This window comes from Pseudomonas extremorientalis, from assembly GCF_001870465.1.
Taxonomy (GTDB): Bacteria; Pseudomonadota; Gammaproteobacteria; order Pseudomonadales; family Pseudomonadaceae; genus Aquipseudomonas; species Aquipseudomonas extremorientalis.
Genome location: NZ_MDGK01000028.1, coordinates 1 through 57,671, shown reverse-complemented (window position 1 = coordinate 57,671; position 57,671 = coordinate 1). Strand labels below are relative to the sequence as shown.

General features: G+C 62.4%; 39 protein-coding genes and 1 pseudogene (1 of these 40 running past the window's edge). 28 read left to right on the top strand and 12 right to left on the bottom strand.

The genetic code is table 11. The features are described from left to right. The 21 genes from flhA to yegS form a co-directional block, all read left to right on the top strand. Positions 1 to 1,435 carry the 3' portion of a flagellar biosynthesis protein FlhA gene (gene flhA, locus BFN10_RS11615; RefSeq protein ID WP_219731804.1) on the top strand. It extends 680 nt beyond the left edge of the window, so only the last 1,435 of its 2,115 coding nucleotides appear in the window; its start codon lies beyond the left edge, outside the window; the stop codon is at positions 1,433 to 1,435. A gap of 12 nt (positions 1,436 to 1,447) precedes the next feature. Further along, on the top strand, positions 1,448 to 2,764 hold the full coding sequence (flhF, locus tag BFN10_RS11610; RefSeq protein ID WP_071489815.1) for a flagellar biosynthesis GTPase FlhF: 1,317 nt from the start codon (positions 1,448 to 1,450) through the stop codon (positions 2,762 to 2,764). 106 nt (positions 2,765 to 2,870) lie between these two features. Then, on the top strand, positions 2,871 to 3,704 hold the full coding sequence (gene fleN / locus BFN10_RS11605) for a flagellar synthesis regulator FleN (protein ID WP_003192912.1): 834 nt from the start codon (positions 2,871 to 2,873) through the stop codon (positions 3,702 to 3,704). After that, a complete protein-coding gene (gene fliA, locus BFN10_RS11600; protein ID WP_016976604.1) occupies positions 3,701 to 4,441 on the top strand; it encodes an RNA polymerase sigma factor FliA in 741 nt (246 codons plus the stop codon). The genes fleN and fliA overlap by 4 nt, the downstream gene beginning before the upstream one ends. Positions 4,442 to 4,610: 169 nt before the next feature. Continuing rightward, on the top strand, positions 4,611 to 4,985 hold the full coding sequence (locus BFN10_RS11595; protein ID WP_015885173.1) for a chemotaxis response regulator CheY: 375 nt from the start codon (positions 4,611 to 4,613) through the stop codon (positions 4,983 to 4,985). An 18-nt stretch (positions 4,986 to 5,003) separates the two neighbouring features. Further along, entirely contained in the window at positions 5,004 to 5,792 is a 789-nt protein-coding gene (locus BFN10_RS11590; protein WP_058427225.1) for a protein phosphatase CheZ, read from the top strand. An 11-nt stretch (positions 5,793 to 5,803) separates the two neighbouring features. Further along, positions 5,804 to 8,005 (top strand): chemotaxis protein CheA, encoded by a 2,202-nt coding sequence (locus tag BFN10_RS11585; protein WP_071489814.1) that lies wholly within the window; start codon positions 5,804 to 5,806, stop codon positions 8,003 to 8,005. 48 nt (positions 8,006 to 8,053) lie between these two features. Further along, positions 8,054 to 9,184, top strand: a complete 1,131-nt coding sequence (locus BFN10_RS11580) for a protein-glutamate methylesterase/protein-glutamine glutaminase (RefSeq protein ID WP_071489813.1) — start codon at positions 8,054 to 8,056, stop codon at positions 9,182 to 9,184. Next, positions 9,184 to 9,924: a flagellar motor protein gene (locus BFN10_RS11575; protein ID WP_033900785.1), complete on the top strand. Its 741-nt coding sequence runs from the start codon at positions 9,184 to 9,186 to the stop codon at positions 9,922 to 9,924. Before BFN10_RS11580 ends, BFN10_RS11575 begins: the two co-directional genes overlap by 1 nt. A 196-nt stretch (positions 9,925 to 10,120) precedes the next feature. Further along, positions 10,121 to 11,008 (top strand): flagellar motor protein MotD, encoded by an 888-nt coding sequence (motD, locus tag BFN10_RS11565; RefSeq protein ID WP_071489811.1) that lies wholly within the window; start codon positions 10,121 to 10,123, stop codon positions 11,006 to 11,008. A gap of 51 nt (positions 11,009 to 11,059) precedes the next feature. Next, the gene (locus tag BFN10_RS11560; protein WP_016976611.1) at positions 11,060 to 11,848 is read left to right on the top strand and encodes a ParA family protein; all 789 of its coding nucleotides are present in this window, start codon (positions 11,060 to 11,062) and stop codon (positions 11,846 to 11,848) included. Continuing rightward, positions 11,848 to 12,624, top strand: coding sequence for a CheW domain-containing protein (locus BFN10_RS11555; protein WP_071489810.1), 777 nt, complete (start codon positions 11,848 to 11,850; stop codon positions 12,622 to 12,624). The genes BFN10_RS11560 and BFN10_RS11555 overlap by 1 nt, the downstream gene beginning before the upstream one ends. 53 nt (positions 12,625 to 12,677) lie before the next feature. Then, positions 12,678 to 13,160, top strand: a complete 483-nt coding sequence (locus BFN10_RS11550; RefSeq protein WP_010564003.1) for a chemotaxis protein CheW — start codon at positions 12,678 to 12,680, stop codon at positions 13,158 to 13,160. Beyond that, a complete protein-coding gene (locus tag BFN10_RS11545; RefSeq protein ID WP_071489809.1) occupies positions 13,161 to 13,553 on the top strand; it encodes a DUF2802 domain-containing protein in 393 nt (130 codons plus the stop codon). 254 nt (positions 13,554 to 13,807) lie between these two features. Further along, positions 13,808 to 15,553: a ShlB/FhaC/HecB family hemolysin secretion/activation protein gene (locus BFN10_RS11540; protein ID WP_231999520.1), complete on the top strand. Its 1,746-nt coding sequence runs from the start codon at positions 13,808 to 13,810 to the stop codon at positions 15,551 to 15,553. Positions 15,554 to 15,564: 11 nt separating this feature from the next. Then, complete coding sequence (locus BFN10_RS11535; protein WP_071489807.1) at positions 15,565 to 16,086, top strand: toxin-activating lysine-acyltransferase; 522 nt, start codon at positions 15,565 to 15,567, stop codon at positions 16,084 to 16,086. Positions 16,087 to 16,110: 24 nt separating this feature from the next. Further along, entirely contained in the window at positions 16,111 to 23,889 is a 7,779-nt protein-coding gene (locus BFN10_RS11530) for a hemagglutinin repeat-containing protein (RefSeq protein WP_071489806.1), read from the top strand. An 11-nt stretch (positions 23,890 to 23,900) separates the two neighbouring features. Next, a complete protein-coding gene (locus tag BFN10_RS11525; protein ID WP_071489805.1) occupies positions 23,901 to 24,206 on the top strand; it encodes a hypothetical protein in 306 nt (101 codons plus the stop codon). A gap of 24 nt (positions 24,207 to 24,230) precedes the next feature. Then, positions 24,231 to 24,557: a hypothetical protein gene (locus BFN10_RS11520; RefSeq protein WP_071489804.1), complete on the top strand. Its 327-nt coding sequence runs from the start codon at positions 24,231 to 24,233 to the stop codon at positions 24,555 to 24,557. Between the two features lie 26 nt (positions 24,558 to 24,583). After that, the gene (locus BFN10_RS11515) at positions 24,584 to 25,126 is read left to right on the top strand and encodes a hypothetical protein (RefSeq protein WP_071489803.1); all 543 of its coding nucleotides are present in this window, start codon (positions 24,584 to 24,586) and stop codon (positions 25,124 to 25,126) included. A 93-nt stretch (positions 25,127 to 25,219) separates the two neighbouring features. Beyond that, positions 25,220 to 26,140: a lipid kinase YegS gene (gene yegS, locus BFN10_RS11510; RefSeq protein ID WP_071489802.1), complete on the top strand. Its 921-nt coding sequence runs from the start codon at positions 25,220 to 25,222 to the stop codon at positions 26,138 to 26,140. Here the strand turns inward: yegS and BFN10_RS11505 are convergent. The 3 genes from BFN10_RS11505 to BFN10_RS11495 all read right to left on the bottom strand — a co-directional run bounded on the left by BFN10_RS11505 (position 26,099) and on the right by BFN10_RS11495 (position 28,466). Next, positions 26,099 to 26,758, bottom strand: coding sequence for a response regulator transcription factor (locus tag BFN10_RS11505; protein ID WP_071489801.1), 660 nt, complete (start codon positions 26,756 to 26,758; stop codon positions 26,099 to 26,101). The two genes, yegS and BFN10_RS11505, sit on opposite strands and share 42 nt — an antisense overlap. Then, positions 26,755 to 27,648, bottom strand: coding sequence for a sensor histidine kinase (locus BFN10_RS11500; RefSeq protein ID WP_071489800.1), 894 nt, complete (start codon positions 27,646 to 27,648; stop codon positions 26,755 to 26,757). Before BFN10_RS11500 ends, BFN10_RS11505 begins: the two co-directional genes overlap by 4 nt. Before the next feature lie 368 nt (positions 27,649 to 28,016). Further along, positions 28,017 to 28,466 (bottom strand): hypothetical protein, encoded by a 450-nt coding sequence (locus BFN10_RS11495; RefSeq protein WP_173668591.1) that lies wholly within the window; start codon positions 28,464 to 28,466, stop codon positions 28,017 to 28,019. Between the two features lie 541 nt (positions 28,467 to 29,007). Here BFN10_RS11495 and BFN10_RS11490 point away from each other — a divergent pair. Both BFN10_RS11490 and BFN10_RS11485 read left to right on the top strand, forming a co-directional pair. Continuing rightward, positions 29,008 to 29,943, top strand: coding sequence for a chemotaxis protein CheV (locus BFN10_RS11490; RefSeq protein WP_071489799.1), 936 nt, complete (start codon positions 29,008 to 29,010; stop codon positions 29,941 to 29,943). A gap of 39 nt (positions 29,944 to 29,982) precedes the next feature. Then, complete coding sequence (locus BFN10_RS11485; RefSeq protein WP_071489798.1) at positions 29,983 to 30,789, top strand: MOSC domain-containing protein; 807 nt, start codon at positions 29,983 to 29,985, stop codon at positions 30,787 to 30,789. A 64-nt stretch (positions 30,790 to 30,853) separates the two neighbouring features. Here BFN10_RS11485 and ppnP read toward each other — a convergent pair whose 3' ends face one another. The 8 genes from ppnP to BFN10_RS11445 all read right to left on the bottom strand — a co-directional run bounded on the left by ppnP (position 30,854) and on the right by BFN10_RS11445 (position 40,012). Further along, positions 30,854 to 31,138 carry a pyrimidine/purine nucleoside phosphorylase gene (ppnP, locus tag BFN10_RS11480; protein ID WP_058424671.1) on the bottom strand — a complete coding sequence of 95 codons (285 nt, stop codon included), beginning with the start codon at positions 31,136 to 31,138 and terminating at the stop codon, positions 30,854 to 30,856. A 63-nt stretch (positions 31,139 to 31,201) separates the two neighbouring features. After that, positions 31,202 to 31,744: a 3'-5' exonuclease gene (locus tag BFN10_RS11475; RefSeq protein WP_071489797.1), complete on the bottom strand. Its 543-nt coding sequence runs from the start codon at positions 31,742 to 31,744 to the stop codon at positions 31,202 to 31,204. A 73-nt stretch (positions 31,745 to 31,817) separates the two neighbouring features. Continuing rightward, positions 31,818 to 33,701: an acetyl-CoA carboxylase biotin carboxylase subunit gene (locus BFN10_RS11470; RefSeq protein WP_071489796.1), complete on the bottom strand. Its 1,884-nt coding sequence runs from the start codon at positions 33,699 to 33,701 to the stop codon at positions 31,818 to 31,820. Positions 33,702 to 33,794: 93 nt separating this feature from the next. Next, the gene (locus tag BFN10_RS11465) at positions 33,795 to 34,556 is read right to left on the bottom strand and encodes an enoyl-CoA hydratase/isomerase family protein (protein WP_071489795.1); all 762 of its coding nucleotides are present in this window, start codon (positions 34,554 to 34,556) and stop codon (positions 33,795 to 33,797) included. After that, a complete protein-coding gene (gene atuD, locus BFN10_RS11460; protein WP_071489794.1) occupies positions 34,553 to 35,710 on the bottom strand; it encodes a citronellyl-CoA dehydrogenase in 1,158 nt (385 codons plus the stop codon). The genes BFN10_RS11465 and atuD overlap by 4 nt, the downstream gene beginning before the upstream one ends. A 17-nt stretch (positions 35,711 to 35,727) precedes the next feature. After that, the gene (gene atuC / locus BFN10_RS11455) at positions 35,728 to 37,344 is read right to left on the bottom strand and encodes a geranyl-CoA carboxylase subunit beta (protein ID WP_071489793.1); all 1,617 of its coding nucleotides are present in this window, start codon (positions 37,342 to 37,344) and stop codon (positions 35,728 to 35,730) included. 3 nt (positions 37,345 to 37,347) lie between these two features. After that, on the bottom strand, positions 37,348 to 38,220 hold the full coding sequence (locus tag BFN10_RS11450) for an SDR family oxidoreductase (protein ID WP_071489792.1): 873 nt from the start codon (positions 38,218 to 38,220) through the stop codon (positions 37,348 to 37,350). Between the two features lie 13 nt (positions 38,221 to 38,233). Further along, positions 38,234 to 40,012, bottom strand: coding sequence for an acyclic terpene utilization AtuA family protein (locus tag BFN10_RS11445; RefSeq protein ID WP_071489791.1), 1,779 nt, complete (start codon positions 40,010 to 40,012; stop codon positions 38,234 to 38,236). A 153-nt stretch (positions 40,013 to 40,165) separates the two neighbouring features. Between BFN10_RS11445 and BFN10_RS11440 the strand changes: the two genes are divergently transcribed. After that, complete coding sequence (locus BFN10_RS11440) at positions 40,166 to 40,789, top strand: TetR/AcrR family transcriptional regulator (RefSeq protein ID WP_071489790.1); 624 nt, start codon at positions 40,166 to 40,168, stop codon at positions 40,787 to 40,789. Between the two features lie 94 nt (positions 40,790 to 40,883). Continuing rightward, positions 40,884 to 41,672: a substrate-binding periplasmic protein gene (locus BFN10_RS11435; protein WP_071489789.1), complete on the top strand. Its 789-nt coding sequence runs from the start codon at positions 40,884 to 40,886 to the stop codon at positions 41,670 to 41,672. A gap of 18 nt (positions 41,673 to 41,690) precedes the next feature. Here the strand turns inward: BFN10_RS11435 and BFN10_RS11430 are convergent, their stop codons facing one another. After that, positions 41,691 to 42,242 carry an RNA polymerase factor sigma-70 gene (locus tag BFN10_RS11430; protein WP_005789991.1) on the bottom strand — a complete coding sequence of 184 codons (552 nt, stop codon included), beginning with the start codon at positions 42,240 to 42,242 and terminating at the stop codon, positions 41,691 to 41,693. Positions 42,243 to 42,531: 289 nt separating this feature from the next. Here BFN10_RS11430 and BFN10_RS11425 point away from each other — a divergent pair, with 289 nt between their 5' ends. The 3 genes and pseudogenes from BFN10_RS11425 to BFN10_RS11415 form a co-directional block, all read left to right on the top strand. After that, positions 42,532 to 43,284 carry a thioesterase II family protein gene (locus tag BFN10_RS11425; protein WP_071489788.1) on the top strand — a complete coding sequence of 251 codons (753 nt, stop codon included), beginning with the start codon at positions 42,532 to 42,534 and terminating at the stop codon, positions 43,282 to 43,284. 53 nt (positions 43,285 to 43,337) lie between these two features. After that, entirely contained in the window at positions 43,338 to 56,216 is a 12,879-nt protein-coding gene (locus BFN10_RS11420) for a non-ribosomal peptide synthetase (protein WP_071489787.1), read from the top strand. A 127-nt stretch (positions 56,217 to 56,343) separates the two neighbouring features. Beyond that, positions 56,344 to 57,671, top strand: a pseudogene (locus BFN10_RS11415) (hypothetical protein); the annotation flags it as partial.

Sequence of the window (57,671 nt, the reverse complement as noted above, 5' to 3'; positions counted from 1 at the left end):
CATGACCTTCGGCGATGCGGGCAAGGTCTACGCCTTGCTGACCATCGGTGACGGTTTAGTGGCGCAATTGCCATCACTGTTGTTATCCACAGCAGCGGCGATCATGGTGACCCGTGCTTCGGGCTCCGAAGACATGGGCAAGCAGATCAGCCGGCAGATGTTCGCCTCGCCCAAGGCCCTGGCCGTGGCGGCGGGCATCATGGCGATCATGGGCATCGTGCCGGGCATGCCCCACGTATCGTTCCTGACCATGGCGGCCCTGGCCGGCGGTGCGGCCTACCTGTTCTGGAAAAAGCAGAATGCGGTCAAGGTCCAGGCCCAGCAGGAGATTGCGCGTCAGCAGGAACTGCTGCCATCCCCGGCCCGCGCCCAGGAAACCAAGGAGCTGGGCTGGGATGACGTGACCCCGATCGACATGATCGGCCTGGAAGTCGGCTACCGCCTCATTCCGCTGGTGGACCGTAACCAGGGTGGTCAATTGCTCGCGCGGATCAAGGGCGTGCGCAAGAAGCTGTCCCAGGACCTGGGCTTCCTGATGCCCACCGTGCATATCCGCGACAACCTTGACCTGGCGCCCAGCGCCTACCGCCTGACCCTGATGGGCGTGATCCTGGCGGAAGCCGAGATCTACCCGGACCGCGAGCTGGCAATCAACCCGGGGCAGGTGTTCGGCAGCCTCAACGGCATTACCGCCAAAGATCCGGCTTTTGGCCTGGACGCGGTATGGATCGAAATCAGTCAGCGCAGCCAGGCGCAGTCCCTGGGTTACACCGTGGTGGACGCCAGCACCGTGGTCGCCACCCACCTCAACCAGATCCTGTACAAGCACTCCCACGAGCTGATCGGCCACGAAGAAGTCCAGCAATTGATGGGTTTGCTCGGCAAAGCCTCGCCAAAACTCGCCGAAGAGCTGGTGCCGGGCATTCTGTCGCTGTCCCAGTTGCTCAAGGTATTGCAGGCGTTGCTGGCCGAACAGGTGCCGGTGCGCGACATTCGCAGCATTGCCGAGGCTATCGCCAACAATGCCGCCAAGAGTCAAGATACTGCCGCGCTGGTGGCTGCGGTGCGCGTCGGATTGTCGCGTGCAATCGTGCAAAGCATTGTAGGGCTTGACTCCGAGCTGCCTGTGATCACCTTGGAACCCAGGTTGGAACAAATATTGCTCAATAGTATTCAGAAGGCAGGACAAGGCCAGGAAGAGGGCGTTCTGCTGGAGCCAAGCATGGCCGAGAAGCTGCAGCGTTCGTTGATCGACGCCGCGCAACGCCAGGAAATGCAAGGCCAACCGGTGATCCTGCTGGTGGCAGGCCCGGTCCGGGCGATGTTGTCGCGGTTTGGGCGCCTGGCAGTACCGAATTTGCACGTTTTGGCTTATCAGGAAATTCCTGACAACAAGCAAGTGACTATCGTCGCGACAGTAGGGCCCAACGGCTGAGGGTAGTGGGTTATGCAAGTGAAGCGTTTTTTCGCCGCCGATATGCGTCAGGCCATGAAACTGGTTCGTGATGAGCTGGGCGCCGACGCCGCGATTATCGGCAACCGTCGTATTGCCGGCGGTGTCGAGCTGACGGCTGCCCTGGATTACACCCCTTCGGCCCTGGCGCCGCGCGTGCCGAACATGGAGCTCGAAGACGAGCTGCGCAAGACCGCTTCGCGCATCGTCTCGGCCCAGGCTGAACTGAGCATGCGTGGCGACAGCGATGCCACCACCAATCGTCAGTTGTTCGCTGGCCTGCCGCTGACCGCCGCCGAGCCATTGGTTGAGCCGACCTTCAAAGAGCCGCCGCGTCCTGCTGCGCCAGCCCCGGCAGCGGCGGTTGACCAGCGCGTGTTCGATTCGATGCGCTTTGAACTCAACGGTTTGCGTGAACTGCTCGAAGTGCAGTTGGGCTCGCTGGCCTGGAACCAGTTGCAAGGCAGCAAACCGCAACAGGCCAACCTGTGGCGCCGCCTGCAACGCATCGGCCTGTCCGGCCCATTGTCCCGCGACCTGCTGGCCCTGACCACCGAGATCGAAGAGCCTCGCCAGGCCTGGCGCATGTTGCTGGCCCATCTGGCGCGGATGATTGCCACCCCGGAAATCGAACCTCTGGAAGAGGGCGGTGTGATCGCCATGGTCGGCCCTGCCGGCATGGGCAAGACCACCACCCTGGCCAAGCTGGCCGCCCGTTACGTGCTCAAGTACGGCGCTCAGAATATCGCGCTGGTGAGCATGGACAGCTACCGTATTGGTGCCCAGGAGCAGCTCAAGACCCTGGGCCGCATTCTCAATGTGCCGGTGACCCATGTCGACCCGGGCCAGTCCCTGGCCAACGCCCTCGACCCGCTGCTGCGCAAGCGCGTGGTGCTGATTGATACCGCCGGCCTGCAAGCCAGCGACCCGGCCTTGCGCATGCAGTTGGAAAGCCTGGCCGGGCGTGGCATCAAGTCGAAAAATTACCTGGTGCTTGCAACCACCAGCCAGAAACAGGTTCTTACCGCTGCGTATCATAGTTACAAGCGCTGCGGCCTGGCCGGTTGCATCCTCACCAAGCTCGACGAAACCGCGAGCCTGGGCGAGGTGCTGAGCCTGGCCATCAGTCATGAATTGCCGGTCGCCTACCTGACCGACGGGCCGCGGATTCCGGATGATCTGCATCTGCCGCGCCGTCATCAGTTGGTCAGCCGTGCAGTCAGCGTGCAAATGCAAGACGAGCCTAGCGAGGAAGCGATGGCCGATATGTTCGCCGACCTCTACCACAACCCGGCGAAGCGGGTAGGTTGAGGACGGTATGAACACCGTGAAAAGTATCTACATCGATGGTCTGCAAGCGATTCACGCGGCCAAGCCATGTAGCCTGCGTCTAAGCAAGACAAGGTAAAGAAATAAAATGGGCAGCATGCATCCCGTACAGGTGATCGCGGTGACCGGCGGCAAAGGTGGCGTCGGAAAAACTAACGTGTCAGTGAATTTGTCCCTGGCCCTGGCAGAGCTTGGCCGTCGCGTCATGCTGCTGGATGCTGACCTGGGGTTGGCGAACGTCGACGTTCTGCTGGGGCTGACGCCCAAGCACACCCTTGCCGATGTGATCGAGGGCCGTTGTGAGCTGCGCGATGTGCTGCTGCAAGGGCCCGGTGGCATCCGCATCGTCCCGGCCGCCTCCGGCACCCAGAGCATGGTGCACCTGAGCCCGGCGCAGCATGCCGGCCTGATCCAGGCCTTCAGTGACATCGGCGACAACCTCGACGTGCTGGTGATCGACACCGCCGCCGGGATCGGCGAATCCGTGGTCAGCTTCGTGCGCGCCGCGCAGGAAGTGTTGCTGGTGGTCTGCGATGAACCCACCTCGATCACCGACGCCTACGCCCTGATCAAACTGCTTAACCGTGATTACGGCATGAACCGCTTCCGCGTCCTGGCCAACATGGCCCAGAGTCCGCAGGAAGGGCGCAACCTGTTCGCCAAGTTGACCAAGGTCACGGATCGTTTCCTCGATGTCGCCTTACAATACGTCGGCGCAGTTCCCTACGACGAGTGTGTGCGCAAGGCTGTGCAAAAGCAGCGTGCAGTCTACGAAGCATTCCCTCGTTCCAAGTGTGCATTGGCGTTCAAGGCTATTGCCCAGAAGGTCGATACCTGGCCGTTGCCCGCCAACCCCCGGGGGCATCTGGAGTTTTTCGTCGAGCGATTGGTGCATCAGACGAGCGCAGGACCCGTGCTATGACAGCGACCGGCTACAACGCTTACAAGAAGTCTGCCCGTGACAGCCAGGGCGAGTTGATCGAGCGCTACGCGCCCCTGGTCAAGCGCATTGCCTATCACCTGCTGGCACGCCTGCCCGCCAGCGTGCAGGTCGAAGACCTGATCCAGGCGGGTATGATCGGCCTGCTCGAAGTGTCGACCAAATACGACGCGAGCAAGGGGGCGAGTTTCGAGACGTATGCGGGCATCCGCATCCGTGGCGCGATGCTCGATGAAGTGCGCAAAGGTGACTGGGCGCCGCGTTCGGTACACCGCAACACACGCATGGTCAGTGACGCAATTCGCGCAATTGAAGCAAAAACCGGTCGCGACGCTAAAGATCACGAAGTTGCGGCCGAACTCCAATTGAGTCTCGACGATTACTACGGGATTTTGAACGATACCTTGGGCAGCCGCCTGTTCAGTTTCGACGACCTGTTGCAGGACGGCGAACATGAAGGGCTGCACGAGGACGGCGCGAGTGCTCATATGGAGCCATCGCGTGACCTGGAAGATGAGCGTTTCCAGGGAGCGTTGGCGGACGCGATTGCCAATTTGCCGGAGCGTGAGCGGCTGGTGTTGGCGCTGTACTACGACGAAGAGCTGAACCTCAAGGAAATCGGTGAGGTCCTGGGTGTCAGCGAATCGCGGGTCAGCCAGTTGCACAGCCAGTGCGCAGCCCGCTTGCGGGGGCGTTTGGGAGAGTGGCGAGCGCGCTGAACAGGCAGTGTGGGGACACTGCAGACGATACCGCGAGGGCAACCGGCCTTCGCGGGTTCGACCCGTGGTGCCCCCGGCAGTCCTTTTTGTGTAATGCCTGTTGATTGAAATGGCGCGTCCAGGTGCTGGGCGCGTTTAAGACTGCTTGGAGGTCGAATTGGACAAGAACATGAAAATCCTCATCGTTGATGACTTCTCAACGATGCGGCGGATCATAAAAAACCTGTTGCGTGACCTTGGGTTCACAAACACGGTCGAGGCGGATGACGGCATTACGGCCATTCCGATCCTCAACAGCGGGAGCATCGACTTTCTGGTAACGGACTGGAACATGCCGGGCATGACCGGTATCGACTTGCTGCGCCACGTGCGCGCTGACGAAAAGCTGCGCAGCCTGCCTGTGCTGATGGTCACCGCCGAAGCCAAGCGTGAGCAGATCATCGAAGCCGCCCAGGCCGGGGTCAACGGTTACGTGGTCAAGCCATTCACGGCATTGGCCTTGAAAGAGAAGATCGAAAAAATCTTCGAACGCATCCACGGCTAATGCCATCGCGGGGGAGCTATGGAGCATAAAGAAACGTCACAGGGAGACTTCGAGTCGACCCTGAAAAAGCATGCTCACCAGTTGGTCGACAGCCTTGAAAGAGGCCAGTTCGGCGACGCGGTGCAGTTAATCCATGAGCTCAACCAGACCCGTGACCGCGGCCTGTACCAGGAAGTGGGCAAGCTCACACGCGAGCTGCACAGTGCGATCGTCAATTTCCAGATTGACCCGCACATGCCCCAGGCCGAAGAAATCTCGCAAATCACCGATGCCACCGAACGCCTGTCCTATGTGGTCAGGCTGACTGAGGCGGCGGCCAACCGCACCATGGACCTGGTGGAAAACGCCACGCCCCTGGTCAACGGCATGGCCACTGAAGCCCAGGCCCTGAGCCACGACTGGGGCCGCTTTATGCGCCGGGAAGTGGGGGCCGAGGAGTTTCGCGAGTTGGCGCGTCGGGTCGACGGTTTCCTGTCACGCAGCGAGCAGGAAAACCGTACGGTTTCCAGCAACCTCAACGACATTCTGCTGGCCCAGGATTACCAGGACCTCACCGGTCAGGTGATCAAGCGTGTGACCCAGTTGGTCACCGAAGTGGAAAGCAACTTGCTCAAATTGGTGCTTATGGCAGGCCAGGTTGACCGTTTCGCCGGCATCGAACATGACCGCGAAGCGATCCTCTCGGAAAAAGATCCACAAAAACATCTCGCCAAGGGTGAAGGTCCGCAGATTCATGCCGATAAACGTGAAGACGTTGTATCGGGTCAAGATGATGTCGATGACCTGTTATCCAGTTTAGGCTTCTAAGGAGCACCCACATGAGCTTCGGCGCCGATGAAGAAATCCTTCAGGATTTCCTTGTAGAGGCCGGCGAAATTTTAGAGCAGTTGTCCGAGCAACTGGTCGAGCTGGAAAGCCGACCGGATGATGCGAACCTGCTCAATGCAATTTTTCGCGGTTTTCACACTGTAAAAGGGGGCGCCGGCTTCCTCCAGCTCCATGAGCTGGTGGAGTGCTGCCACATCGCCGAGAACGTGTTCGACATCCTGCGCAAGGGTGAGCGTCACGTTGATTCGGAGTTGATGGACGTGATTCTCGAAGCACTGGATGCGGTCAACGGCATGTTCAGCGAGGTGCGTGAGCGTGCCCCGATCACGGCGGCGACCCCGGAACTGCTGGCCGCCCTGGCGCGCTATGCGGAGCCTGCCGACACGTCGGCCGCACCGGTGGTTGAAGCCGCGCCGGAGCCTGTGGTTGAGGCCGAACCGGATGTGACCGACAGCGAGTTCGAGCAGCTGCTCAACTCCCTCAGTGCCGTCAAGGCCGAGGCGCAAGCACCGGCCGCGCCGGTCGCCGCACCGACCAGCGAAGACATCACCGACGCTGAGTTCGAATCGCTGCTCGACCAGTTGCATGGCAAAGGCCAGTTTGCGGCTGACGCCGTGGCACCCGCCGCTGCGGCTGCGGATGCACCGGCGGCCAGCGCCAGCACCGATATTACCGACGATGAGTTCGAGGCATTGCTCGACCAACTGCATGGCAAGGGCACCTTCGCGGCCGACGCCTTGCCGGAAGTCGCCGCCACGGCTGCGGCACCGGCTGCTGCCAGTGCCGCTCCTGCGGGCGATGGGCTGATCTCCGATCACGAGTTCGAATCCCTGCTGGACGAATTGCACGGCAAGGGCAAGTTCAGTGAAGTGGCCCCGGCCGCTGCGGTTGCGACAGCTGCACCGGCCGCCGCCAAGGCCGCTGCGCCTGCTCCAGCCGCCAAGCCAGCACCGGCTCCGGCCGCCGCACCTGCTCCGGCGCGCGCCGCCCCGGCACCGGCAGCCGAGAAGCCTGCCAGTGAAGCCGAGACCACCGTGCGGGTGGATACCGCGCGCCTGGACGACATCATGAACATGGTCGGCGAACTGGTACTGGTGCGTAACCGCCTGGTGCGCCTGGGCCTGAGCAGCGGCGATGAAGCCATGCAAAAGGCCGTGTCGAACCTCGACGTGGTGACCGCCGACCTGCAGACCGCCGTGATGAAAACGCGGATGCAGCCGATCAAGAAAGTCTTCGGGCGCTTCCCGCGCCTGGTTCGCGACCTCGCGCGTCAGCTGAAGAAAGAAATCAACCTGGAACTGGTGGGCGAAGAAACCGACCTCGACAAGAACCTGGTCGAGGCCCTGGCCGACCCGCTGGTCCACTTGGTGCGCAACGCCGTGGACCACGGCGTGGAAACCCCGGAAGAGCGCGAAGCCTCGGGCAAGTCGCGCAACGGCAAGGTGATCCTGGCCGCCGAGCAAGAGGGCGACCACATCCTGCTGTCGATCACTGACGACGGCAAAGGCATGGACCCGACCATATTGCGCAACATCGCGGTCAAGCGCGGCGTGATGGACAAGGACGCCGCCGACCGCCTGACCGACACCGAGTGCTACAACCTGATCTTCGCCCCGGGCTTCTCGACCAAGACCGAGATTTCCGACGTGTCCGGCCGTGGCGTCGGCATGGACGTGGTGAAGACCAAGATCAGCCAGCTCAACGGCTCGATCAACATCTACTCGACCAAGGGCCAGGGCTCCAAGATCGTCATCAAGGTGCCGTTGACCCTGGCGATCATGCCGACCCTGATGGTGATGCTGGGCAACCAGGCGTTCGCCTTCCCGCTGGTCAACGTCAACGAAATCTTCCACCTCGACCTGTCGCGCACCAACGTGGTGGACGGCCAGGAAGTGGTGATCGTGCGCGACAAGGCATTGCCCCTGTTCTACCTCAAGCGCTGGCTGGTGGCATCGGCCAAGCATGAAGAGCAGCGCGAAGGCCATGTGGTGATTCTCTCCGTGGGCACCCAGCGCATCGGCTTTGTCGTCGACCAACTGGTTGGCCAGGAAGAAGTGGTCATCAAGCCTTTGGGCAAGATGCTGCAGGGAACCCCGGGCATGTCGGGTGCGACCATCACCGGTGACGGTCGGATCGCGCTGATTCTCGATGTTCCGAGCATGCTCAAGCGTTACGCCGCTCGGCGTATTTGATTCTGGTGGGGCAGGGCGGTAGTGCCCGCCCCGCCTAACGGAGTGTTTATGGCAGTCAAGGTCCTGGTGGTGGACGATTCGGGTTTCTTCCGCCGCCGCGTCTCGGAAATTCTTTCCGCCGATCCAACGATCCAGGTGGTCGGCACGGCCACCAACGGCAAAGAGGCGATTGATCAAGCCATTGCGTTGAAACCGGACGTGATCACCATGGACTACGAGATGCCGATGATGGATGGCATCACGGCAGTCCGGCACATCATGCAACGCTGCCCGACCCCGGTCCTGATGTTTTCCTCGCTGACGCACGAAGGCGCCCGGGTCACCCTGGATGCGCTGGACGCCGGCGCGGTGGACTTCCTGCCGAAGAATTTCGAAGACATCTCGCGCAACCCCGAGAAGGTCAAGCAGATGCTCTGCGAGAAAGTGCACAGCATTTCGCGCAGTAACCGTCGCAGCCTGTTCAGCGCGCCTGCGCCAACCGCTGCGCCAGCACCGGCTCCAGCGGCACCGACATCGTCGTTTGCGCGCCCTGCGCCTGCGCCGGTGGCACGGCCTGCGGTGGCACCCGCTCGCACGGCGGCGCCTGCGTCTTCGCATTCGCCCGCACCCAAGCGCAAGGCCTACAAGCTGGTCGCCATCGGCACCTCCACCGGCGGCCCGGTTGCGCTGCAACGCGTATTGACCCAATTGCCGGCCAACTTCCCGGCGCCGATCGTATTGATCCAGCACATGCCGGCGGCGTTCACCAAGGCGTTCGCCGAGCGCCTGGACAAGCTGTGCCGCATCAGCGTCAAGGAAGCCGAGGATGGCGACATCCTGCGCCCTGGCCTGGCGCTGCTGGCCCCCGGTGGCAAGCAGATGATGGTCGACGGCCGTGGCGCGATCAAAATCCTGCCGGGCGACGAACGTCTGAATTACAAGCCATGCGTGGACATCACCTTCGGTTCGGCAGCCAAGTCCTACGGTGACAAAGTTCTGGCGGTGGTGCTCACCGGCATGGGCGCCGACGGCCGTGAAGGTGCGCGCCTGCTCAAGCAAGGCGGCAGTGCCATCTGGGCCCAGGACGAAGCCAGCTGCGTGATCTATGGCATGCCCATGGCCATCGTCAAGGCGGACCTGGCCGACGCCGTCTACAGCCTGGACGACATCGGCAAGCATCTGGTGGAGGCCTGCCTCTGATGGATGTACTGAGCCTGATCGGCATCATCATGGCGTTTGTCGCGATCATCGGCGGCAACTACCTCGAGGGCGGGCACCTCGGCGCCCTGGCCAACGGCCCGGCGGCGCTGATCGTGATCGGCGGCACCGTGGGCGCGGCGTTGTTGCAATCGCCCATGAGCTCGTTCAAGCGCGCCATGCAGATTCTGATATGGATCATTTTCCCGCCACGCGTGGACCTGCCCGGTGGCATCGACCGCGTGGTCAACTGGAGCCTCACCGCGCGCAAGGAAGGTCTGCTGGGCCTGGAAGGCGTGGCCGATGCCGAGCCCGACAGCTACGCGCGCAAAGGCCTGCAATTGCTGGTGGACGGTGCCGAGCCGGAAGCGATCCGCAGCATTCTGGAAGTGGATTTCTACACCCAGGAAAGCCGCGATATCAACGCCGCCAAAGTCTACGAAAGCATGGGCGGCTACGCGCCGACCATCGGCATCATCGGTGCGGTGATGGGCCTGATCCACGTGATGGGCAACCTGGCCGACCCCTCGCAACTGGGCAGCGGCATTGCCGTGGCGTTTGTCGCCACCATCTACGGCGTGGCCAGTGCCAACCTGGTGCTGTTACCGGTGGCCAGCAAACTCAAGTCGATTGCCATGCGCCAGTCGCGTTATCGCGAGATGCTGCTCGAAGGCATCCTGTCGATCGCCGAGGGCGAGAACCCGCGTTCCATCGAATTGAAGCTCCAGGGCTTCATGGATTGATGACCATGAGTATCTACTTGTGGCGAGCGAGCTTGCTCGCGTTGGGGCGCGAAGCGGCCCTGATCCAGGCACCGTGTTTTTTCAGAAAGATTGCGGTGCCGGGTTTTGGGGCTGCTCCGCAGCCCAACGCGAGCAAGCTCGCTCGCCACAATGAACCGGTTGGCAGTGAGTACTGTGTGCAGGGAGGTAATTGCCTGTGAGCCGTCGCCGTCGCGAGCCTGAAGAACACGTCAACCACGAGCGGTGGCTGGTGTCCTATGCGGACTTCATCACCCTGCTGTTCGCGTTTTTCGTGGTGATGTACTCCATCTCGTCGATCAACGAAGGCAAGTACAAAGTCATTTCCCAGGCGCTGATCGGCGTGTTCAACGATGCCGACCGTGCGCTCAAGCCGATCCCTATTGGTGAAGAACGGCCCAAGACCGTGACCCCGGCCAAGCCGCTGGTCAACGACAGCGATGAAACCGCCGCCGGCGTGGGCGGCACCAGCGACCCGCTGAAAAGCATCGCCGACGACATCAGTGCCGCGTTTGGCGACTTGATCAGCTCCAACCAGATGACGGTGCGCGGCAACGAGTTGTGGGTGGAGATCGAGTTGAACTCCAGCCTGCTGTTCGCCAGCGCCGATGCGATGCCCAGCGACCAGGCATTCACCATCATCGACAAAGTGGCGGCGATCCTCAAACCGTTCGAGAACCCGATCCACGTCGAAGGCTTCACTGACAACGTTCCGATCAGCACCGCGCAGTACCCGACCAACTGGGAGCTGTCGTCGGCACGAGCGGCGAGCATCGTCAGGATGCTGGCGATGCAGGGCGTCAACCCTGGACGCCTGGCGTCGGTGGGCTACGGTGAGTTCCAACCGGTGGCCAACAACGCCACGGCGCAAGGCCGCGCGCGTAACCGTCGGGTGGTGCTGGTGGTCTCGCGCAACCTGGATGTGCGCCGCAGCCTGACCGGCACCGGCACCGCCAATGCAACACCGGATGCGGCCTTGAAGCGGGCTGGCACACAAACTGCACCGGCCCCGGTAAAACCGCCGGTTCGACAGAGTGCCGTCAATTCTCCGTCGCTGGCTCAATAACCCCATGCAATGTCTCGGTCGCGCCTGTGCCTGCCGGGAGGAACCAACCGAATGAGAGTCTGGGCAGTTGCCAATCAAAAAGGTGGAGTCGGCAAGACCACCACCTCCATCGCCTTAGCCGGCTTGCTGGCCGAGGCGGGCAAGCGTGTGGTCGTGGTGGACCTGGACCCTCACGGCTCCATGACCAGCTATTTCGGCTACGACCCGGATGCGCTGGAACACAGCAACTACGACCTGTTCCTGCACAAGGGCAGTGTGCCGGCCGATCTGCCCGGGCAACTGTTGTTGCCCACCAGTAACGAAAGCATTTCGCTGCTGCCGTCCAGCACCGCGCTGGCCACCCTGGAGCGCCAGTCGCCGGGGCAGAGCGGCCTGGGCCTGGTGATCGCCAAGACCCTGGCGCAACTGTGGCAGGACTTCGACTACGCGATCATCGACAGCCCGCCGTTGCTCGGCGTGCTGATGGTCAACGCCCTGGCGGCCAGCCAGCAACTGGTGATCCCGGTGCAGACCGAGCATTTGGCCGTCAAAGGCCTGGAGCGCATGGTCAGCACCCTGGCGATGATCAACCGCTCGCGCAAACAGGCGCTGCCGTTCAGTATCGTGCCGACCCTGTTCGACCGCCGCACCCAGGCGTCCCTCGGCACCCTGCGCGTATTGCGCGATGCCTACCCTGACACCATCTGGAACGGCTATATCCCGGTGGACACGCGCCTGCGTGACGCCAGCCGCGCCGGCCTGGCGCCGTCGCAGTTCGACCCGAAAAGCCGTGGCGTACTGGCCTACCGCGCGTTGCTCAAACACCTGCTGTCCCAGCAGCTTGTGGCGCAGGTGGCGTGATGAACCGTCCCGTCGAACTCAAGACCCGGCCGCAACTGGCACTGGAATCCTACCTGGATGCCCTGCTGCAGGACGCGACCGAGGAAGCCATGCCGGAACCGATCCTGGTACTGGAGCCTGCTGTCGAGCCAGAAGCCGTGCTGGATGAATTCCAGTTGGCGGTGTTGGAAGAACAAGCCCGGGATGCGCAGGTCGTGGTGCCGATTATGCCGGCCGTGGCGATCCCGGCAGTGGTCGAGCCGGTGGTGGAAGTGCACCTGCCGCCGAGCATCACACCGCCGCCGGTCACCGGTGATGATCGCCCGAGCTGGGCCGCCGAGCCGTTCGAATGCCTGTTGTTCGACGTCGCCGGCTTGACGCTGGCGGTGCCGCTGGTGTGCCTGGGCTCGATCTATTCCCTGGAAGGTCAGGAACTGACGCCGCTGTTCGGGCAGCCGGAGTGGTTCCTCGGCATCCTGCCGAGCCAGGCCGGCAACCTGAAGGTGCTGGATACCGCGCGCTGGGTCATGCCCGATCGCTACCGCGACGACTTCCGCCAGGGCTTGCAATACGTGATCTCGGTGCAGGGCTACGAGTGGGGGCTGGCGGTGCATCAAGTCAGCCGCTCGTTGCGCCTGGACCCGAACGAAATCAAATGGCGCAGCCACCGGGGCCAACGGCCTTGGCTGGCGGGCACCGTGATCGAACACATGTGCGCGTTGCTCGACGTCGCCGAACTGGCCGAGTTGATCGCCAGTGGTGCCGTCAAAACGATGCCGGTTACTAAACGCAGTTGATTGAACAATAAGGTCCACGCTGGTGCGTGGCCAATCTTGAAGGGGTCAGGGGTATGAACAAGTCAGCGTCCGCACAAGGTTTGGATGATCCGATCCTGCAATGGGTAACCTTCAAACTGGACAACGAGTCCTACGGCATTAACGTGATGCGCGTGCAGGAAGTGCTGCGCTACACCGAAATCGCCCCGGTACCGGGTGCGCCGAGCTACGTGCTGGGCATCATCAACCTGCGCGGCAACGTGGTGACGGTGATCGACACCCGCCAGCGTTTCGGCCTGGTACCGACCGAGGTCAACGACAACACGCGTATCGTCATCATCGAGGCCGACAAGCAAGTGGTCGGGATCATGGTCGACAGCGTGGCCGAAGTGGTCTACCTGCGCCAATCGGAAGTGGAAACCGCGCCGAACGTGGGTAACGAAGAATCCGCCAAGTTCATCCAGGGCGTGTGCAACAAGAACGGCGAACTGCTGATTCTGGTTGAGCTGGACAAGATGATGAGCGAAGAAGAGTGGTCGGAACTGGAGAGTATCTGATTGTTCCTTGAGGCTGCGGTGATCGTCCTGGCCCTGTTGTGGGCCGGGACGTTGGCATTTCTGCTGCGCCATGTGAGCCAGCAGCGCGAACTGTTGTTGCAACAGGCCGAGCGTGATGCGGTGCGTGACCGCCGCATCCTGGAGTTGGTCAAGCGGGTCGATCATTACCAGCAGAGTGCGGTGAGGGTGGGGGATGAGGTGCACGAATTGCGCGCCATTCTTGCACCGTTGCCGGACAAGCTGGCGCAGATCGAGCAACGCGACCCTTCGAGCCTTTCGTTTGCCCAGGCGGCGAAGCTGGTGGGCATGGGGGCTACGGTGGATGAATTGACGCAGTCTTGCGGCTTGACCCAGGCTGAGGCGCAGTTGATGAGCAAGCTGCACAAGAGCTGATGTCTGGTCGTACCGCCATCAACTTGCAGGGGGCTGAGCCCTTCTACAACAAAACAGTACAAAAACGAATTGTTGGCAAATTCGCTGAGATACCCTAAAAGCCTTGAAGTAGAGCCTTCAAGAAAAAAATGAAGGTGTCCAGGGCGGTCTTTTTTTGCGAAATGTGTCACAGGGCCATACACCCTGATGGCACTTTTATGTCTTTGTGGTGACCAACCTGCGCATGTAGGAAGTTTCACTCACAAGGATGCGAAATGTCTTTCGACGCTTTACCTAGAACAAAACCCTCTGTTTTGCTGCAGTCTTGTGTCGCCACCTGCTCCCTTGTCGGTTTGCTTGCCAGTGCAGCGACACTGGCCGCTGAGCCTCAAGCGCCTGCCCAGCAATTGCTCCTGCAACAACAACGTGAACGTGCCCAGCGCGAGCAGTTGGAACCGTCCCCCGACGTCCGTCTCGAAACTCCGCAAGACAGCTCCGGCACTCTGCGTCTGCCGCGCAACGAAACGCCGTGCTTCAAGATCGACCGTGTGGTCCTTGGCGGCGACCAGTCCGAAGATTTCCAGTGGGCCTTGCGTGCCGCCAACCCGAGCGACGATCCGGTGCAGGGGCAATGCGTCGGCTCCGCCGGGATCAACCTGACGATGAAGCGCATCCAGAACGCGATCATCGCCAAGGGCTTCATCACCACTCGCGTCCTCGCCCAGCCCCAGGACTTGAACCAGGGCACGCTGGCGCTGGTGCTGGTGCCCGGACGCATCAAGCACATCCGTTTTGCACCGGGCACCTCCACGCGCGCCAACTATTGGAACGCCATGCCCGCGTCGCCTGGCGATGTGCTCAACCTGCGCGACATCGAACAGGCGCTGGAAAACTTCAAACGCGTGCCCACCGCCGAAGCCGATGTGCAGATCACGCCAGCCGAGGGCGCGGATGCACAGCCGGGGGAGAGTGATGTCGTGATTGCCTGGAAGCAGGCGATTCCAGTACGCGTAAGCCTGTCGGTGGATGACTCCGGCAGCAAGCAGACCGGTAAGTATCAGGGCAACGTCGCTCTGTCGCTGGATAACCTGGCGACCCTCAATGACCTGTTCTACATCAGTTTCAACCACGACCTGGGCGGCGGTCAGAGCGGTGACCGTGGTTCGAAAGGCCACACCGTGCACTACTCGGTGCCCTACGACTATTGGCAACTGAGCCTGACGTCCAGCGAGTATGACTACCACCAGACGATTGCCGGGGTGAACCAGGCCTATTCCTACAGTGGCCGCAGCCGGACCAACGAGGTGCAGCTGTCACGGGTGATCTACCGCGACGCGGTGCGCAAGACCACTGTGTCGGTTGGTGGCTGGAGTCGTACGTCCAGCAACTACATCGAAGACACCGAAATCGAACTGCAACGTCGCCGCATGGCCGGTTGGCAGGCCGGGATCAATCACCGTGAATTCATCGGCGCCAACACCCTCGACCTCGGTGTCGGTTATCGCCGTGGCACCGGTGCCCGTGATGCGCTGCGTGCGCCTGAAGAGGAAAACGGCGAAGGCACCTCGCGTTCGCAGATCATCACCGCCAACGCGCAATTGCAGGTGCCGTTCACCCTGTCGGATCAACGTCTGCGTTACGTCGCTGGCTGGCGCGGGCAGTGGAACCGTACACCGTTGATCCCCCAGGACCGCTTTTCAATTGGCGGGCGCTACACCGTGCGCGGCTTCGACGGCGAGCAGATCCTGTCGGCCGAACGCGGCTGGACGTTCAGCAACGACCTGGGCCTGAGCCTGGCCAACACCGGCCAGGAACTGTACCTGGGCGTGGATTACGGCGAAGTCGGCGGGCATTCCACCCAGTACCTTTCGGGCCGGCGCCTGGCTGGTGCGGTGGTGGGCCTGCGCGGGGGCTACAAACAATTTTCCTATGACATTTACACCGGCAAACCCCTGGAAAAACCCAAGGGCTTCCAGACCGCCGACGTGACCAGTGGCTTCAGCGCCAACTGGTCGTTTTGAAGGAGCCCAGCATGCATCACGACACCTTGGAGGTGCTTGCTCCCGAGCGCGCCGACAGCGCCATCGACGAAGCCCAGGTGCTGGGCTCGGCGGTGTGGCTGTGGATGCACTCGGCGGCCCATCGCGATGCGCCGTTGCACAGCCTGTCGACCTTGTTGTTGCCGGCGATCAAGCGGCGCCAGTTCATCTTGATCAGTGAAGCCGGGCAGCCGGTGTTTTTCATGTCGTGGTTGAACCTCAGTGCCGAGGCCGAGGCGCGCTATCTGCGCGAACCTGCGGTGTGCCTGCCGGCGGCGGACTGGGACAGTGGCGACCGCCTGTGGATCAACGACTGGGTCGCGCCGTTTGGTCACACCCGGCGCGTCAGCAGTTTGCTGCGCCGTCGCCTGTGGCCTGGAAGGATCTTCCGTGCGCTGTACCACAAGGGCGAAGAACGCGGTTTGCGCGTCATCGATTTCCAGGGCATCGCCGTGCTCGACCTGGAGGCGCAAGCCTGGTTTGCCAGCCACCCGTTACCTCTTCACGCGCTCTGATCAGCCACCGCGCAAGGGATTTGCATGAATAAGCAGCTATATCGAATTGTGTTTAACAAGGCTCGCGGCCTGTTGATGGTCGTGGCGGAAAACGTCAAGAGTGCCAGCAAGGCACCCGGCACCACGGGTAGCGTTGGCCGGGCCGGCGGTGCCGTGGCCACACTCACGCCCTTGCGCTTTGCGCTGATGGTGGGCATGGGCTGGGTTGCGCTGGTCATGCCGGCCCAGGCCCAGGTTGTGGCTGACGGTTCGGCCCCCGCAGGCCAACGCCCGAGCATCGGCGCGGCGGGCAACGGGGCGCCTGTGGTCAACATCACCACGCCAAGCGGGGCAGGCGTATCGCGCAACACTTACCAGCAGTTCGACGTCGACAAGCGCGGCGTGATCCTCAATAACGCCGTCACCAACAGCCAGACCCAACTGGGCGGCTGGGTCGAAGGCAACCGCGCGCTGGCCAACGGCAGCGCACGGGTGATTCTCAACGAGGTCAATTCGAGCAACCCCAGCCAGTTGCGCGGTTTTGTCGAAGTGGCGGGTTCCAAGGCCCAGGTAGTGATTGCCAACCCCTCCGGAATCGCCTGCGATGGCTGCGGTTTTATCAACGCTGACCGCGCGACGCTGACTACCGGGCGGGCGCAGTTCGAGAACGGTTTGATTACCGGCTATCAAGTCTCTGGGGGCAAGGTCAGCATCGGCGGCGCGGGCCTTGACGCCACTCGCGCCGACTACACCGAGATCATCGCGCGCACGGTCGAAGTGAACGCGGGCATCTGGTCCAAAGACTTGACTATCAAGACCGGCGCAGCAGGCCAGAACCCGGCCGACGCCCCCGCCGTGGCCATCGACGTGGCACAGTTGGGGGGCATGTACGCCGGCAAGATCACCCTGGTAGGCACCGGCGCTGGTGTCGGTGTACGCAATGCCGGGCAGATTGGTTCCAGTGCCGGTGAAGTGGTCATCGGCAGCGATGGGCGTATCGAGAACCAGGGCCAGATCAGCAGCGCCACGCACCTGACCGCTCAGGCCGACAAAGGCATCGATAACAACGGCACGCTGTTCGCCCAGGGTAACCTGGCCTTGGAGACGGCGGGCAATATCGACAACAAGGGCATCGTGTCTGCCCAGGGCGATACCCGCCTGAGCGCCAAAGGAGCGAATTCGGCGATTCGCAGCGATGCCGGCTCTGCACTTGCCGCAGGTGTAGACAGCACGGGTAAATTGGGCAGCAGCGGTTCGCTGACCCTGACGGCGGCCGGCACCCTCACGGCCAAGGGCCAGAACCTGGCGGCGCAAACCATGAAGGCCACTGCCGCCCAGGTCGACCTGAGTGACAGCCAGACATCGGCTGGCACGGTCGAACTGAACAGCACCGCTGGCCATCTGGACCTGCGCCGCAGCCACGTCACCGCCGCTCAATCGCTGACGGCCAATGTCAGTCAAACCTTGTTCAGCGATGCTGCACAGGTGGGCGCGGCGCAAATCGGCATCGTCGCCATGGATATGTCCAACGTCGCCGGTAAGTGGGTGCAGACCGGCAAGGCGGGCATGCGGGTGACCCTCGCGCGCAATCTGGACAACCATGGCGGCATCCTGTCCAGCGGTGGTCGCCTTGATGTGAGCGCCAAGACCCTGGGCAACGCGGATGGCCTGGTGCAGTCCGGTGATGGCGGTGACCTGTACATAACGGCACAGGATGCGCTGGATAACAGCAACGGCAAGCTGGTGACCGCCGCGAATCTATCCCTCAACGGCGGCAACCTCGATAACCAGCGCGGGCAGGTCACGGCGGGCGGTGTGCTGGATATCAACGCCGCACAATTGAACAACGCCAAGGGCACCGTCGCCGCCGTCCAAACCCTGACAGTCAGGGCCAACAGCCTGTTGAACCAGGGCGGCACCCTGGGCTCGGTGGCGGGCGACCTGATCCTCGACAGCGATGCTGCCGTGCTCGATAACCGTGGCGGCCGCCTTGAGGCCGCCAAAGCCTTGACCCTCAACGCACAAGGTTTGAACAACACAGGCGGCGTCATCACGGGGGCCCAACTGCTGCTGGATACGCAAGGCCAGCGACTGGACAACGCCCAGGGCACCCTTGACGCCAGCGATACGCTGACACTCGATAGTGGTGTACTGAACAACGACGGCGGCATCGTGCAAGCCAAGTCGAACCTGTGGGTGGATACCCATGGCCAGCAACTCAGCAACCGCAATTCCGGTAGCACCGGCGGCATTCTTGGGCAGCGTGACGTCACGGTGCGTACCGGCCAGTTGATCAATGATCAAGGGTTTATCGGCAGCGCTGGCAGTCTGGCTGTTGACGCCGGACAGGTGAGCAACCAGTCGGGTCTGTTGCGTGCCGATGGTCATCTGTTGCTGACTGCCGCCAGTGCGGATAACCGTTCGACCCAGGGGGCCAACCAGGGCATCAAGGGCCTGGGCGTCGAGATGAACGTCGATACCCTCGATAACCGTGGCGGCTCGCTGGTTGCCGATGCTGCGTTGAGCATCACGGGCAGCGGTGCGCTGGATAACGACCAGGGCATTATCTCGGCCGGCAGCGTGCTGAGCGTGACTGACCGCGACCTTGCGCAGAAGCGCCAGGCCTTGAATAACGGCACGGGCACGCTGATTGCGGGCCAGTCGCTGCAGGTCGACAGCGCCAGCTACAGTGGCAGCGGTAAAGCCCTGAGCCTGAGAGACCTGGCGTTCAAGCTGAGCCATGATTTCGTCAACACCGGCCTGTTCCAGGCCAATGGCAACCTGTCTGTAGAAACGGCTGGGCTTTTGACCAACCAGGGTAGTTTCCAGGCGGGCGATGGGTTGCGGCTCAACGCCAGCGCACTCGACAACACCGCCAGCGGTTCGATCAGTGCCCGCCGGGTCCGGGTCAATGCGCTCAATCAACTCGACAACCGCGGCCTGATCGACGGCGAGGCCACGCGCCTGAGCGCCGCGAACCTGAACAACCTCGGCACGGGGCGTATATACGGTGATCACTTGTCGATTGCCGCCACCAACGTCACGAACAGCGTGGAAGGTTCGACGGCAGCCACCATCGCCGCACGCAACCGCCTGGATATCGCCAGCCAGACTCTCGATAACCGTGAGCACGGCTTGATCTTCAGTGCCGGCGACCTGGTGATCGGTAGCACACTGGATGTCGATGACCACGCCACCGGCCAGGCCCAGGCGCTGAGCAATGCCAGCGCCACGATTGAAGCGCTGGGCAGCCTGAGTGCCAATGCCCGGCTCATCAGCAACACCAATGAACATTTCGCCACCGAGCGGGTACTCGTCTCCAATGAGGCACTGCAGGAATACCAACTGTCGGGCTCGACCAACCGCTATACGCCTTCGCAGATCTCGACCTACAAGGATGAGGTGCAGTACCTGGTGACCCCGGAGGGGCGCAAGGATCGTTGGAACTTCTATAACTACGACCGCGCGGTGACCGAGACCCGGATCGTCAGTTCCGACCCTGGGCAAATGCTCGCGGGTGGCGCCATCAACCTGACTGCCGACCACCTGCTCAACGACAAAAGCCGGATCATCGCCGGCCAGGCCCTGACGGCCAGTGTGGGCCGCGTGGACAACACCGAAGTGACCGGCGAACGGATCACCACCGACAGTGGCACCCTGGCCAACTTCTATCGCATCCAACGCAAGGGGCGTGATCGCCAGGGGACCAGCGTCACGGCTTATAAGCCTGCGCCCTTGATCGAGCAGATCGCCCTCAAACCGACGGTATTTACCGAATACGCGACCATCAATGGCAGCGGCACGCAGGTGGGTGCGCGGGTAATGGCCAACGTCGGCGATACCACCCGCGGTACCGGTGAGCTTGCCGGTGCGGGCAGAACCCACACCGTCAGCCCGATCAGCCAGGTGCAGGCATTGACCCAACAGAACGGTGCAGGCGCGGTGGAGCAGATCCGTACCGGCGGGTTCAACCCCGACCTGCCGGACAGCAGTCTGTTCCGCACCAACCCCAACAGTACGGCTGGCTATCTGGTGGAGACGGATCCGCGTTTTACCAATTACGGTCGGTGGTTGTCGTCGGACTATATGCTCGACCGCCTGAACCTTGATCCGGCCGCCACCCAGCAACGTTTGGGCGACGGCTTCTACGAGCAGAAGCTGATCCGCGAACAAGTCGCGCAACTCACCGGGCGCCGGTTTGTCGATGGTTACGCCAGCGACGAAGCGCAATATCGCGGCATGATCGACAACGCCGTCACCCTGGCCGAGCAGTGGAAACTGATCCCGGGCGTGGCGCTGACCGCCGGGCAAATGGCGCAGTTGACCAGCGACATCGTGTGGCTGGTGTCCAGGGACGTCACCCTGGCCAGCGGCGAAGTGCGCCAGGTGCTGGTGCCGCAAGTGTATGTGCGGGTTCGCGAAGGCGATGTGGACGGCTCGGGCGCGTTGATGGCCGGGCGCACCTTGAATCTGGATGTGCGCGGTGACCTGGTCAACTCGGGCAGCCTGGCCGGGCGCGACGGTGTGACCATCAGCGTGCAGAACCTCAACAATCTCGGCGGCCGCATCCAGGGCAACGATGTGTCGCTCAATGCCAGCCAGGACCTGAACAACATCGGCGGCCTGATCAGCGCCAACAGTCGCCTGGCGTTGAGCGCCGGCAATGACATCAACGTGCGCTCGATCACCACCGACAGCGCCAGCGAGCAGGGCACCCGCACCGCGTTGTCGCGGGTGGCCGGGCTGTACGTGTCGGCCCCGGCGGCGAACCTGATTGCCACGGCGGGCAATGACATCAACCTGCAAGCGGCTCAGGTCAGCAACACCGGCGTGGGCGGCAAGACCGCGCTGGTGGCGGGCAACGACGTCACCTTGAGCACCGTGAAAGAGTCCTACACCCAGGCCAACCAATGGGACGGCGACAACTGGCGCAAGGAAGCCGGGCGCAATGAGGTCGGCAGTTCGGTGCAGGCCAACGGCGATATCCGCCTGGGCGCCGGGCGTGACGTGCAGGCACGCGGTGCGCTGGTCAACAGTGACGCGGGCGCGGTGTCGGTCAGCGCGGTGCGCGACATCAACGTCGAGGCCGGCGAGCGCTTCAACAGTGCGGACGAGGCGCACAAGGTCAAGGGCAGCAACGGCCTGTTCTCCAGCAAGACCACCACCACCCGCGATACGGTCGCCCAGACCACCGCGCAAGGCTCGACCTTCAGCGGCGAGCAAGCGGTGGTGCAGGCGGGCAACAACATCACCCTCACCGGCAGCAACGTGGTCTCGACCTCGGGCACGGCGCTGGTGGCGGGCAATGACATCAAGGTATTGGCGGGTACCGAGACGCTCGACGAGAAACACACCAAGGACGTGAAGACCAGCGGCATGTTCAGCGGCGGCGCGATTGCCGTCACCATCGGCTCGCAGCAGCAGACCAACAAGGACAGCAGCCAGCAGACCACGGCCGCCGCCAGCAGCGTCGGGTCCACCGACGGCAATGTGCTGATCAGCGCGGGCGGCGAATACCGCCAGGTTGGCAGCAATGTGAGTGCGCCCAAGGGTGATGTGTCGATTGACGCATCCGAGGTCAATATCCTCGAAGCGCGCAACCTCGCCGCGCAGCAGCAGGAGCAGCGCTTCAAGCAGACCGGCGTGAGCCTGACCCTGACCAACCCGGTCGTGAACGCGGTGCAAACCGGCCAGCGCATGAACAAGGCCGCCGAGCGCACCGACGACAAGCGCATGAAAACCCTCGCCGCGCTGAACACCGCGTGGGCCGCCAGCGAAGCGCATACCCAGGTGATGGCCGACCCGGCAGCGGCGGGCGGGATCAACTTGAGCATCGCCCTGGGCATGAACAAGAGCGAGAACAAAAGCGAGCAGACTTCCAACACAGCGGCCGGCTCGACGGTGGCGGCGGGGCACGATGTGTCGATTGTGGCTACCGGCGGCAAGCGCAACAACGACCTGACCGTGCAGGGCAGCCAGATCACTGCCGGCAACGATGCGTTGCTCAAGGCCGACGGCAATATCCTGTTGGCGGGTGCGCAGAACACCATCGAGCAGCACAGCACCAATAAGAGCGTGAACGGCAGCCTGGGGATTGGTATCTCTTTCGGCAGCGAGAAAAACGGCCTGAGTTTCAACGCTTCAGCCTCCCAGAGCCGCGGCAATGCCGATGGCAACGACCTGGTGTGGAGCAACACCCACGTGACAGCAGGCAACCAGGCCAGCCTGATCTCCGGCAAGGACACCACCCTGCGCGGAGCGGTGGTCTCGGCCGACAAGGTCAAGGCCGATGTCGGCGGCGACCTGAACATCGAGAGCCTGCAAGACACCAGCACATTTGCCTCCAAACAGAAGAGCATGAGTGCCGGCATCAGCATCTGCATCCCGCCGGTGTGCGCGGGTGCGGCGACGGCCAGCTTCAGCTCCAGCAATACCCAGCAGAAGTCCAACTTCGCCAGCGTCATCGAGCAATCGGGCATCCGCGCCGGCGACGGTGGATTCGACCTCAACGTGCGTGGCAACACCGACCTCAAGGGCGGCGTGATCGCCAGTTCCGACAAGGCCATTACCGACGGCAAGAACAACCTGACCACCGGCACATTGACCGTGGCCGACATCCATAACGTGTCCGAAGCCAGCGTCAAGACTTCCGGGGTGGAACTCAATTCGGACATGCTCGACGGCAAGCTCGGCACGGCCAAGGCGCTGCTCGCCAACAGCCTCGCCAACGGCTCGGACTCCGATTCCGACTCCAGCGACACCCGCAGCGCGATCAGCGCTGGCACCCTGGTCATCACCAATGCCGAGCGCCAGCGCGTGGTGGCGGGCATGAGCGTCGACCAGACGATTGCCAACCTCAACCGCAATACCGAGGCTGCCCATGCTGCCGTGGAGCGCCTGGACGTGGCGGAGATGGGGCGCAAGGTCGAGGCAGAGCAGGAGATCAAGCGTGAGTTCTACAACCAGGTGTCGCTGCTGGCGGATGAGGCGTATCGCAAGATCTTTATCGAGAAGGCGCGGGTGTATGAGGTCTTGAAGGACGAGAATGGCAAGGCACTGCTGCTCGATGGCAAGAAGGTTCAGTACCGCGAGTTGAGCGACGAAGAAAAGCAGCACCTCAAGCCTGGCCCGGACGGCAAGGTACATATCGCCAACAACGGCATTTTCAACGACGCCGACGGTGCCGCCAAATATGCCGAGCAACACAGTTCGGCCGACACTGGGCCGCAGTATCTGATCCATTTCGAGAAGGCCAACAACTTCACGTCGGAGTTGATGATCGCGGCGTATCAGAAGAACCTGGAAAACGATTTCTGGGGCCTGTCCAACGCGACGGTGCAGACCAAGGAATACATGGTCCAGTTCGGTCAGAGCGGGTTGCATATCGACGGGCATAGCCGTGGCACCATGACCACGGGCAATGCCATGGAGTCGTTGGTACGTGATCAAGCGAACGTTGGGCTGTTGGGTGATACATCGATGAACTTCTTCGGGGCGGCGTATGGGGTGAATAAGGCCGATACGCTATTGGGGATATTGCAGGACCGTACAAAAATCACCTCGGCGGAACAGCGCGACGGGTTGATCTTGCAGTATCAGAACCATGACTTCGACCCCGTTGCCCGCACACCGGGCGTAGGGTTCAACCCGGGGACTGGCGGCAACATTCCCGATGGCAGTAATCGCTTGTGGGAGTGGTTAAAGGTATTTGGTGCTGAGAACACCGTGCATAACTGCTACGCCAATGGCGGAGAAGCGTGCCGCAAATACTGGAGCCACTCCCCCACGGGCAAGCCAGAGTTCGTCAAGGTCCCGCAATCATGAGGAATCCGAATATGTTCAAGATTACCGTTATGTTGAGTCTGTGCCTTTTGGCACTCGGCGCGTGTACGCCCTTCCAGCCTCCGCCTGGGTCCTACACCCAATGGAAAAAGAAGGGGGTCTCCCAGCAGGGCGTCGACGAAGCAATGCGTGCTTGCGGGTACACCAACCTTGATGGTGTGGGAGACAAGTCGCCAATTGATGTGGTGCTGACGCGCTTCTACTGCATGAAGGATGCAGGTTTTACCCGCAAGGACAATCTGGACCTGTGCAAGGAAGGCCGCATCGGCGAATCGCCGGTGTGCGAAGGCCGCCGCTAATCCATCACTAAAAGGAACCAAGGAATGATCGATCTACGCAAAGGACTGTACGGCGCCGCATTGGTGCTGGCGGCAACCACCCTGGGCGGTTGCGCCTCGTCGGCCGCCGTCACTGGCGAGCCTGGGGTGAATATGGGCGACAGCTACCAGCAGGTGCTCGCCGTGGTCAGCCGCAACAACACTGTGACCAAGCAGGTCGATGGCCAGGGCTTTCGCGCCGAGGGTTATTCGGCGATGTTCAAGGACTGCCGCGTCAAGTACTTCCTGTTCCAGGACGCTGATGGCTTGCAGCGCGTGAGCTACGAGCCGGCGCCGCACCTGTCGGTCAAGCAGAATTGCCGCCAGCCGTAAACACCCCCGATGCGAAAGGATGGCTGATGAAAAGGTTAATGGTGATACCTGTTGTGTTGCTGGCCCTGGGCGGTTGCGGCCAGGTGGCGAACATCCGTTCGCTGTCCACCGGCTACGTGCCGCCGCAAAGCGGTGAGACCGCCCGGGTGCGTGTCGTCACCGACGGCCTGGTACGCGCGGTGCCGGGGCGTGACTGCCTGGACTGGAACGTGCCGGGCGCCGGGGTGATGGCCTCGGTGAAAGCCGGTTTCCCCGATCACAACGGCGAAAATCTCGGCATGCCCGGGCCGATCTACTCGTGGGCCGGGGCGGTTACGTCCGAATTGGTGGTGCCGGCGGGTAAACCAATCGCGTTCCATTACCTGGGGCGGTTGCAATACTCCCGCCAGTGCGCCAAGACCATGACTTTTGTGCCCAAGCCCGGGCGCGACTACATGGTGCAGGCATCGATGTCGGCGGATTGTTCGTTCCTGCTCGACGAGTTGCCGGCGGACGGCAGGCAATGGGTGCGGATCGAGCCGACGCCGGTGGGCAAAGTCTCGATGTGCAACGCGATGGACAATTTCTAGGGCGGCCAATTAATTTACGTTACCCATGGCTTTTTTTCGGCTGCCAAAGGTCCACATCCTTCATGCACCTTTGAATCCAGGAGTAAGCCCGCTATGACCAGCCCCAAGGCACTGTTGATCCTCCACGGCAAGCAAGCCCTCAACGAGGACGTGCGCGCTGCCGTGAAGGCCCGGCGCGAGCAGGGTGGGGAGTTGGCAGTACGGGTCACCTGGGAAGGCGGCGACGCCCAGCGCCTGGTCAACGAAGCCCTGGCTGACGGCTACACCCACATTATCGCCGGTGGCGGCGATGGCACCCTGCGCGATGTAGCCGAAGCCATGGCCCAGGCCAAGACCGACGCCAGCCTGGTGCTGATGCCCCTGGGCACCGCCAACGATTTCGCCAAGGCTGCCGGCGTGCCGTTGGAGCCTGACCAGGCCCTGGCGCTGCTGGACGTGCCACCCAGGGCCATAGACCTGGGCCAGGTCGGTGGGCAGATCTTCCTCAATATGGCCACCGGCGGTTTCGGCAGCCAGGTCACCGCCAACACCTCCGAAGATTTGAAAAAAGTCCTGGGTGGCGCCGCCTACCTGTTCACCGGTTTGACGCGGTTCAGCGAGTTGAAGGCTGCCTACGCCGAGCTGGATGGCCCTGATTTTCATTGGAAAGGCGAGTTGCTCGCGCTGGGCATTGGCAACGGTCGCCAGGCAGGCGGTGGGCATGAGCTATGCCCAGGCGCCATGGCCGACGATGGCCTGCTGGACGTCAGCATCCTGCCGGCGCCCCAGGAAGTGGTTGGCACCTTGCGAGAGTTGATGAACAACGGCTGGGGCCTGGACACCATGTTCGTCCGGGCGCGCCTGCCGTGGGTGAACATCAAGGTTGCACAGGGCCTGTATATCAACCTGGATGGCGAGCCGCTGCAGGGCGATGACCTGCACTTCCAGGCCTTGCCCAAGGCCTTGCGCGTGCACTTGCCGGTGGGGTCGCCGCTAGTCGTCCAGGCTGATGATCTGCTCGCGCACCGCGAATAGCACCAGGCCGGCCACGTCGAAAATCTGCAGGCGCTTCATGATTTGCGAGCGGTGGGCTTCCACGGTCTTGATGCTCAGGCCCAGGCCGTGGGCGATTTCCCGGGTGGACTTGCCGCGCACGATCAGGCGCAGGATTTCCAACTGCCGCGCCGTGAGGTTGTGGCTGTGGCCGGCGGGAGTGGTGGGCCCCTGGCTGCGCACCAGCGCCTGGTTGATCACGGTGTGGGCGATCGCCGGGCTCAGGTAGCGCTCGTTGTTGCGCAAGGCCAGCAGCGCGTGTTCCAACTCGTTGGCGGTGGTGTCCTTGAGCAGGTAGCCATGGGCGCCGGACTCCAGCGCGCACATGATCAGTTCCGGGTCGGTGTGCATCGACAGGATCAGCACTTTGCTCTTGGGGTAGGCGCGCTTGAGCTGCTGCAAGGCGTCCAGGCCGCCGGTGTGCTTCATCGACAGGTCCAGCAGCACGATATCCGGCAGCAGGGCGCTGAACTGCTCCAGCAACTGCTCGCCATCGCTGGCTTCGCCGATCACCGTGTAGCCGGGAATGTCCTGGACCAGCGCGCGTACGCCGGCCCGGATCAGTGCATGGTCATCCACCAGGAGTAATTTGCAGCTCACTCGAGAACCTTAGGGGAACTGGCCCGTTCGAGGGCGCGGGGCGCCCAGGGGAAAAGCGCTTCGATCCGTGTCCCTTTGCCTGGCTGGCTGCTGACGGACAACGTACCGCCAAGCTGATCTATCCGCTCGGACATGCCGGCCATGCCCCGTTGGCCTTCCAGGCCGGGATTGACGGCCGGTGAAAACCCCTGGCCGTCATCGCGGATAGTCAGCGACAGGCCTTCGGGCAAACGTTGCAGGCGTACCAGCAGGTTCTGCGCCTGGGCGTGGCGCAGCATGTTGGTCACCGCTTCCTGGGTGATGCGGAAGGCCGCCACCGCCATTTCTTCCGGGATTCCGGTCAGCCGTTGCTGGCATTCCAGGCTCCAGTGAATCGGCGTGTTTTCCAGGGTCTTGAGCAGGTGCGCGCGCAGGCTGGCTTCCAGGCCCAGGCTGGCCAGCTGACGAGGGTTGAGGATGGCGGAAACGTCACGCACCTTGGCCAGGGTTTCGTTCAGGGTGTTGCACAGCACCGTGCATTGGCTTTGCAGGTCGTCGGGCAGGCGACGCTTGAGCCATTCGCTTTGCAGCTTGGCCGCAGTGAGCAGTTGGCCGATATCGTCGTGCAGTTCACGGCTGAGGCGATGGCGTTCGTTTTCCTGTACCTGCAACAGGCGATCGGCCAGTTCCTGGGGCTGGAACTTGATGGACTTGCGTGAACGCCATTGTTGCAGGCCGACCACTACGAGAGTGGCCAGATTAAGCACAATCACCAGCAACGGCAGCGGTTCTGAACTGGCATAGGCCCACAGGCTCAGCAGCAGCGAGCCAAGGCACAGGGCGAGGATCAAGCGGCGTGCATTGCTGCGGGACGCGGATCTTGCGATGAGTGTCTTGAGGCTGGCGTACATAGCGGATGGAGCCAATGAGGGTGCGCTGCGGGAAGCCCGGTCACTGGGGCTGACGGGGCTCTGTTTGGGATGCGTTATCGAATCGTTTGTATGCATGATGAAGTTGAGTCACTTCGAGCGGGGCATAGTACCACCACTATTACCGTTGGTCGCCTGGTGCCGTGCCTTACCGGATTATTGACCGCGCAAATACTCCGGGCGGTATTCCCAGAGTTCATGAAGTGGGGAGTTATATTATTTCTGTTTGGTTGTATCGTTATTACCGTTAATAGCTAATTGATATCTTCGTGTGCGCGGTTCAATTCCAGCCAATTAATAGCCGTGTCGTTTTTGGATAACTTCAGGTTCGAATACGACTTGGTATCCATTCAAGAGGCGTGGTGTACACGCTGCTGCGGTTTATAAGTGAAATCCTTCTGCGGGATCTGAAGCGTGACGGTTGCAATCAATGTCGCCTGCTCACTCTCGTCCATACTCAGTTCGCCGGTGCGCACATCGATCAATTCCAGTTGCCACGCGAGCAACGTCAGGCACGCGTGCAGTGCATCCAACGCCTGGTCATGCAGTTGCATCGGGCTTGCCGCATTGGCGATCACGTACTGGATATGCCGGGAGAATTCGCTGATCACCTGCAGGGCCAGGCTGTCGGCCTTTTCGGCGAGTGTGGCCAGGCTGGCCTTCATGCAGTCGATGGCATCGCTGTCGTCACGAATCAGATGCAGATGGTTTAGGCACTCTTGCGACTTGGCCAGCAGCGTTTCTGCTTCAAGCAGGAACTCGGGAAGTGTGGTCTGCCATTCATTTGCGCTGTTCATCATACAAGTCTCCACAACATGAGGTCGGGTGATGAGATGTCGCACCGGGTGAATGGCTTAAAAATAGCGCCGAAATATGACTGGGACCTGTAGGTGGCTTCTGAGTTTTTAGTAGGACGTTTATTAGAGTGACGGCAACGGCTGTGCGCTGCCCTCATGAGCGGGGTCAATTGCGTACCTTCGATTGCCGACATCTGTATGTCTGGAAGGCCCGTGGGCCGAGGGCTTGGGATGGCAAACAAAAGCCTGACTCCATTCATGCATTGAGAATGGCGTCACATTAATGGCTATTAGATATTGCGAATATCAGGTTGGGCCTGATTGCGTGTAGGGGAATCCCTTACATAGCGGAACCTTGCGTCGAATTGAATGTCGCGCAACGTCGCTTTATTGCCATACGGAGAGGCCAGCGCAGTAAAGCATGATGTCAGTGTGACATCAATGAATTTACGTGGCATTTTACAGGGGTCAAGGTCTGGCACTCGCCGCCGATAACCCACGTTATGTGAACCGCACAAATTCCTTAGCGCATCAGGAGCTTTTAATGGCCGGCATTCTCGACACGGTAGATCAACGCACGCAACTGGTGGGTGAGAATCGCCTGGAGATCCTCATGTTCCGCCTGGCGGGGCGCCAACTGTTCGCGATCAACGTGTTCAAGGTGCAGGAAGTGCTGCAACTGCCCAAGTTGACCCTGATGCCCCAGCGCCACCCGTTTGTATGCGGCGTGGTCAACCTGCGTGGCCAGACCCTGCCGGTGATCGACCTGTCCCAGGCCATCGGCATGCGCCCGCTGGTGCCGGGCCCCAACAGCACCATCATCGTCACTGAGTACAACCGCTCGGTGCAGGCCTTCCTGGTGGGCGGTGTGGACCGCATCGTCAACATGAACTGGGAGGCCATCCTGCCGCCACCGACCAGTGCCGGGCGCCAGCATTACCTCACCGCCATCAGCAAGGTCGACGACCAGTTGGTGGAAATCATCGATGTGGAAAAAGTCCTGGCCGAGATCGTGCCGTACAACGCCAAGGTTTCCCGCGAGAAACTCGAAGACCCGGTGCTGGAGCGTGCCCGTGGCCGCGAAGTGCTGCTGGTGGATGATTCCAACGTAGCCCTGTCTCAATTGCGCGACACCCTCGGCCAGTTGGGCGTGAAGATGCACATCGCCAGTGACGGCCTCAAGGCCTTGAACATGCTCAAGGCCTGGGCCGACGCCGGGAATGTGATGACCGACAAGTTGCTGATGATCTTTACCGACGCCGAAATGCCCGAGATGGACGGTTATCGTCTCACCACCGAGATCCGCAATGACCCGCGTTTGCGCAGTCTTTACGTGGTATTGCACACCTCGCTGTCGGGCAGCTTCAACGAGTCGATGGTGAAGAAGGTCGGCTGCGACAATTTCCTGTCCAAGTTCCAGCCCGACAAGCTGGTGGACGTGGTCCGTCAGCGTCTGATGCTGGACGAAGTGCCTGCTTGACCTTAGGGTTATGGCTTTGCCCCTCAGGAATGCAGGCCCATGCTTCGTCTCAGCGCGTTGTACCGTTACCCTTTGAAGTCCGGCAAGGCCGAGATATTGCAGCAGGTCGGCCTGGATAAGCTCGGGGTGGACGGGGATCGACGCTGGATGCTGGTGGATGAAGCCAGTGGGCGCTTCCTCACGCAACGCGCCGTGGCCAGGATGAGCCAATTGTCGGCATTGTGGAACAGCAAAGGCGGGCTCACCTTGAGTTCGCCCGGTTACCCGCCGCTGGATGTCGCACTGCCGGGCGGTAATGCCGAGTTGCGCGGCGTGACCATCTGGCGCGACACCCTGCGGGTGCCGGACGCGGGCGACGCGGCAGCGGCCTGGGTCAGTGACTTTATCGGCAAGCCGACGCGGCTGGTGCAGATCCCCCTCGAACGCGCCCGCACCACCGAAGCCGGTTATGGCAGGGACGATGATCAGGTCGCATTTGCCGATGGCTACCCGCTGCTGGTGATCGGCCAGGCTTCGCTGGACGACCTTTCGCAACGCATCGGCCGGCCTATGGAGATGCTGCGGTTTCGCCCCAACCTGGTGATCGAAGGCAGCGCCGCCTTCGCCGAAGATAACTGGAAGCGCCTGCGCATCGGCGATGTGGAATTCCGTGCGGTCAAGCCCTGCTCGCGCTGCATCCTCACCACCATCGACCCGCAGACCGGCGAACGCAGTGCCGACCGTGAACCCTTCGCGACGCTGGAGACCTATCGCAAGACTGAAAATGGCGCGATTTTCGGCCAGAACCTGGTCAACGATGGCATTGGCCGCCTGGAAGTCGGGATGCCGGTGACCATTCTCGAATAGTGTTCGACGCGAATAAAAATGCCCGTCTCTCAGGAAACGGGCATTTTTTGTTTCCGGGAAACCCTTAGCCGCGGTATTCGCACAGGTAAGCGGTGTCCACGGCGACCTTGAGTTGGAACTTGCTGTTGGCCGGCACGTTGAACTGGCTGCCGGCGGCGAAGGTTTCCCAGTCGCTGGCGTCAGGCAGCTTGACGGTCAGGGCGCCGGACACCACGTGCATGATTTCACGCTGGGCGGTGCCGAATTCGTATTCGCCCGGGGCCATGACGCCGATGGTCGCCGGACCTTCTGCGGTGCCGAAGGCGATCGACTTGACGGTGCCGTCGAAGTACTCGTTGACTTTGAACATGGGCGATTCCTCGGAAAAGGGTCTGGAAAGGTCGGCCAGTATGCCCAAGGGCAGGGAAGCTGCCTAGACCGGCAGAATCAGTGGCAGCAGGCGCGCGGTGTTGCGTGCATCTTCCAGCGCCCGATGCTGCTGGCCATGGAACTGCATCCCCGCCAATTGCAGGGCACCGTTGAGCCCCAGGGGCTTGTCCAGGCGCCGGGCCTTGGCGAAGCGCTGCTTGAGGTTCACATGGGGCGTGGTGGCGAGTGCGCTGGCCAGGCCATGGCGCTGCCATTCCAGCTCCAGCTGCCTGCGATCGTAATCGCCCCAACTGGCCCAGCCTTCCAGGCGCGCCTGGTGTTGGCCCAGCCAGCGCTCGAACAGCGGCCATACGTCGGTGATCGGCACCGCGCCGTCGATGTTGGCCTGGGTGATGTGGGTCAACTGACGGCAAAAAGGCGTCAGCAAGGGACGGCGCAGCGGCCGCACAAAACGCTGGAAGTGATCCAGCTCGCGGCCCTGGCGGTTGACCAGGCTTGCGCCGATCTCGATGACTTCCATCTCCGTCACGGGCCAGCCGCCTTCATCCGTTGTGGCTTCAAGGTCAATAATCAGCCAATGGGGCATCGCGCAGGTTCCCGTACTCTTCCCTTTCTGTTGGGGGTAGAGCGTAGCCCGGCCCTGTAGTTCCGCCTAGGGGCTAGACGATCTCGAGTAACACCTGACGATTGTGCACCTGATCACCGGCGCTCACCTGCACGCCTTTGATCACACCGTCGATGCCGGCAGTCAGCGGATGCTCCATTTTCATGGCTTCGAGCACCAGCAGCAGTTGGCCCTTGGTGACGCTGTCACCGGTGCTGACCCGCACATCGACGATGGCACCGTCCATCGGCGCCTTCACCGTGCCGCTGCTGGCATCGGCCTGGCGGCTGGCCACTTGCTGCGTGCGGTTGGTCACGCACAGGCCGGGCAACCACAGTTGGTCGCCGTCGAGGTGATAGGCCATGCGCCGGCGGATGCCGTTGAGCACCAGGGTGGCGTGGCGGCCGTCGGCGCTGAGCAGCAGGGGGGCGGTGCTGACGGTGTGGATTTCGCCATTGACCTCAAGCCGATAGGTGCAAGGGCTACTCGCGGTGTTGCGCCAGCCCGACAAACCGTGGGGATGTTGCTCGGCACTGTGGGTGTAGAACAGCGCAGCGGCCAGGGCTAGCTGTTCGCTCGATACAGGCTGGCGTGGGATCTCGCTGAAGTGCTCGGCGATAAACCCGGTGCTGAAATCGCCGTTGATAAACGCCGGATGCTTGAGCAAATCAGCCAACAGTTGCTGATTGGTGGCGACGCCCAGCAACAGCGTGTCTTCCACCGCCCGCAGCAGTTTGCGCCGCGCCTCTTCGCGGGTGGCGCCGTGGGCGATGAGTTTGCCCAGCATTGGGTCGTAGAACGGGCTGATACGTTGACCTTGTATCACGCCATGGTCGATGCGCACGCCGGTCGCCGGTTCCCAGCGCAGCACCTCGCCGGTTTGCGGCAGGAAACCCTGGGCCGGGTCTTCGGCGTACAGGCGCACTTCCATGGCATGGCCGCTCAGGGTCACGTCCGCCTGGGTCAGCGGCAGCGCCTGCCCGGCGGCGATCTGCAGTTGCCAATCCACCAGATCGAGGCCGGTGATCAGCTCGGTGACCGGGTGTTCCACCTGCAGGCGGGTGTTCATTTCCAGAAAGTAGAACCGGCCATTGCGGTCGAGCAGGAACTCTACGGTACCGGCGCCCACGTAATTCACCGCACGCCCGGCCTTCAATGCGGCTTCGCCCATGGCCTGGCGCAACTCGGGCGTCATGATGGGGCAGGGGGCTTCCTCGATGACTTTCTGGTGGCGGCGCTGGACCGAGCAGTCGCGTTCGCCGAGGTAGATCAAGTGGCCGTGGCTGTCGCCGAACAACTGGATCTCGACGTGGCGCGGCTCGATCAGCGCTTGCTCAAGAATCAGTTCATCGCTGCCAAAGGCATTTTTGGCTTCCGAGCGGGCGGTGTGCAGGTTGTCCAGCAGGGCTTCGGGTTGGTGCACCAGGCGCATGCCGCGACCGCCGCCGCCGGCGCTGGCCTTGATCATCAATGGGTAGCCGATGCGTTCAGCTTCCTGTTGCAGCGTGTTGTCGTCCTGGGCACTGCCCTGATAGCCGGCAATGCACGGCACGCCGGCGTCGAGCATGGCGAGTTTGGACAGGCGTTTGCTGCCCATCAGTTCGATGGCCTCGACGCTGGGCCCGATGAAGGTCAGGCCGGCGTGTTGGCAGGCGCGGGCGAAGCCGGGGTTTTCCGAGAGGAAACCGTAGCCGGGGTGGATCGCATCGGCGCCGGTGAGTCTGGCGGCGGCGAGGATCGCCTCGATATTGAGGTACGACTGTTGTACCGGGGCGGGGCCGATATTGACGGCTTCGTCGGCCATCTGCACATGCAGGGCCTGGGCGTCGGCATCGCTGTAGACGGCGACGGTGCGGTAGCCCAGGGCTTGGGCGGTGCGCTGGAGGCGGCAGGCGATTTCGCCGCGGTTGGCGATCAGGATTTTGTTGAAGGCGGGCATGGGTTTATCCCTTGGCTGATGGGGTGTTTGATCGGACCTCATCGGGGGCAAGCCCCCTCCCACAGTGTGGGAGAGGGCTTGCCCCCGATGGCGTTATTTGCACCACCGAGGCTTTCTTTTCTGCACAAACGCCTGCGTTCCTTCAAGCCCTTCGTCACTGCGCACCGCTTCGGCAAACCACTGCGCGCCCCGATCCAGCACCGCCTCCAGCGGCTCATCCACACTGGCCAGCAACAGCGCTTTAGTCCGCCCATTCGCCGCCGGCGCGCACGTGAGCACCTGCCCCAGCACCTCATCCAACCGCTGCGCCAACGCCTGCGGGTCGCGCTCGGTAAAGTGCACCACCCCCAGCCGCTCAGCCTCAAGCCCGTCAAACCGTGCCGCTGTCAGCGCCAGCCGCCGCGCCTGGGTCAGCCCGATGCGCTTGACCACGAACGGCGCAATCTGCGCGGGCAGCAAGCCCAGGCTGGTCTCCGGCAAGCCGAATTGCGCCTGGTGATCGGCGATGGCGATATCGCTCACGCACGCCAACCCAAATCCACCGCCCAGCACCGCGCCTTGCAGCACCACGATCACCACTTGCGACAGCGCTTGCACTTCCTGCAGCAAGGTGCCAAATGCGCGGTTCAGCGCCTGCAGTTGATGGCCTGCGGTGACCAGGTCCTTCACATCCGCCCCGGCGCAGAAATGTCCGCCCGCGCCGCTGATCACTACCGCGCGCGTCTGGATGTCCAACTGCGATAGCACCGTGCGCAATTCATTGACCATTTCCAGGCTCATCGCATTGCGGCAGTCGGGCCGGTTGAGGGTGATGTGCAGCACGCCGTTGTGGGGTTCGAGCAACAAGGTGTTCATGGCTTTTTCCCCGGCAAGGTGCCCATCAACTTGCAGATGATGCCCAGCATGATTTCGTCGGCGCCGCCGCCGATCGACACCAGCCGCACGTCGCGATAGGCGCGGGCCACGGGGTTGTCCCACATGAAGCCCATGCCGCCCCAGTATTGCAGGCAACTGTCGCTGACTTCGCGGCCCAGGCGCCCGGCCTTGAGCTTGGCCATGGACGCCAGGCGGGTCACGTCCTGGCCTCTGATGTACTGCTCGGTGGCCTGGTAGACCAGCGCGCGCAGGCATTCGATTTCGGTGGCGAGCTCAGCGAGGCGAAAGTGGATGACCTGGTTGTCGATCAGCGCCTTGCCGAAGGTCTGGCGCTGCTTGCAGTACTCGATGGTGCTGTCGATGCAATGCTCCAGGCCCTTGATCATATTGGCCGCGCCAAACAGGCGTTCTTCCTGGAACTGCAGCATCTGCATCATGAACCCCGCACCTTCGTGGCCGATGCGGTTGCGTTGCGGCACGCGCACGCCGTCGAAGAACACCTGGGCGGTCTCGGAGCTGTGCATGCCGAGCTTTTCCAGGGGCGGGCTGACGCTGATGCCGGGGGTGTTCATCGGCACCATGATCAGCGACTTGTTGATGTGCGGCTTGTCGTCGGAGGTATTGGCCAGCAGGCAAATGAAGTCGGCGCTGGGTGAGTTGGTGATCCACATCTTGCTGCCGTTGATCACGTAGTCGTCGCCGTCCTTGCGCGCATGGGTCTTCAACCCGGCCACATCGGAGCCGGCGCCGGTTTCCGAGACGCCGATGCAGCCGACCTGCTCGCCGCTGATGGCCGGGCGCAGGAATTCGTCGCGCAGTTCATCGCTGCCGAAGCGGGCAAGGGCGGGGGTGCACATATCGGTCTGCACGCCGATAGACATGGGGATACCGCCGCAACGGATGGTGCCGAACTCCTCGGCGGCGACAATGGAATAGCTATAGTCCAGGCCCATGCCGCCGAATTTCTCCGGCTTGGAAATGCCCAGCAGGCCGAGGTCGCCGGCCTTGCGGAAAATGTCGTGGATGGGAAAGCGCCCGGCCTTTTCCCATTCGTCCACATGGGGGTTGATCTCGCGGTCGACGAAGGCGCGGACGGTGCGGCGCAGTTCCTGGTGTTCCTGGGTGAAGATCATTTTTATTGTTCTCCTGATTAGAAACGCGCCACACCAAAGGTGTTGGGCTGCAATGGCCGCACCTCAGCCTCATGACAGATATCCAGCAGAAAACCGAGCAAGGTCCGTGTATCCCGAGGGTCAATCAGCCCGTCATCCCACAGGTTCGCGCTGCCGTAGAGCGCGGTGGACTGGCTGTCGAGCTTCTGTGCGGTGACCTGTTCCAGCATGTCCAGCACCTTGGGATCCGGCACCAGGCCATCCTTCATTTGCTTGGCCTCAGTGACAATTCGCAGGACTTTGCCCGCCTGGGCACCGCCCATCACTGCCGTGCGGCTGTTGGGCCAGGCGAAGATAAAGCGCGGGTCCAGGCCACGGCCGCACATCGCGTAGTTGCCCGCGCCGTAGGAGCCGCCGACCACAATGGTCAGTTTAGGCACCCGCGCGTTGGCCACGGCCTGGATCATCTTCGCACCGTGCTTGATCACGCCTTGTTGTTCCGACTCGGTGCCCACCATGAAACCGGTGGTGTTGTGCAGGAACAGCAGCGGTGTGCGGCTCTGGTCGCACAGTTGGATAAATTGCGCGGCCTTGCTCGCGCCCTTCGGTGTAATAGGACCGTTGTTGCCGATCACGCCCACGGCGCGGCCCTGGATGTGCACGTGGCCGCAGACGGTGTGGGCGTCGAATTCGCCCTTGAAGTCGAGAAAGCGCGAGCCGTCGGCCAGTCGCGCGAGGATTTCACGGACGTCGTAGGGCTTTTTCGGGTCGTCCGGGATCAGGCCCAGCAGCTCTTCGATGGGGTACAGCGGTTCTGCGTAGGCACGTTTCGGCGCCTGTGGAAGGCGATCATTCCACGGCAACAGGCTGACGATTTCGCGCGCGATGCGCACGCCGTCCGCATCGTTTTCCGCCAGGTACTCGGCGGTGCCGGCGGTTTGTGCGTGCATCTGGGCACCGCCCAGTTCTTCATCGGTCGCCACTTCGCCGGTCGCGGCTTTAAGCAGCGGCGGGCCGGCGAGGAACAGTTTGGCCCGACCGCGCACCACCACCACGTAATCCGACAGCCCCGGCTGATAGGCGCCGCCGGCCGTGGCCGAGCCATGCACCACGGTGATCTGCGGCAGGCCCATGGCCGACATGCGCGCCTGGTTGGCGAAGCTGCGCGCACCTTCGACGAATATCTCGGCGGCATAGTTGAGGTTGGCGCCGCCGCTTTCGGCGAGGGTCACCACCGGCAGTTTGTTCTCCAGGGCGATCTGTTGCAGGCGCAGGGATTTCTTCAGGCCGGTGGGGGAAATGGTGCCGCCCTTGATCGCGCTGTTATTGGCCACCACCAGCACGCGCACGCCGCTGACGTAGCCGATGCCGGCGATCAACCCGCCTCCGGCGGCGCTGCCGTCCTTGTCGTCGTGCAGCTTGTAGCCGGCCAGGCTGGCCAGTTCCAGGAACGGCGCGCCGGGGTCCAGCAGTAGGTTGAGGCGCTCGCGGGGCAGCAGTTGGCCGCGCTTGTCGAACTTGGGCTTGGCGTCCTGTGCCTTGCTCAACAGGGTGTCTTCCAACTGCCGCAGCTGGGCGATGGCGGCCAACATGGCCTCGCGGTTTTGCGCGAATGGGGCGCTGTGGGCGTCGATCAGGGATTCAATCACCGGCATGGTCTATTGCCCCGCCTTGAGCACATCGGGCAGGTAGGCGCGGTGGAAGCCATTGAAGGGTTCGCTCGGCGCCTGCGCCTTGTGCAACGGCCAGGCACGACTGCCCAGGCTGGCGGCACCGTCGATACGCAGTGTGCTGCCGCTGATAAAGGCAGCGGCCGGGCTGAGCAGGAACACGATGGCCGCGCTGACTTCCGATTCGGTGCCGATACGCTTGAGCGGCACATGTTCGCGCAGCGTGGGAATCACCGCCTTGAACGCGCCTTCGTAGGTGTCCATGCCGCTGGAGGCGATCCAGCCCGGCGCCACGGCGTTGACCCGGACGCCGGCATAGCCCCACTCGAAGGCGGCGGTCTTGGTGAAGTTGTCCATGCCCGAACGTGCTGCCCCCGAGTGACCCATGCCGGGCATGCCGCCCCACATGTCGGCGAGCATGTTGACGATGGCGCCGCCGTGCTTGCTCATGGATTGGTTGAACACTTCCCGCGCCATCAGGAAACCGCCGACCAGGTTGGTGCGCAGTACGGTTTCGAAACCTTTCTGGTTGATTGCGGCCAGTGGTGAGGGGTACTGGCCGCCTGCATTGTTGACCAGGCCATGGATAGCGCCGTGGTCATTCAGGACCTGGCCGACCAGTGCCTTCACCGCCTCTTCATCGCGAATATCGCAGGCCTGCCAATGGGCGAGGCCACCGTCTTCAGCGATTTCCGCCGCGACGTTCTGCAGCTTGTCCGGCTTGCGTCCCACCAGGATCACCTGGGCACCCAGCGCCGCCAATTCATGGGCGGTGCAGCGGCCAATGCCACTGCCGCCGCCGGTGACCATCACGGTTTGCCCCTGGAACAGGTCGGCTTTGAAGATCGAGTCGAAGGCCACGGCAATGCTCCTGTTAGGCGAGTTGATCGGCAATGTGTTGCGGCACGGCAATCGGGATCTCCAGCAGTTGCTGGGCGAAGGCTTTGCCCTGCGGGTCGATGCGCAGGCTGGCGATGCCACCGCCGCCCAGGGCGTTTTCCAGCAGGAAGTTGAGGCTGTGGCTGCCGGGCAGATACCAGCGCTCGACACGGCCGTGCACGGGGTCGAGCAGATGGCCCATCCAGTCGACGATCACCTGCGGGGTGAGTGCTTCGGCGATCCATGGCAGGTAATCGGGGTGGCGGGCGATCACGCCGATATTGCTGTGGTTGCCCTTGTCTCCGGAGCGCGCCACGGCCAGTTTCACCAACGGCACGCTGGCGTCGGCGCGGCCTTGGGGCTTGGGCGGATCGATGGACGCATCGGGCAGGCGCGGGGCGTCGGCAGGTGGCAGTGCGCAGGGGTGGCGTGCGCCCTGGAAGTCGATCACCCCGTCACAGGCCGTTTTATCGATCAGGAACGAAAACAGTCGGATCAACGGGTACACCGTCGGCCGCCCGCCGACGATGCCGGTCAGGCCCGGTGCCATGCCGGTCGCGGCCTGGGCAATCTCGCGGGCGAACAGCACCAGTGCTGGTTTGTTGGGGTGGCGCACCGCCAGTTTCACCACCACTTCGCGACAGTCCTGGCGCCTGGCGTGGGCGCCGTAGGTGGCTTCGCTGCCGAGCAGTTCGATATTCACTTCGGTGTAAGGTGCCCAGCCGCGCTGGCGGAACAGCTCCGAGGTCTTGTTGATGATCGCCTGGCTGACCCGCTCGGCCTTGGCGACCGCATCAATGCCGGCGATCAGGCAACTGGCGGTGCAGCGAAAACCGTCCGGGTAAGTGGCGCTGACCTTGTATTGATCGGTGGGCGGCAAGCCCTTGGCGCCGTGCAGGCGTACCTGGTGTTTGCCTTGCTGCTGCAATTTGACCTGGCTGAAGTCGCAGATCACATCGGGCAACAGGTAGGCATGCGGGTCGCCGATTTCATACAGCAGTTGCTCGGCGACGCTGAGTTCGCTGATCAGCCCGCCTGTGCCGTCGACCTTGTTGACAGTGAATTGGCCGTCGGCGCTGACGTCGACGATGGGAAAGCCGATGTGCTCGTAGTCCGGCACGTCGCGCCAATCGGTGAAGTTACCGCCGGTGCACTGCGCGCCGCATTCGATGATATGCCCGGCCAGTGCGGCCTGGGCGAGGCGGTCGTAATCCTGCCAGGACCAGTCGAATTCATGCACCAGCGCCGCGCTGACTACTGCGCTGTCCACCACGCGGCCGGTGATGACGATATCCGCGCCCAGCTTCAGCGCCTGGGTGATGCCCGGCGCGCCCAGGTAGGCGTTGGCGGACACGCACAGCGGCGGCAACGGCGCACCGTTGAACATGTCGGTGATGCCGTGCAGGTGTTTGAGCTGGGGTTGCAGGTCGTCGCCCAGCAGCACGGCGATTTTAAGGGGGATACCGGCCTTGTCGCAGGCGGCTTGCAGGGCGGCGGCGCAGGCCTGGGGGTTGATGCCACCGGCGTTGCTGATCACGCGAATGCCCTGGTGCTGGATATCCGCCAGCAGCGGCGTGAGCACGTCGACGAAATCCGTGGCGTAGCCGGCCTGGGGATCTTTCATCCGCGCACCGGCCAGGATCGACATCGTGACTTCCGCCAGGTAGTCGAACACCAGGTAATCCAGCTTGCCGCCTTGCACCAGTTGGGCGGCGGCGGTGCAGGTGTCGCCCCAGAAGGCGCTGGCACAGCCGATACGAACCGTCTTGCTCATGAGAAATCCTTCCTCGAATGGCTGGGGTCGAGACTACCAAGCAAGCGCTTGGTTTGTAAACTGCGGATACAAGTTTCAGCCAAGCGCTTGCTTGGGTGGCCGCCACGGCCTAAATTGCGGGCCAAGACGTCTGTGGAAGTAGAGGAGAGAGGCATGGATGAGCACAAAGCCCTGCGGGTCATGCGCACCATGGTCGATGGCGGCCAATTGACCGACCCCGACAGCGCCCGGGGCAAGCTGCTGCAAACCGCGGCCCATCTGTTTCGCAACAAGGGCTTCGAACGTACCACCGTGCGCGACCTGGCCAGCGCCGTGGGCATCCAGTCCGGCAGCATCTTTCATCACTTCAAGAGCAAGGACGAGATCCTGCGGGCAGTGATGGAAGAAACCATCCACTACAACACGGCGATGATGCGCGCTTCGCTGGAAGAGGCGAGCAACGTGCGCGAACGCGTGCTGGCGCTGATCCGCTGCGAATTGCAGTCGATCATGGGCGGCAGCGGCGAGGCCATGGCGGTGCTGGTGTACGAGTGGCGTTCGTTGTCGGCCGAAGGCCAGGCCCAGGTGCTGGCCCTGCGCGACGTGTACGAGGCGCTCTGGCTGCAAGTGCTGGGGGAGGCCAAGGACGCGGGCTACATTCGTGGTGATGTATTCATCACGCGGCGTTTCCTCACCGGCGCGCTGTCCTGGACCACCACCTGGTTTCGCGCCGAGGGCAGCCTGACACTTGAGCAGTTGGCCGAAGAGGCCCTGCTGATGGTTTTGAAGGCCGACTGAGGCGCAAGCTATTAATTTACCGCTGGAAAGTTGTCTCTCCAGACAAAAACGCCTAGCTTATCGCCATGAGCGTTTTTGAACGGTGTGTGCCTTGATGTTTTCGCCATGGCGGCTGGCTGCAGGACTTACCTTTTGGGCACTGGGCACCGCGTGGTGGATGCCAGCTTCGGCTGCGCAGTTGGTACGCATCGGCGCGGCGCATTTCCCACCCTACACCGTACGGCCGGAGCAGGGCGCCGACACCGGTTTGCTGCCGCAACTGGTCGAAGCCCTGAACGCCGCGCAAACCGATTACCAGTTTGTGTTGGTGCCCACCTCCATCCCCCGACGCTTTCGTGATTTCGAGCAGGGCCGTGTGGATATGGCGATCTTCGAAAATCCCGATTGGGGCTGGCAGAACATTCCCCACACCAGCGTCGACATGGGCCTGGAAGATGCGGAAATCTTCGTCGCCCAGCGTGAGCCCGGTCGTGACCAAAGTTATTTCGCCGACCTCAACGGCAAACGCCTGGCCGTGTTCAGCGGTTATCACTACGCCTTCGCCAACTTCAACCCCGACCCCAAGTACATGGCCGAGCACTTCAACGCCACGTTGACTTACTCCCATGACAGCAACCTGCTGATGGTCGCGCGCGGGCGTGCCGATATTGCCTTGGTGACGCGCTCGTACCTGAGTGATTTCATGGTGCGCAATGCGCAAATGGCGGGGCAGTTCCTGGTCTCGGAGCGCATTGACCAGGTCTATCACCACTTCGCACTGCTGCGCCCGAAGGCGCCGATCACGGGGGACGCGTTTGCCGCGTTGCTCAAGCGCTTGCGCGACGATGGCGAGATGCTGAAGATTTTCGAGCCGTATCGCATTGATGTGATGGCGGTGCCCTGAGGCACCACCGGTGCGGCATCACACCCTGCGCGCAAACGTATCGCTATGGCTGCCCGACACCTTGCGGCAGTGCACCAGCGCATCACGGATCATGAAGTTCACCAGGGTCGGCGACACGCCCAGCTCCTTGGCGATGTCCTTTTGCGGCACGCCGTGCAGGCGGTACATCTCGAACGCATAGCGGGTGCGCTGGGGCAACTCGGTCAGGGCGTCGGCGATGTTTTCCAGGGTGTTGAAATTGATGTGCGAGGTTTCCGGTGAAGCGCCGTGAATAACCACATTCAAGCCTTCCTCTTCCGTCCCGGAGTATTTGAGCTCCAGGGCCTGCTTGCGGTAGTGATCGATCGCCAGGTTGCGCACGATCTGGAACAGATAACTCAATTGAGCCTTGAACGAAGACGTGATTGTCGGCGCCGATTGCAGCCGGAAGTAGGCGTCCTGCACCACGTCCTCGGCGCGGGAGCGGCAGCCGGTAATGCGTGCCGCGATCTTCACCAGAATCAGCCGATTATCGACGAATGCCTGGAGAAGCGGTGAGTCGCACCTGCCTGTGGATACTTGTTCCGTCATGGAAATCACCTTACTGCCAATAGGTTAGGGGAGGGCGTCCGTGCCGGGGCCTCCTACACATCGGGCAACAAATTATGCTGAATGATAATGATTGTCAAATGAGAAGGCGAACTAATCTTATGCTTTCTCGTTTGGTGTGAACCACGTCTCGCCCATACCTGGCGACTAATTATTTGCCGGTGCCGTCCGTTCTTCTGGGTGACAGGTCCGTTAGTAAAACGACCAAGGAGGAGGACGACATGGGTTTCTATCGTGCAAGCGGCGTGTATCGGTCTGGAGTTGTCGCCTGATGAGTACGCCGACTCGACTGCGCCTGTTCTGCCTGCCTTATTCGGGCGCCAGTGCCATGGTTTATGCGCGTTGGCGCCGGGCCCTGCCTGAGTGGTTGCAGGTCTGCCCGCTGGAATTGCCCGGCCGTGGCATGCGCATGGACGAGCCGTTGCAACGCGATATCAAGGCCTTGGCTGCGCAGCTCGCCGATGAAATCAGCTGCGACTTGAACGGCCCCTATGCCCTGTTCGGCCACAGCCTTGGTGGTCTGCTCGCCTTTGAGCTGGCGCACGCCTTGAACGCTCGCGGTGTGCCCGCGCCGCTCGCCTTGTTCGCCTCCGGCACAGCCGGGCCAGCCCGGCGTGATGTCAGCGAATACGCCATCGAAAAGACCGACGAACAACTGATCGCCCGCCTGCGCGAACTGCAAGGCACCACCGAAGAAGCCCTGGCCAACCCCGAATTGATGCAGTTGATGCTGCCGATCCTGCGCGCCGATTTCCTGCTGTGCGGCAGTTTCACCTACGGCGAACGTGCACCGCTGGGCATGCCGATCCATGTGTTCGGCGGCAAGCAGGACAGTGTGCGCGCCGACCAGTTGCTCGACTGGCAACTTGACGCCGCCAGCGGCTTTTCCCTGGACATGTTCGACGGTCACCACTTCTTCCTCGTGCAACACGAAAGCGCGGTGCTGCGTTGCGTGCGGCGCTACGCCGACGAACACCTGGCCCGCTGGCGCAATGGCGCGGCGCGGCCACTCGCCGTCGGCTGAACAAACCCCCGAATTCTTGAATTTCCCGTAAGCCGATTTCAGGCAGGAACCCCATGATGGACGCCTTCGAACTTCCCCGCACCCTGGTCCAGTCCCTTCAACGTCGCGCCGCGCAGACCCCGGACCAGGTCGCCTTGCGCTTCCTCGCCGAATCCGCCGAGCACAGCGTTGTGCTCAGTTATCGCGACCTCGACCAGCGCGCCCGCACCATCGCCGCTGCCTTGCAGGCCAATGCCGAGCTGGGCGATCGTGCGGTGCTGTTGTTCCCCAGCGGCCCGGATTACGTCGCGGCGTTCTTTGGTTGCCTGTACGCGGGGGTGATCGCGGTGCCGGCTTATCCGCCGGAGTCCACCCGCCGCCATCACCAGGAGCGCCTGCTGTCGATCATCAGCGATGCCGAGCCGCGCCTGTTGCTGACCATCGCCAGTCTCGCCGATGGCCTGGCGCAGATCGAAAATGCACCGCCGGTATTAAGCGTCGATAGCCTGGAAGGTGTCGGCAATTGGGTCGGCCCTGACCTGCACCCGGACGATATCGCCTTCCTGCAATACACCTCCGGCTCCACTGCGCTGCCCAAGGGCGTGCAAGTCAGCCACGGCAACCTGGTGGCGAACGAAGTGCTGATCCGGCGCGGTTTCGGCATCGACCTCAACCCCGACGACGTGATCGTCAGCTGGCTGCCGCTGTACCACGACATGGGCCTGATCGGCGGCCTGTTGCAACCGATCTTCAGTGGCGTACCGTGCGTGCTGATGTCGCCGGCCTACTTTCTCGGCCGGCCGTTACGCTGGCTGGAAGCGATCAGCGAATACGGCGGAACCATCAGTGGCGGGCCGGATTTCGCGTATCGCCTGTGCAGTGAGCGGGTCAGTGAATCGGCCCTGGACCGCCTGGACCTGAGCAAATGGCGCGTGGCCTATTCCGGGTCCGAACCGATCCGCCTCGACACGCTGGAACGCTTCGCCGAAAAGTTCGCCACCTGTGGTTTCACCCCGAACAATTTCTTCGCCTCCTACGGCCTGGCCGAGGCGACCCTGTTCGTCGCCGGCGGTAGCCGTGGCCATGGCATTCCCGCGCTGCGCGTCGACGAACAGGCCCTGGCCGCCAACCGTGCCGAGCCAGGGCACGGCAGTGCGATCATGAGTTGCGGCACCAGCCAGCCCGAACACGCGGTGCTGATCGCCGATCCGCACAGACTCACCGAACTGCCCGATAACCACGTCGGTGAACTCTGGGCCAGCGGGCCGAGCATCGCCCACGGCTACTGGCGCAACCCCGAGGCCACCGCCAAGACCTTCGTGCAACATGCCGGCCGTACCTGGTTGCGCACCGGCGACCTGGGTTTTATCCGTGACGGCGAGGTGTACATCACCGGCCGCCTCAAGGACCTGCTGATCGTGCGCGGCCACAACCTGTACCCGCAGGACATCGAGCAGACCATCGAGCGCGAAGTGGAAGTGGTACGCAAAGGCCGGGTCGCCGCGTTCGCGGTGAATGACCATGGCCTGGAAGGCATCGGCATTGCCGCCGAAATCAGCCGCAGCGTGCAGAAGATCCTGCCGCCTGATGCGCTGATCAAGGCGATCCGCCAGGCTGTCGCCGAGGCCTATCAAGAGGCGCCGAGCGTGGTGGTGTTGCTCAATCCCGGTGCCTTGCCGAAGACTTCCAGCGGCAAGGTGCAACGCGCGGCGTGTGCGCTTCGTCACAGGGACGGCAGCCTCGACAGCTATGCGCAGTTCCCCGATCTGCAAGCGCAGGTGAGCACTGGAGCGCTGGAATCCGACCTGCAAAACCAGATCGCCGCGATCTGGTGCGAACAGTTGCAGGTCGCGACCGTTGCGGCCGATGACCACTTCTTCCTGCTTGGCGGCAACTCCATCACTGCCACCCAAGTGGTCGCGCGCCTGCGTGAAACCCTCGGCCTGGAGTTGAGCCTGCGCCTGCTGTTCGAAGCGCCGACCCTGCAAGGCTTTGCCGCGACTGTCGCGCAATTGCAGCAGGATGGCGGTGTCGCCCAAGGTGTAATCCACAAGCTGTCCCGTCAGGAGGAACTGCCCCAATCCCTGGCACAGAACCGCCTGTGGATCACCTGGCAACTGGACCCGCACAGCAGCGCCTACACCATCCCCGGTGCCCTGCGCCTGCGCGGCGAGTTGGACGAAGACGCGGTGCGCGCCAGCTTCCAGCAATTGATCCAGCGCCACGAAGCCCTGCGTACGCGCTTCTATGAGCGCGACGGCCAGGCTTTCCAGCGTGTCGACGCCAAAGCTGATTTCGAACTGCAAGTCATCGACCTCAGCGACCTGCCCGTTGCCGAGCGCGAAGCCCGTGCGCAACAGATCCGTGAAGACGAAGCGCGCACCCAGTTCGACCTGGAAAAAGGCCCGCTGCTGTGGGTGACCCTGGTGCGTCTGGATGACGAAGATCACCAACTGCTGGTGACCCTGCACCACATCATCGCCGACGGCTGGTCGCTCAATATTTTGATCGACGAATTCTCGCGCCTCTACGCCGCCGCCGCCCAAGGCCAGACCCTGGAACTACCGCCCCTGGTCCTGCAATACGCCGACTACGGCAGTTGGCAGCGCCAATGGCTGGCCGAAGGTGAAGGCCAGCGCCAACTGGCGTACTGGAAAGCACAGTTGGGTGAAGAGCATCCCACCCTCAGTCTGGCGACCGACCACCCGCGCTCGGTACACCACTGTCACAGTGCCTCACGCCACACCGTGCGGCTTGGCGCCAGCCTCAGCAAAGCGATTCGCCACGCCGCCCAGGCCAACGAGTCCACCCCATTCATGCTGCTGTTGGCGGCATTCCAAAGCCTGCTGCATCGCTACAGCAGCCAGCGCGATATCCGCATCGGCGTGCCCAACGCCAACCGCCCGCGCCAGGAAACCCAAGGCCTGGTCGGCTTCTTCATCAACACCCTCGTGTTGCGTGCCGAGCTAGATGGGCGCCTGCCGTTCAACGAGCTATTGGCCGCGACACGCCAAACGGCATTGGGCGCCCAAGCCCATCAGGACCTGCCCTTCGAGCAACTGTTGGAAGCCTTCCCGCAAGCCCGCGAACAGGGCCTGTTCCAGGTCATGTTCAACCACCAGCAACGCGACCTCAGCGCCTTGCGCCGCCTGCCGGGCATGCTCGCCGACGAGCTGCCGTGGCATAGCCGCGAAGCCAAGTTCGACCTGCAATTGCACACCGAAGAAGACCGCAACGGGCGCCTGAGCCTGTCGTTCGACTACGCCGATGAACTGTTCGAAAACGCGACCATCCAGCGCCTGGCCGAGCACTACATCAACCTGCTGCATGCCGTCTGCGAACAGCCTCGACAAGCCATCGGCGACCTCATGCTGATGCAGCACGACGAACAGGCGCCATACAGCGAAGCCCCTTGCGCGCCCGCCCAACAGTGGCTGCCCGATCTGCTCAACCAGCAGACCTCGGACAGCACCGCGCTGGTCTGGGACGGCGGCAGCCTGACCTTCGCCCAATTGCACACCCAGGCCAACCGCCTGGCCCACTACCTGCGCGATAAAGGCGTGGGTCCGGACGTGTGCGTGGCCATCGCCGCCGAGCGTTCGCCGCAACTGCTGATCGGCCTGCTGGCGATCATCAAGGCCGGTGGCGCCTACGTCCCCCTGGACCCGGATTACCCCGCCGAACGCCTGGCCTACATGCTCAAGGACAGCGGCGTCCACCTGCTGCTGACCCAGACTGCATTGCTGGAGCGGGTGCCGAGCGCTGACGGCGTGTGCGTGATTGCGATGGACAGCCTGCACCTCGACAGCTGGCCCACCCAGCCGCCCGGCCTGCACCTGCACGGCGATAACCTCGCCTACGTGATCTACACCTCCGGTTCCACCGGTCAGCCCAAGGGTGTGGGCAATACCCATGCGGCGCTCGCCGAGCGCTTGCAGTGGATGCAGGCCACTTATCAACTCGACGCCACCGATGTACTGATGCAAAAGGCGCCGATCAGTTTCGACGTGTCAGTGTGGGAATGCTTCTGGCCGCTGACCAGCGGTTGCCGCCTGGTGCTGGCCGGCCCCGGTGAGCATCGCGATCCGCATCGCATCGCGCAGTTGGTGCAGGAGCATGGCGTGACCACGCTGCACTTTGTGCCGCCGCTGTTGCAGCTGTTTATCGATGAGCCGCAGGTGGCCGAATGCAGCAGCCTGCGCCGCCTGTTCTCCGGTGGCGAAGCCTTGCCCGCCGAGCTGCGCAACCGCGTGCTGGCACAGTTGCCAGCGGTGCAATTGCACAACCGTTATGGCCCCACCGAAACCGCGATCAACGTAACCCACTGGCACTGCCACGCCGAAGACGGCGAGCGCTCGCCGATTGGCCGTCCGCTGGGCAATGTGATCTGCCGCGTGCTGGACGAGCAGCTCAACCCGGTGCCGCTGGGCGTGCCGGGTGAGCTGTGCATCGGCGGGATTGGCCTGGCGCGGGGTTACCTCGGTCGCCCTGGGTTGACCGCTGAACGCTTTGTTGCCGACCACCAAGGCACGCGCCTGTATCGCACCGGCGACCGTGCCCGGTGGAACGCCGACGGTGTGCTCGAGTACCTTGGCCGTCTCGATCAGCAGGTCAAGCTGCGCGGTTTCCGCGTGGAACCGGAGGAAATCGAAGCGCGCCTGCTCGCCCTGGATGGCATCGCCCAGGCCGTGGTGCTGGTGCGTGACGCCCAGTTGCTCGGCTACTACACCGCCCATGCCGAACTGGACGAACAGCAGGTCAGGACCGCCCTGGCCGCCGAACTGCCGGAGTACATGGTGCCCGCGCTGTTGATGCGCCTGGACGCCATGCCGTTGAGCCCCAGCGGCAAGTTGGACCGCCGCGCATTGCCGGAGCCGGTGTGGCAAACCCGTGAGCACGTCGAACCCGAAACGCCGTTGCAACAGCAGATCGCTGCAATCTGGCGCGAGGTCCTCGGGCTGCCGACAATCGGCCTGCACGATGACTTCTTCGCCCTGGGCGGTCACTCCCTGCTGGCTACGCAAATCATCTCCCGCACCCGCCAGGCCTGTGATGTCGAGCTGCCGTTGCGCACCTTGTTCGAAGCCAGCGAGTTGGGCGCTTTCGCCGAACAGGTCGGGCTGATCCAGGCCTCGGGCCAACGCAACCAACAAACCGCCATCGCCAAGGTCGACCGTAGCCGGCCGGTGCCGTTGTCCTATTCCCAGCAGCGCATGTGGTTCCTCTGGCAGATGGAACCGGACAGCCCGGCCTACAACGTCGGTGGCATGGCGCGCCTGCGTGGCGTGCTGGATGTCGGGCGTTTCGAGGCGGCGTTGCAAGCGCTGATCATGCGTCACGAAACCCTGCGCACCACCTTCCCGAGCGTCGACGGTGTGGCCTGTCAGAAGGTCTCGGCACAGACCGGCTTGCGCATGGACTGGCAGGACTTCTCCGCGCTGGCCGAACCCGAACGCCAGCAACGCTTGCAGCAACTGGCCGATCACGAGGCGCATACGCCGTTCAACCTGGAAACCGGGCCGTTGCTGCGCGCCTGCCTGGTCAAGGCCGCCGAGCGTGAGCATTACCTGGTGCTGACCCTGCACCATATCGTCACCGAAGGCTGGGCCATGGACATCTTTGCCCGTGAACTCAGCGCGTTGTACGAAGCCTTTATCGACGAACGCCTGTCGCCGCTGGCGCCGTTGCCGGTGCAATACCTGGACTACAGCGTGTGGCAGCGCCAGTGGATGGAAGCGGGTGAACGTCAGCGCCAGTTGGATTACTGGACTCGGCAACTGGGCACCGAACATCCGCTGCTCGAAATGCCTGGCGACCGCCCACGCCCACCGGTGCAAAGCCATCGGGGCGAGTTGTACCGCTTCGATTTGAGCGATGACCTCGCCGCCCGCGTGCGTGCCTTCAACGCCGAACACGGCCTGACCCTGTTCATGACCATGACCGCCACCCTGGCCGTGTTGCTCTACCGCTACAGCGGCCAGACCGACTTGCGCATCGGTGCGCCCGTGGCCAACCGTATTCGCCCGGAAAGCGAAGGGCTGATCGGCGCGTTCCTCAATACCCAGGTGCTGCGTTGCCAGCTCAACGGGCAGATGAACGTGGCTGAGCTGTTCGAACAGGTGCGCCACACCGTGATCGAAGGCCAGTCCCATCAGGACTTGCCCTTCGACCACTTGGTGGAAGCCCTGCAACCGCCGCGCAGCGCGGCCTACAACCCGCTGTTCCAGGTGATGTGCAACGTGCAGCGCTGGGAATTCCAGCAGAGCCGCCAACTGGCTGGCATGACCGTCGAGTACCTGGCCAACGATGCCCGCGCGACCAAGTTCGACCTCAACCTGGAAGTCACCGACCTCGACCATCGCCTGGGTTGCTGCCTGACCTACAGCACCGATTTGTTTGATGAGCCACGCATCGCCCGCATGGCCGAGCATTGGCGCAACCTGTTGGAAGCGTTGATCGCCAATCCCGAGCAGCGTCTGAGCGAATTGCCGTTGCTCAGTGCTATGGAACAGCGCGCGCTACAGGACAGCCTGGGCGTCGAAGCCGGTGAACATCGCCTTGATCAGTGCATTCACACGCTGTTCAGCCAGCAGGCGAAAGCCCGTGGCGATGCGCCCGCGCTGACCTTCGCCGGCGTTACCCTCAGCTACCGCGAACTGGACGCCCGCGCCAATCGCCTGGCCTGGATGCTGCGCGAGCGTGGCGTCGGCCCGCAGGTGCGGGTCGGCCTGGCGTTGCCGCGTTCGCTGGAAATGGTCATCGGCCTGCTGGCGATCCTCAAGGCCGGCGGCGCCTACGTGCCGCTGGACCCGGAATACCCGCTGGACCGCCTGCACTACATGATCGAAGACAGCGGCATCGGCCTGCTGCTCAGCGATGCGGCGATGTTCGATGCCCTTGGCGAATTGCCGGCGAGCGTGGCGTGCTGGTGCCTGGAAGATGATTTGCCGGTACTCGCCAACTACCCGACCGATGAGCTGCCGTTGATCAGCCTGCCGCAACACCAGGCGTACTTGATCTACACCTCCGGCTCCACCGGCAAGCCCAAGGGCGTGGTGGTGGCCCACGGTGAAATTGCCATGCATTGCGCGGCGGTGATCGAGCGGTTTGGCATGCGCCCGGACGATTGCGAGCTGCACTTCTATTCGATCAACTTTGACGCCGCCACTGAGCGCCTGCTGGTGCCGTTGCTCAGCGGTGCGCAGGTGGTGTTGCGTGCCCAGGGCCAGTGGGATGCCGAGGAAATCTGCGGATTGATCCGCACCCATGGCATCAACATCCTGGGCTTCACCCCGAGCTACGGCAGCCAGTTGGCGCAGTGGTTGGCGACTCAGCAGCAGACCTTGCCGGTGCGCATGTGCATCACCGGCGGCGAAGCCCTGACCGGCGAACACTTGCAGCGCATTCGCGCGGCGTTCCAGCCGCAGGTGTTCTTCAACGCCTATGGCCCGACTGAAACGGTGGTGATGCCGCTGGCCAGCCTTGCACCGAAGCAGTTGGAGGAGGGCGCCGCCAGCGTGCCGATCGGCAGCATCATCGGCGACCGTGTGGCGTACATTCTCGATGCCGACCTGGCCCTGGTGCCGCAAGGGGCGACCGGTGAGTTGTACGTCGGTGGCGCCGGCCTGGCTCAGGGTTATCACCAGCGTCCGGGCATGACCGCCGAGCGTTTTGTCGCGGACCCGTTTGCGAGCAACGGTGGGCGCCTGTACCGCACCGGCGACCTGGTGCGCCAACGCGCCGATGGCCTGGTGGAGTACCTGGGGCGGATCGACCATCAGGTGAAGGTTCGCGGTTTCCGTATCGAATTGGGCGAAATCGAAACCCGCCTGCTGGAGCACGAGTCCGTGCGTGAAGCAGTGGTGCTGGCGCTGGATTCGCCGAGTGGCAAACAGCTGGTGGCTTACCTGGTCAGCGATGCCGAGCACCACGCATTGCGCGATGCGCTCAAGGCGCACCTCAAGGCGCAACTGCCGGACTACATGGTGCCCGCGCACCTGATCGTGCTCGACAGCATGCCGTTGACCGCCAACGGCAAACTCGACCGTCGTGCGTTACCGCAGCCGGACCCCGAGGCGAATCGCCGGACCTATGTTGCGCCACGCAACGAGCTTGAACAGACGTTGGCAGCGATCTGGTGCGCCGTGCTGAATGTGCAGCAAGTCGGCCTGGACGATAACTTCTTTGAACTGGGCGGTGATTCGATCCTGTCGATCCAGGTGGTCAGCCGTGCGCGGCAGGCCGGGATTCATTTCAGCCCTCGCGACCTGTTCCAGCACCAGACCGTGCAAACCCTGGCTGCCGTGGCCACGCGCTCCGAGCTCATCTGCGCCGAGCAAGGCGTGCTCACCGGCCGCTCGGGCCTTACGCCGATCCAGCACTGGTTCTTCGACACCGAGATCCCGAACCGTCAACACTGGAACCAGGCGCTGGTCCTCAAACCCTTGCAACTGCTGGACCCTCATCGCCTGGAGCAAGCGCTGCTGGCGGTGCTGGAACACCACGATGCGTTGCGCCTGAGCTTTTCCCAGCGCGATGCACAGTGGCACGCCGAGCATCTGGCCGTGCCGGAAGGTGGCGTGCTGATGCAGGCGCAAGTGCGTGATATGGCGCAGTGCACTGCGCTGTTCACCGACACCCAGCGCAGCCTCGACCTGCAACGCGGCCCGCTACTGCGCGCCTTGCTGGTGGACGGCCCCCAAGGGCAACAACGCCTGCTGATCGCGATCCATCACCTGGTGGTGGATGGCGTGTCCTGGCGCATCCTGCTTGAAGACCTGCAAACGGTCTACCGCCAACTGAGCGACGGCCGCTCCGTCAGCCTGCCGGCCAAGACCAGCGCGCTGCGTGACTGGTCTGCGCGTTTGCAGGCGTATGCCGGCAACGAATCCCTGCGCGAAGAGTTGAGTGTCTGGCAAGACCAATTGGCTGGGCCGGAAACCGTATTGCCGGTGGCCCGTCCGCAAGGCTCGCTGCGTAATCGCGATGCCGACACCGTCAGCGCGCGCCTGGATGCCGAGCACACCCGCCAGTTGCTGCAACAGGCCCCGAGCGCCTATCGCACCCAGGTCAACGACCTGTTGCTGACCGCCCTGGCCCGTGTGCTGTGCCGTTGGACTGGCCATGCTTCGGCACTGATCCAACTGGAAGGCCACGGCCGTGAAACCCTGTTCGATGATATCGACCTGACCCGCAGCGTCGGCTGGTTCACCAGTGCCTACCCGCTGCGCCTGACCCCGCACGCCGGGCAGGGCGATTCGATCAAGGCGATCAAGGAACAACTGCGCGGCGTGCCGCATAAGGGCCTGGGTTATGGCGTGTTGCGCTACCTGGCCGATGATCTGTGCAAACACAGCATGGCTGCCTTGCCCAGCGCGCAGATCACCTTCAACTACCTGGGTCAGTTCGACCAGAGCTTCGGCGCCGATGCGCTGTTCCACCCGCTGGACGAGTCCGCCGGCCTGGCCCATGACCCGGACGCGCCGCTGCCCAACGAGTTGAGCGTCGACAGCCAGGTGTACGGCGGTGAACTGGTGCTGCGCTGGACCTTCAGCCGCGAACGCCATGATCAACAGAGCATCCGTGAACTGGCAGATGCCTATCTCGCTGAGCTGCAAAGCCTGGTCGCACATTGCCTGCAGGACGACGCCGGTGGCCTCACGCCGTCCGACTTCCCGCTGGCCCACCTGACCCAATCGCAACTCGACAACTTGCCGGTGCCCGCCAGCGTCATCGAAGACGTCTACCCGCTGACGCCGATGCAGGAAGGCCTGTTGCTGCATACCCTGCTGGAGCCGGGCACCGGCCTCTACTACATGCAGGACCGCTACCGCATCAACAGCGCCCTCGACCCCGAGCGTTTCGCCCAGGCCTGGCAGGCGGTGATCGCCCGCCACGAAGCCCTGCGTGCGTCGTTCTGCTGGAACATCGGCGAAGACATGCTGCAAGTGATCCACACACCGGGCAGCACGCCGATTGAGTACCTGGACTGGAGCAACGACCCGGAAAGCGAACAGGAACCGCGCCTGCAAGCACTGCTCAAGCAGGAGCGCGAGGCCGGTTTCGATCTGCTCAACCAGGCGCCGTTCCACCTGCGGCTGATCCGCGTCGGCGCCGAGCGCTACTGGTTCATGATGAGCAACCACCACATCCTCATCGATGCGTGGTGCCGTTCGTTGCTGATGAATGATTTCTTCGAAATCTACATGGCCCTGGGCGAAGGCCGCGCCCCGCAATTGGCCACGCCGCCGCGTTATCGCGATTACATCGCCTGGCTGCAACGCCAGAACCTGAGCGAAGCACGCCAGTGGTGGCAGCGGAACCTGCAAGGCTTCGAGCGCACCACGCCAATCCCGAGTGACCGGCCGTTCCTGCGTGACCACGCCGGCCACGGTGGCATGGTGGTGGGCGACTGTTACACCCGCCTCGACGCTCGCGACGGTGCACAATTGCGTGAGCTGGCCCAGGCTCACCAACTGACGGTCAATACCTTCGCCCAGGCAGCGTGGGCGCTGGTATTGCGCCGTTTAAGTGGCGACCGTGACGTGCTGTTTGGCGTCACCGTGGCTGGGCGCCCGGTAGAGATGCCCGAGATGCAGCGCACCGTTGGCCTGTTCATCAACAGCATCGCGCTGCGGGTGAAGCTGCCCGAGGACGACCAGCGTTGCAGCGTGCGCCAGTGGCTGAGCGGTTTGCTCGACAGCAATATGCAACTGCGCGAGTACGAATACCTGCCGCTGGTGACGATCCAGGAACTCAGCGAACTGCCCAAGGGCCAGCCGCTGTTCGACAGCCTGTTCGTGTTCGAAAACGCCCCGGTGGAAGTCTCGGTGCTGGACCGTGCGCAAAGCCTGAATGCCACCTCGGACTCCGGCCGCACCCACACCAACTTCCCGCTGACCGCCGTGTGTTATCCGGGCGATGACCTGGGCTTGCACCTGTCCTACGACCAGCGCTACTTCGACGAAACCACCGTGCAAGGCATGCTCGGTGAGTTCAAGCGCCTGCTGCTGGCGCTGGTTCAGGGCTTCCATGGCGACATGGCCGACCTGCCGCTGATTGGCGAGCAGGAGCGTGAGTTCCTGGTGCACGGTTGTAACCAGAGCGAGCACGCCTACCCGCTTGAGCGCAGCTATATCGAGTTATTCGAAGAACAAGTGGCCGCGCATCCGCAGCGCATCGCCGCCAGTTGCCTCGACCTGCAATGGAATTATGAAGAGCTGAACCGACGCAGTAACGGACTGGGTCATGCGCTGATTGAAGCCGGCGTGGGTCTGGATCAACCGGTGGCGTTGCTGGCCGAACGCAACCTCGACCTGCTGGGTATGATCATCGGCAGCTTCAAGGCCGGTGCCGGTTACCTGCCGCTGGACCCGGGTCTGCCGAGCCAGCGTTTGCGCAGCATCATCGACTTGAGCCGCACGCCGTTGCTGGTATGCACCGAGGCATGCCGCGAGCAGGCCATCGAGTTGCTGGACGGCTTCGACTGCCAACTGTTGGTGTGGGAAGAGATACCGGCACGTGGCGAAAACCCGGGGATCTACAGTGGCCCGGACAACCTCGCCTACGTCATCTACACCTCGGGCTCCACCGGCCTGCCCAAGGGCGTGATGGTGGAACAGCGCGGCATGCTCAATAACCAGTTGAGCAAGGTGCCGTACCTGGCCTTGAGTGACACGGATGTAATCGCGCAGACCGCGTCGCAGAGCTTCGATATTTCCGTGTGGCAGTTCCTTGCCGCGCCGCTGTTTGGCGCACGGGTGGATATCGTGCCGAACACTATTGCGCATGATCCCCAAGGTCTGCTGGAACACGTTCAGACCCAAGGAATCACCGTGCTGGAAAGCGTGCCATCACTGATCCAGGGCATGCTGGCCCAGGACCGTATCGGCCTGGATGGCCTGCGCTGGATGCTGCCAACCGGCGAAGCGATGCCACCGGAGCTGGCGCACCAGTGGTTGCTGCATTATCCAGAGATTGGTTTGGTGAACGCCTATGGCCCGGCGGAATGTTCGGACGATGTGGCCTTCTACCGTGTCGACCTGGCGTCGACCCGTGGCACTTACCTGCCGATTGGTACACCGACCGACAACAACCGTTTGTACCTGTTGGATGGTGCGCTGGAGCTGGTGCCCCAGGGTGCTGTGGGTGAGTTGTGCGTCGCCGGCACCGGCGTAGGTCGCGGTTACGTCAGTGACCCGCTGCGCACCGCCCCGGTGTTTGTGCCGAACCCGTTCGGTGCGCCGGGCGAGCGCCTGTACCGCACCGGCGACCTGGCGCGCCGTCGCAGTGACGGCGTGCTGGAGTATGTCGGGCGTGTCGATCATCAAGTGAAGATTCGCGGCTACCGCATCGAACTGGGTGAAATCGAAGCGCGCCTGCACGAACAACCGGAAGTGCGCGACGCAGCGGTGGGTGTGCAGGAAGGTGTCAACGGCAAGCACCTGGTTGGCTACCTGGTGGCGGCTGATGCAGTGCTTAACCCAGGCGAACGCCTGGACCGCATCAAGCAACGCCTGCGCGCCGAACTGCCAGAATACATGGTGCCGCTGCACTGGCTGTGGCTTGACCGCCTGCCGCTCAACGCCAACGGCAAACTCGACCGCAAGGCCCTGCCGGCCCTGGAGATCGGCCAGTTGCACAGCCAGGACTACCTGGCGCCGCGCAACGAACTGGAAACCACCTTGGCCGCGATCTGGGCCGAAGTGCTGAAGGTTGAGCGGGTAGGGGTGCAAGACAACTTCTTCGAGCTGGGCGGCCATTCGTTGCTGGCCACGCAGATTGCCTCGCGGGTGCAGAAGACCTTGCAGCGGGATGTGCCGCTGCGGGCGATGTTCGAGTGCAGCACGGTGGCGGAGTTGGCTGAGTATATCGAGGGGCTGGCGGCCAATGAGATCAGTGCCGAGAAGGTGGATCGGTTGAGTGATTTGATGGCGGAGTTGGAGGGGTTGTGAGGGGGCCGTTGGTCTGAACTGTCAATTTTGACAGTAGGCGAGAAACCGTCAAAAGAGCTCACTTGAGGGAGACCTTCGGCCTCAGATCTGGCTGAGGGTAATAAGTCCTGAACACGGAGTTCTTATCATGGTTAAAAAAACCGCAACGCCGAACGGTTCTACAACGACTGTCGAAGCTCCAAAACCTAAACTGCCAAAGCCCAAGGCGCTGGAGGTGAACAGCCCGTTGGTTTCTAGTGAAGTGAACGCAACGGTGGCTACTTCCAGAATGAAGGGTTCATACCTGAAATTCGACCCGCGGATGGACGAGGATCACCCCATTACCGTCACGTTCCGCACACGGGAAACGCCTGGGCCGGTGTTCAAGGATATTGTGTATCCAAGCCCTGAGCCAGGCGAAGGAAAGACTGAAATCCCTCTGCCTTACATGACGAAGGCTATGGAATACACGCTCGTAATCAGTTATACCGGGACAGTAAATGGGCAAGCAGCCACTTCTTTGGAGAAAGAAGTTTTAATGGAGTTTTACCCAGCGAGCGAAGGTAAAGAGCTCGCCCCTTACTTTCTCAAAGAAAAAATTTTTCAAAATACACCTACCTTAGATATGCACGATTTCAAAGGGGATGGGATTGTCAAAACGAAGGTTCCTTATCTTGCCCAAGTAGGCGATAAGTTTTACTGCACTCTCGTTACGCAGCAATTTAGTGGGGATCCCGTTTTCTACACAGTAGCTTACGGGTATGAGTTAACGGTTGAGGATATTGAGTCAGGCGAACTTACTCATGCTGTTAGCCGTGGTTGGTTGGCGCGGCAAATACCACTGTATGAAGCAATGACCTTGCAATGTGGCTATATAACGAGTGGCTTAGCGGCGCAGCCTCCAGCCGACGTTACTAACCCCGATGAGAAGACGCTTCTTCCAAGGAATGCCCTTCAAATTCAATATCGTCGTACGACTGCTTTCATTGGGGACCAACGCCTTGATCTTCTGCCTGCACATTTGCGGCAGTCCGCCTTTTTCAACAATGAATGGTGCCTCAACCCAGAACTCACCAAACAAGGTGGGAATGTGGACACTCCCGGTTTGGACACCTATGCAGACGACCAAGTCTGTTTTTATGTGAGTGGGCCGGGTTATGGGAGCAAGCCGCTTGGCTGCGTGACAATCCAAAACGACGGGGATCTGGCAACCATCGAGCTATCGCCCTGTGTCATTGCCTGCTTTTTTAACAAGCCGATGACGCTGACCTACACCGTTCAATTCCCTAACAATAATGAACCACAGCGATCACCTGAACGTGTGGTCAATGTATTACTGCCACAATTTCCTCACGCTGAGATCGAACAAGCAACGGGCAATATCGTTGATCTCAATACATTTTCAACGGACGCGACTGCCTTTGTGTCTGTAGGGGACTATGCCGAATGTGCGAAATGTTGCTGGATGTGGATCAC

Bases quoted from the DNA above. Each gene is read 5' to 3' on its own strand.
- flhF (WP_071489815.1), top strand. From the start codon at position 1,448: ATGCAAGTGAAGCGTTTTTTCGCCGCCGATATGCGTCAGGCCATGAAA.
- fleN (WP_003192912.1), top strand. From the start codon at position 2,871: ATGGGCAGCATGCATCCCGTACAGGTGATCGCGGTGACCGGCGGCAAA.
- fliA (WP_016976604.1), top strand. From the start codon at position 3,701: ATGACAGCGACCGGCTACAACGCTTACAAGAAGTCTGCCCGTGACAGC.
- BFN10_RS11595 (WP_015885173.1), top strand. From the start codon at position 4,611: ATGAAAATCCTCATCGTTGATGACTTCTCAACGATGCGGCGGATCATA.
- BFN10_RS11590 (WP_058427225.1), top strand. From the start codon at position 5,004: ATGGAGCATAAAGAAACGTCACAGGGAGACTTCGAGTCGACCCTGAAA.
- BFN10_RS11585 (WP_071489814.1), top strand. From the start codon at position 5,804: ATGAGCTTCGGCGCCGATGAAGAAATCCTTCAGGATTTCCTTGTAGAG.
- BFN10_RS11580 (WP_071489813.1), top strand. From the start codon at position 8,054: ATGGCAGTCAAGGTCCTGGTGGTGGACGATTCGGGTTTCTTCCGCCGC.
- BFN10_RS11575 (WP_033900785.1), top strand. From the start codon at position 9,184: ATGGATGTACTGAGCCTGATCGGCATCATCATGGCGTTTGTCGCGATC.
- BFN10_RS11560 (WP_016976611.1), top strand. From the start codon at position 11,060: ATGAGAGTCTGGGCAGTTGCCAATCAAAAAGGTGGAGTCGGCAAGACC.
- BFN10_RS11555 (WP_071489810.1), top strand. From the start codon at position 11,848: ATGAACCGTCCCGTCGAACTCAAGACCCGGCCGCAACTGGCACTGGAA.
- BFN10_RS11550 (WP_010564003.1), top strand. From the start codon at position 12,678: ATGAACAAGTCAGCGTCCGCACAAGGTTTGGATGATCCGATCCTGCAA.
- BFN10_RS11540 (WP_231999520.1), top strand. From the start codon at position 13,808: ATGTCTTTCGACGCTTTACCTAGAACAAAACCCTCTGTTTTGCTGCAG.
- BFN10_RS11535 (WP_071489807.1), top strand. From the start codon at position 15,565: ATGCATCACGACACCTTGGAGGTGCTTGCTCCCGAGCGCGCCGACAGC.
- BFN10_RS11530 (WP_071489806.1), top strand. From the start codon at position 16,111: ATGAATAAGCAGCTATATCGAATTGTGTTTAACAAGGCTCGCGGCCTG.
- BFN10_RS11525 (WP_071489805.1), top strand. From the start codon at position 23,901: ATGTTCAAGATTACCGTTATGTTGAGTCTGTGCCTTTTGGCACTCGGC.
- BFN10_RS11520 (WP_071489804.1), top strand. From the start codon at position 24,231: ATGATCGATCTACGCAAAGGACTGTACGGCGCCGCATTGGTGCTGGCG.
- BFN10_RS11515 (WP_071489803.1), top strand. From the start codon at position 24,584: ATGAAAAGGTTAATGGTGATACCTGTTGTGTTGCTGGCCCTGGGCGGT.
- yegS (WP_071489802.1), top strand. From the start codon at position 25,220: ATGACCAGCCCCAAGGCACTGTTGATCCTCCACGGCAAGCAAGCCCTC.
- BFN10_RS11500 (WP_071489800.1), bottom strand. From the start codon at position 27,648: ATGTACGCCAGCCTCAAGACACTCATCGCAAGATCCGCGTCCCGCAGC.
- BFN10_RS11495 (WP_173668591.1), bottom strand. From the start codon at position 28,466: ATGATGAACAGCGCAAATGAATGGCAGACCACACTTCCCGAGTTCCTG.
- BFN10_RS11490 (WP_071489799.1), top strand. From the start codon at position 29,008: ATGGCCGGCATTCTCGACACGGTAGATCAACGCACGCAACTGGTGGGT.
- BFN10_RS11485 (WP_071489798.1), top strand. From the start codon at position 29,983: ATGCTTCGTCTCAGCGCGTTGTACCGTTACCCTTTGAAGTCCGGCAAG.
- ppnP (WP_058424671.1), bottom strand. From the start codon at position 31,138: ATGTTCAAAGTCAACGAGTACTTCGACGGCACCGTCAAGTCGATCGCC.
- BFN10_RS11475 (WP_071489797.1), bottom strand. From the start codon at position 31,744: ATGCCCCATTGGCTGATTATTGACCTTGAAGCCACAACGGATGAAGGC.
- BFN10_RS11470 (WP_071489796.1), bottom strand. From the start codon at position 33,701: ATGCCCGCCTTCAACAAAATCCTGATCGCCAACCGCGGCGAAATCGCC.
- BFN10_RS11465 (WP_071489795.1), bottom strand. From the start codon at position 34,556: ATGAACACCTTGTTGCTCGAACCCCACAACGGCGTGCTGCACATCACC.
- atuD (WP_071489794.1), bottom strand. From the start codon at position 35,710: ATGATCTTCACCCAGGAACACCAGGAACTGCGCCGCACCGTCCGCGCC.
- atuC (WP_071489793.1), bottom strand. From the start codon at position 37,344: ATGCCGGTGATTGAATCCCTGATCGACGCCCACAGCGCCCCATTCGCG.
- BFN10_RS11445 (WP_071489791.1), bottom strand. From the start codon at position 40,012: ATGAGCAAGACGGTTCGTATCGGCTGTGCCAGCGCCTTCTGGGGCGAC.
- BFN10_RS11440 (WP_071489790.1), top strand. From the start codon at position 40,166: ATGGATGAGCACAAAGCCCTGCGGGTCATGCGCACCATGGTCGATGGC.
- BFN10_RS11435 (WP_071489789.1), top strand. From the start codon at position 40,884: ATGTTTTCGCCATGGCGGCTGGCTGCAGGACTTACCTTTTGGGCACTG.
- BFN10_RS11430 (WP_005789991.1), bottom strand. From the start codon at position 42,242: ATGACGGAACAAGTATCCACAGGCAGGTGCGACTCACCGCTTCTCCAG.
- BFN10_RS11425 (WP_071489788.1), top strand. From the start codon at position 42,532: ATGAGTACGCCGACTCGACTGCGCCTGTTCTGCCTGCCTTATTCGGGC.
- BFN10_RS11420 (WP_071489787.1), top strand. From the start codon at position 43,338: ATGATGGACGCCTTCGAACTTCCCCGCACCCTGGTCCAGTCCCTTCAA.